46 protein-coding genes, 7 tRNA genes and 1 pseudogene (1 of these 54 running past the window's edge) are annotated in these 57,671 nt (G+C 59.1%); 48 read left to right on the plus strand and 6 right to left on the minus strand.

What is annotated here, in order from left to right; all coding sequences use genetic code 11:
- Window positions 1-70 precede the first annotated feature (70 nt).
- The 12 genes from rpmF to U1H99_RS07725 all read left to right on the plus strand — a co-directional run bounded on the left by rpmF (window position 71) and on the right by U1H99_RS07725 (window position 9,576).
- Window positions 71-253, plus strand: a complete 183-nt coding sequence (gene rpmF / locus U1H99_RS07670; RefSeq protein ID WP_028104096.1) for a 50S ribosomal protein L32 — start codon at window positions 71-73, stop codon at window positions 251-253.
- Window positions 254-461: 208 nt separating this feature from the next.
- Window positions 462-1,508, plus strand: a complete 1,047-nt coding sequence (gene plsX / locus U1H99_RS07675; RefSeq protein WP_323141109.1) for a phosphate acyltransferase PlsX — start codon at window positions 462-464, stop codon at window positions 1,506-1,508.
- Window positions 1,505-2,491, plus strand: coding sequence for a beta-ketoacyl-ACP synthase III (locus tag U1H99_RS07680; protein WP_323141110.1), 987 nt, complete (start codon window positions 1,505-1,507; stop codon window positions 2,489-2,491). Before plsX ends, U1H99_RS07680 begins: the two co-directional genes overlap by 4 nt.
- 19 nt (window positions 2,492-2,510) lie before the next feature.
- The gene (fabD, locus tag U1H99_RS07685) at window positions 2,511-3,446 is read left to right on the plus strand and encodes an ACP S-malonyltransferase (RefSeq protein ID WP_323141111.1); all 936 of its coding nucleotides are present in this window, start codon (window positions 2,511-2,513) and stop codon (window positions 3,444-3,446) included.
- A 28-nt stretch (window positions 3,447-3,474) separates the two neighbouring features.
- A complete protein-coding gene (gene fabG, locus U1H99_RS07690) occupies window positions 3,475-4,212 on the plus strand; it encodes a 3-oxoacyl-ACP reductase FabG (protein WP_323141112.1) in 738 nt (245 codons plus the stop codon).
- A gap of 124 nt (window positions 4,213-4,336) precedes the next feature.
- Window positions 4,337-4,576 carry an acyl carrier protein gene (acpP, locus tag U1H99_RS07695; RefSeq protein WP_036168404.1) on the plus strand — a complete coding sequence of 80 codons (240 nt, stop codon included), beginning with the start codon at window positions 4,337-4,339 and terminating at the stop codon, window positions 4,574-4,576.
- Between the two features lie 34 nt (window positions 4,577-4,610).
- A complete protein-coding gene (gene fabF, locus U1H99_RS07700; RefSeq protein ID WP_323141113.1) occupies window positions 4,611-5,855 on the plus strand; it encodes a beta-ketoacyl-ACP synthase II in 1,245 nt (414 codons plus the stop codon).
- An 87-nt stretch (window positions 5,856-5,942) separates the two neighbouring features.
- The gene (locus U1H99_RS07705) at window positions 5,943-6,449 is read left to right on the plus strand and encodes a hypothetical protein (RefSeq protein WP_323141114.1); all 507 of its coding nucleotides are present in this window, start codon (window positions 5,943-5,945) and stop codon (window positions 6,447-6,449) included.
- A gap of 77 nt (window positions 6,450-6,526) precedes the next feature.
- Window positions 6,527-7,129 (plus strand): RNA polymerase sigma factor RpoE, encoded by a 603-nt coding sequence (gene rpoE / locus U1H99_RS07710; RefSeq protein ID WP_141834643.1) that lies wholly within the window; start codon window positions 6,527-6,529, stop codon window positions 7,127-7,129.
- 128 nt (window positions 7,130-7,257) lie between these two features.
- Window positions 7,258-7,563, plus strand: coding sequence for a sigma-E factor negative regulatory protein (locus U1H99_RS07715; protein WP_323141115.1), 306 nt, complete (start codon window positions 7,258-7,260; stop codon window positions 7,561-7,563).
- A gap of 178 nt (window positions 7,564-7,741) precedes the next feature.
- Window positions 7,742-9,205: a DegQ family serine endoprotease gene (locus U1H99_RS07720; RefSeq protein ID WP_323141116.1), complete on the plus strand. Its 1,464-nt coding sequence runs from the start codon at window positions 7,742-7,744 to the stop codon at window positions 9,203-9,205.
- Window positions 9,206-9,222: 17 nt separating this feature from the next.
- Complete coding sequence (locus U1H99_RS07725) at window positions 9,223-9,576, plus strand: glutaredoxin family protein (protein ID WP_323141117.1); 354 nt, start codon at window positions 9,223-9,225, stop codon at window positions 9,574-9,576.
- 18 nt (window positions 9,577-9,594) lie between these two features.
- Here U1H99_RS07725 and U1H99_RS07730 read toward each other — a convergent pair whose 3' ends face one another.
- The gene (locus U1H99_RS07730) at window positions 9,595-10,542 is read right to left on the minus strand and encodes a hypothetical protein (RefSeq protein WP_323141118.1); all 948 of its coding nucleotides are present in this window, start codon (window positions 10,540-10,542) and stop codon (window positions 9,595-9,597) included.
- Between the two features lie 358 nt (window positions 10,543-10,900).
- On the opposite strand from U1H99_RS07730, the gene lepA reads away from it, so the two are divergent.
- The 17 genes from lepA (at window position 10,901) to U1H99_RS07815 (ending at window position 21,962) form a co-directional block, all read left to right on the plus strand.
- Window positions 10,901-12,694, plus strand: a complete 1,794-nt coding sequence (lepA, locus tag U1H99_RS07735; RefSeq protein WP_141833982.1) for a translation elongation factor 4 — start codon at window positions 10,901-10,903, stop codon at window positions 12,692-12,694.
- Window positions 12,695-12,699: 5 nt separating this feature from the next.
- Window positions 12,700-13,614, plus strand: a complete 915-nt coding sequence (gene lepB / locus U1H99_RS07740) for a signal peptidase I (protein ID WP_323141119.1) — start codon at window positions 12,700-12,702, stop codon at window positions 13,612-13,614.
- A 15-nt stretch (window positions 13,615-13,629) separates the two neighbouring features.
- On the plus strand, window positions 13,630-14,037 hold the full coding sequence (locus tag U1H99_RS07745) for a DUF4845 domain-containing protein (RefSeq protein WP_323141120.1): 408 nt from the start codon (window positions 13,630-13,632) through the stop codon (window positions 14,035-14,037).
- 60 nt (window positions 14,038-14,097) lie between these two features.
- Entirely contained in the window at window positions 14,098-14,904 is an 807-nt protein-coding gene (rnc, locus tag U1H99_RS07750) for a ribonuclease III (RefSeq protein ID WP_323141121.1), read from the plus strand.
- 79 nt (window positions 14,905-14,983) lie between these two features.
- Entirely contained in the window at window positions 14,984-15,913 is a 930-nt protein-coding gene (era, locus tag U1H99_RS07755; RefSeq protein WP_323141122.1) for a GTPase Era, read from the plus strand.
- Between the two features lie 17 nt (window positions 15,914-15,930).
- Window positions 15,931-16,806 (plus strand): DNA repair protein RecO, encoded by an 876-nt coding sequence (gene recO / locus U1H99_RS07760; RefSeq protein ID WP_323141123.1) that lies wholly within the window; start codon window positions 15,931-15,933, stop codon window positions 16,804-16,806.
- 15 nt (window positions 16,807-16,821) lie between these two features.
- Window positions 16,822-17,607 carry a pyridoxine 5'-phosphate synthase gene (gene pdxJ / locus U1H99_RS07765; RefSeq protein WP_323141124.1) on the plus strand — a complete coding sequence of 262 codons (786 nt, stop codon included), beginning with the start codon at window positions 16,822-16,824 and terminating at the stop codon, window positions 17,605-17,607.
- Window positions 17,608-17,621: 14 nt separating this feature from the next.
- The gene (acpS, locus tag U1H99_RS07770) at window positions 17,622-18,032 is read left to right on the plus strand and encodes a holo-ACP synthase (protein ID WP_323141125.1); all 411 of its coding nucleotides are present in this window, start codon (window positions 17,622-17,624) and stop codon (window positions 18,030-18,032) included.
- 304 nt (window positions 18,033-18,336) lie between these two features.
- Window positions 18,337-20,247: an excinuclease ABC subunit UvrC gene (uvrC, locus tag U1H99_RS07775; RefSeq protein ID WP_323141225.1), complete on the plus strand. Its 1,911-nt coding sequence runs from the start codon at window positions 18,337-18,339 to the stop codon at window positions 20,245-20,247.
- Window positions 20,248-20,361: 114 nt separating this feature from the next.
- Window positions 20,362-20,946, plus strand: a complete 585-nt coding sequence (gene pgsA / locus U1H99_RS07780; RefSeq protein ID WP_323141126.1) for a CDP-diacylglycerol--glycerol-3-phosphate 3-phosphatidyltransferase — start codon at window positions 20,362-20,364, stop codon at window positions 20,944-20,946.
- Between the two features lie 93 nt (window positions 20,947-21,039).
- Window positions 21,040-21,115 (plus strand) — tRNA-Gly (locus U1H99_RS07785).
- 112 nt (window positions 21,116-21,227) lie between these two features.
- Window positions 21,228-21,303 (plus strand) — tRNA-Gly (locus U1H99_RS07790).
- Window positions 21,304-21,369: 66 nt separating this feature from the next.
- Window positions 21,370-21,445 (plus strand) — tRNA-Gly (locus U1H99_RS07795).
- 60 nt (window positions 21,446-21,505) lie between these two features.
- Window positions 21,506-21,581: transfer RNA gene (locus tag U1H99_RS07800), tRNA-Gly, on the plus strand.
- A gap of 37 nt (window positions 21,582-21,618) precedes the next feature.
- A tRNA-Gly gene (locus tag U1H99_RS07805) sits at window positions 21,619-21,694 on the plus strand.
- 40 nt (window positions 21,695-21,734) lie between these two features.
- Window positions 21,735-21,810: transfer RNA gene (locus U1H99_RS07810), tRNA-Gly, on the plus strand.
- Window positions 21,811-21,888: 78 nt separating this feature from the next.
- Window positions 21,889-21,962: transfer RNA gene (locus U1H99_RS07815), tRNA-Cys, on the plus strand.
- 341 nt (window positions 21,963-22,303) lie between these two features.
- Here the strand turns inward: U1H99_RS07815 and U1H99_RS07820 are convergent.
- Window positions 22,304-22,477, minus strand: a complete 174-nt coding sequence (locus U1H99_RS07820) for a hypothetical protein (protein WP_323141127.1) — start codon at window positions 22,475-22,477, stop codon at window positions 22,304-22,306.
- Between the two features lie 1,613 nt (window positions 22,478-24,090).
- On the opposite strand from U1H99_RS07820, the gene U1H99_RS07825 reads away from it, so the two are divergent.
- From U1H99_RS07825 to U1H99_RS07905, 17 genes and pseudogenes are all read left to right on the plus strand, one after another.
- Window positions 24,091-24,765, plus strand: a complete 675-nt coding sequence (locus U1H99_RS07825; protein WP_323141128.1) for an RHS repeat domain-containing protein — start codon at window positions 24,091-24,093, stop codon at window positions 24,763-24,765.
- Window positions 24,766-24,846: 81 nt separating this feature from the next.
- Complete coding sequence (locus U1H99_RS07830) at window positions 24,847-26,655, plus strand: RHS repeat domain-containing protein (RefSeq protein WP_323141129.1); 1,809 nt, start codon at window positions 24,847-24,849, stop codon at window positions 26,653-26,655.
- Window positions 26,656-26,675: 20 nt separating this feature from the next.
- The gene (locus tag U1H99_RS07835) at window positions 26,676-29,246 is read left to right on the plus strand and encodes an RHS repeat-associated core domain-containing protein (protein ID WP_323141130.1); all 2,571 of its coding nucleotides are present in this window, start codon (window positions 26,676-26,678) and stop codon (window positions 29,244-29,246) included.
- A gap of 9 nt (window positions 29,247-29,255) precedes the next feature.
- Entirely contained in the window at window positions 29,256-29,675 is a 420-nt protein-coding gene (locus tag U1H99_RS07840) for a hypothetical protein (protein WP_323141131.1), read from the plus strand.
- A 297-nt stretch (window positions 29,676-29,972) separates the two neighbouring features.
- Window positions 29,973-30,332, plus strand: a complete 360-nt coding sequence (locus tag U1H99_RS07845; RefSeq protein ID WP_323141132.1) for a hypothetical protein — start codon at window positions 29,973-29,975, stop codon at window positions 30,330-30,332.
- A gap of 424 nt (window positions 30,333-30,756) precedes the next feature.
- Window positions 30,757-31,104 (plus strand): hypothetical protein, encoded by a 348-nt coding sequence (locus U1H99_RS07850; RefSeq protein WP_323141133.1) that lies wholly within the window; start codon window positions 30,757-30,759, stop codon window positions 31,102-31,104.
- 431 nt (window positions 31,105-31,535) lie between these two features.
- Window positions 31,536-31,889, plus strand: a complete 354-nt coding sequence (locus U1H99_RS07855) for a hypothetical protein (protein ID WP_323141134.1) — start codon at window positions 31,536-31,538, stop codon at window positions 31,887-31,889.
- 212 nt (window positions 31,890-32,101) lie between these two features.
- Window positions 32,102-32,428: a hypothetical protein gene (locus U1H99_RS07860; RefSeq protein ID WP_323141135.1), complete on the plus strand. Its 327-nt coding sequence runs from the start codon at window positions 32,102-32,104 to the stop codon at window positions 32,426-32,428.
- 490 nt (window positions 32,429-32,918) lie between these two features.
- The gene (locus tag U1H99_RS07865) at window positions 32,919-33,290 is read left to right on the plus strand and encodes a hypothetical protein (protein ID WP_323141136.1); all 372 of its coding nucleotides are present in this window, start codon (window positions 32,919-32,921) and stop codon (window positions 33,288-33,290) included.
- Between the two features lie 682 nt (window positions 33,291-33,972).
- Window positions 33,973-34,359 (plus strand): hypothetical protein, encoded by a 387-nt coding sequence (locus tag U1H99_RS07870; protein WP_323141137.1) that lies wholly within the window; start codon window positions 33,973-33,975, stop codon window positions 34,357-34,359.
- Window positions 34,360-34,956: 597 nt separating this feature from the next.
- Window positions 34,957-35,235, plus strand: a pseudogene (locus U1H99_RS07875) (transposase); the annotation flags it as partial.
- 502 nt (window positions 35,236-35,737) lie between these two features.
- Window positions 35,738-36,148: a hypothetical protein gene (locus U1H99_RS07880; RefSeq protein WP_323141138.1), complete on the plus strand. Its 411-nt coding sequence runs from the start codon at window positions 35,738-35,740 to the stop codon at window positions 36,146-36,148.
- 2,261 nt (window positions 36,149-38,409) lie between these two features.
- A complete protein-coding gene (locus U1H99_RS07885; RefSeq protein WP_323141139.1) occupies window positions 38,410-39,549 on the plus strand; it encodes a PAS domain-containing sensor histidine kinase in 1,140 nt (379 codons plus the stop codon).
- A gap of 107 nt (window positions 39,550-39,656) precedes the next feature.
- Complete coding sequence (locus tag U1H99_RS07890) at window positions 39,657-40,841, plus strand: GAF domain-containing sensor histidine kinase (protein WP_323141140.1); 1,185 nt, start codon at window positions 39,657-39,659, stop codon at window positions 40,839-40,841.
- Window positions 40,842-40,974: 133 nt separating this feature from the next.
- The gene (locus U1H99_RS07895) at window positions 40,975-43,467 is read left to right on the plus strand and encodes an MASE4 domain-containing protein (protein ID WP_323141141.1); all 2,493 of its coding nucleotides are present in this window, start codon (window positions 40,975-40,977) and stop codon (window positions 43,465-43,467) included.
- 84 nt (window positions 43,468-43,551) lie between these two features.
- Window positions 43,552-43,824: a hypothetical protein gene (locus U1H99_RS07900; RefSeq protein ID WP_323141142.1), complete on the plus strand. Its 273-nt coding sequence runs from the start codon at window positions 43,552-43,554 to the stop codon at window positions 43,822-43,824.
- Window positions 43,825-44,074: 250 nt separating this feature from the next.
- Window positions 44,075-46,222 (plus strand): putative bifunctional diguanylate cyclase/phosphodiesterase, encoded by a 2,148-nt coding sequence (locus tag U1H99_RS07905; protein WP_323141143.1) that lies wholly within the window; start codon window positions 44,075-44,077, stop codon window positions 46,220-46,222.
- Between the two features lie 604 nt (window positions 46,223-46,826).
- Here U1H99_RS07905 and U1H99_RS07910 read toward each other — a convergent pair.
- Both U1H99_RS07910 and U1H99_RS07915 read right to left on the minus strand, forming a co-directional pair.
- Window positions 46,827-49,676 (minus strand): glycoside hydrolase family 127 protein, encoded by a 2,850-nt coding sequence (locus U1H99_RS07910; RefSeq protein ID WP_323141144.1) that lies wholly within the window; start codon window positions 49,674-49,676, stop codon window positions 46,827-46,829.
- Window positions 49,677-49,684: 8 nt separating this feature from the next.
- Window positions 49,685-50,449, minus strand: a complete 765-nt coding sequence (locus U1H99_RS07915; RefSeq protein ID WP_323141145.1) for a helix-turn-helix domain-containing protein — start codon at window positions 50,447-50,449, stop codon at window positions 49,685-49,687.
- Between the two features lie 183 nt (window positions 50,450-50,632).
- Here U1H99_RS07915 and U1H99_RS07920 point away from each other — a divergent pair, with 183 nt between their 5' ends.
- Window positions 50,633-51,832: a M24 family metallopeptidase gene (locus U1H99_RS07920; protein ID WP_323141146.1), complete on the plus strand. Its 1,200-nt coding sequence runs from the start codon at window positions 50,633-50,635 to the stop codon at window positions 51,830-51,832.
- 80 nt (window positions 51,833-51,912) lie between these two features.
- On the opposite strand, the gene U1H99_RS07925 is transcribed toward U1H99_RS07920, so the two are convergent.
- Window positions 51,913-54,759 (minus strand): TonB-dependent receptor domain-containing protein, encoded by a 2,847-nt coding sequence (locus tag U1H99_RS07925; RefSeq protein WP_323141147.1) that lies wholly within the window; start codon window positions 54,757-54,759, stop codon window positions 51,913-51,915.
- A gap of 156 nt (window positions 54,760-54,915) precedes the next feature.
- Between U1H99_RS07925 and U1H99_RS07930 the strand changes: the two genes are divergently transcribed.
- Window positions 54,916-55,881: a LysR substrate-binding domain-containing protein gene (locus U1H99_RS07930; protein ID WP_323141148.1), complete on the plus strand. Its 966-nt coding sequence runs from the start codon at window positions 54,916-54,918 to the stop codon at window positions 55,879-55,881.
- Here U1H99_RS07930 and U1H99_RS07935 read toward each other — a convergent pair.
- Window positions 55,863-57,671: the 3' portion of a beta-L-arabinofuranosidase domain-containing protein gene (locus tag U1H99_RS07935; RefSeq protein WP_323141149.1), read on the minus strand. Its footprint extends 576 nt past the window's final position; the window shows 1,809 of its 2,385 coding nt (coding positions 577-2,385); its start codon lies beyond the right edge, outside the window; its stop codon occupies window positions 55,863-55,865. The genes U1H99_RS07930 and U1H99_RS07935 overlap by 19 nt on opposite strands.

Genomic DNA, 57,671 nt, shown 5'->3' on the forward strand with positions numbered 1-57,671 from the left:
GGATACTCGATACGCATCGTTTTGCGAGTCGAATGTGTTAGAATTTTAGAACTTATGTTTAGGAGTCATCATGGCAGTTCAGCAGAATAAGAAGTCCCCGTCCAAGCGCGGCATGCACCGTTCGCACGATTTCCTGGTTGCACCGAACCTGGCCGTCGAGCCGACCACCGGCGAGACCCACCTGCGCCACCACATCAGCCCGAACGGTTTCTACCGTGGCCGTAAAGTGCTCAAGACCAAGAACGACGAGTAATCGACGTCTTGCTGTTTTGTTCGAGAAAGCGGTGTTACGTATGTTAAGTGCGTGGCACCGCTTTTTCTTTCGTATTCCATGTGACACCGGCTGCAAAACTCTCTTGCACACCGTCATTTTCAATTTCGCTGACCCGGACGTGCAAGCTGCAGCGTGCCGAGGCCAGGCCGCCGCCGGCAAGCCCTGACGCCGCGGTTCATCCCGACAAATGACAATTAAAATCTCCATTGACTGCATGGGCGGCGACCACGGCCCCTCGGTTACCATTCCGGCAGCGCTCGCATTCCTCAAGCAAGAACCCGAAGCCGAACTGATCCTCGTCGGTCTCGAAGACCAGGTGCGCGCCGAACTCAAGAAACACCACGCGGCCGATAATCCGCGCCTGTCGATCCAGCACGCCGCCGAAGTCGTGGCGATGGACGATCCGGTCGAAGTCGCGCTGCGCCGCAAGAAAGACTCGTCGATGCGGGTCGCCATCGAGCAGGTCAAGGCCGGCAATGCCGCCGTCTGCGTATCCGCCGGCAATACCGGCGCCCTGATGGCGATCTCGCGCTACGTGCTCAAGACCATGGCCGACGTCGACCGTCCCGCCATCTGCTCGATCCTGCCGAACGTCAAGGGCCGCCCGACCTACATGCTGGACCTGGGCGCCAACGTCGACTGCGAACCGCATCACCTGCACCAGTTCGCCATCATGGGTGCGGTGCTGTTCGAGGCGATGGAACACCGCCGCCCCAGCATCGGCCTGCTCAACGTCGGCACCGAGGAAATCAAGGGCAATGAAGTGGTCAAGGCCACCGCGGCCCTGCTGCGCGCCGACCACCAGCGCGGCAAGCTGGATTTCCACGGCAACGTCGAAGGCAACGACATTTTCAAGGGCACCGTCGACGTCGTCGTCTGCGACGGTTTCGTCGGCAACGTGACCCTGAAGGCCATCGAGGGCCTGTCGCGCTTCGTCAAGGCGACCCTGATGGAAACCACGCTCTCCAAGCTGGGCGCGCTGATCGCCCGTAAATCGCTGAAGAAGCTGAATCCCGAAAGCTACAATGGCGCCGGCCTGCTGGGCCTGAAAGGCCTGGTCTTCAAGAGCCATGGCGGCGCCAATGCGTACGCCTACGAATGGGCTATCCGCCGCGCTTTTGACGCCGCAAAATATAATGTGCAAGATCAACTCTCGACCATGATCCACGAGTTGATGCCGCAAAGCCCTGACCCGGAAGCGCCAGGCTCAACCCTTCAGCAGGCCAAGCAATGACTGTGTACAGCAAAATCATCGGCACCGGCAGCTATCTGCCTGCCCAGCGTGTCACCAACGACGAACTGGCGGCCCGGCTCGCAGCCAGGGGCATCGAGACCTCGGACGAGTGGATCCTCAGCCGCAGCGGCATCTCCGCGCGCCACTTCGCCGCGGCCGACGAGAATGCCTCCGACCTGGCGGTGAAAGCCGGCCGGCAAGCGCTCGACGCGGCCGGCCTGGTGCCCGACGACATCGACCTGATCATCGTCGCGACTTCGACGCCTGACTTCTACGGCAATTTCCCGAGCACTGCCTGCATCGTGCAGAACAAGCTCGGCATCCGCAACAATGGCGCCGCCTTCGATGTCGCCGCCGTCTGCAGCGGCTTCGTCTACGCGATGTCGACCGCCGACGCCTTCATCAAGGCCGGCAACGCGAAAAAAGTGCTGGTGATCGGCACCGAAGTGTTTTCGCGCATCCTCGACTTCAACGACCGCACCACCTGCGTGCTGTTCGGCGACGGCGCCGGCGCGGTGGTGATGGCGGCATCCGAAGAGCCGGGCGTGCTGGCGGTCAAGCTGCACGCCGACGGCAGCCATGGCCACATCCTGTGCGGCCCGACCAACCCGAGCAATGCCGCCATCGAAGGCGAGAAATTCCTGTACATGGATGGCCCGGCGGTGTTCAAGCTGGCCGTGACGGTGCTGGAAAAGGTTGCCAACGAGGCGCTCGACCAGGCCCAGTTGCCGTCGAGCGCGATCGACTGGCTGATCCCGCACCAGGCCAATTTGCGAATCATGAACGGCACCGCCAAGAAGCTGGGGCTGCCGCTCGAGAAGATGGTCGTCACCGTCAACGAACACGGCAATACCTCGGCCGCCTCGATCCCGCTGGCACTCGACCAGGCGGTGCGCGACGGCCGCATCCAGCCGGGCCATACCATCATGATGGAAGGCGTGGGCGGCGGCTTTACCTGGGGCGCGGTCCTCGCGCGCATGTAGTCAAGAAAGAAGAATAGATATGAGCAAATTCGCATTCCTGTTCACGGGCCAGGGCGCCCAGGCCGTCGGCATGCTGAACGGTTTCGCCGGCAACCCGACCGTCGAGCAGACCGTCGCCGAAGCGTCCGACGCGCTGGGGCTGGACCTCGGCAAACTGATCGCCGAAGGCCCGAAGGAGGAGCTGGACCTGACCACCAACACCCAGCCGGTGATGCTGACCGCGGCCGTGGCCGTGTATCGCGCCTGGATCGCCGCCGGCGGGCCGGTGCCGAGCCTGGTCGCCGGCCACAGCCTGGGCGAATACTCGGCGCTGGTCGCTGCCGGCGTGATCCAGTTCAAGGATGCGGTGCCGCTGGTGCGCTTCCGCGCGCAATCGATGCAGGATGCGGTGCCGGTCGGGCAGGGCGGCATGGCCGTCATCCTCGGCCTGCCGGCCGATGACGTCAAAGCCGTGTGCGCAGAGGCGGCCCAGGGTGAAGTCGTGGAAGCCGTCAACTTCAACGAACCAACCCAGACCGTCATCGCCGGCCACACCGCCGCGATCGACCGCGCCTGCGAGATCGCCAAGGCCAAAGGCGCCAAGCGCGCCATGAAGCTGTCGGTGTCGGCGCCGTTCCACTCGTCGCTGCTGAAACCTGCGTCGGACCGTTTGCGCGAGTACATGGACAAGCTGAATTTCGCCGCACCGCAGATCGACTTGATCAACAACGTCGACGTGGCTATCCTGAGCGATCCGGCCGCGATCAAGGATGCGCTGGTGCGCCAGGCCGCCGGTCCGGTGCGCTGGGTCGAGACCATGCAGAAGATGGCTGCCGAGGGCGTGACCCAAGTCATCGAATGCGCACCGAGTAAGACGCTGATCGGCATGGCCAAGCGCATCGATCCGGTGCTGGCCGGCGAGGCGCTGATCGACCAGGCATCGCTCGAACGCGTGCTGGCGGCGCTCAAGGGCTAATATAAAGACAAATAAAAAAAGGAACGGAATGAACCTGCAAAACCAAGTCGCCCTCGTCACCGGCGCATCGCGCGGCATCGGCAAGGCCATCGCCCTCGAGCTGGCACGCCAAGGCGCGAAAGTGGTCGGCACCGCCACCACCGAATCCGGCGCCGAAGCCATCACCGCCTACCTGGCCGAGTTCGGCGGCAAGGGCGTGATGCTGAACGTCACCGACGCCGCCCAGTGCAGCGCCGTCATCGATGACGTCACCAAGAGCGTCGGCAGTATCGGCATCCTGGTCAACAATGCCGGCATCACCCAGGATCAACTGGCGATGCGCATGAAAGACGAAGAGTGGGACAGCGTGATCGCCACCAACCTGACCGCCGTCGGCCGCCTGTCGCGCGCCGTGCTGCGCGGCATGATGAAGGCCAAGCAGGGCCGCATCATCAACATCACCTCGGTGGTCGGCTCGTCCGGCAACCCGGGCCAGATGAACTACGCCGCCGCCAAGGCCGGCGTGGCCGGCATGAGCCGCGCGCTGGCGCGCGAGATCGGCAGCCGCAACATCACCGTCAACTGCGTGGCGCCGGGCTTCATCGATACCGACATGACCAAGGGCCTGGGCGAAGGCCAGCACGAAGCGCTGCTGACCCAGATCCCGCTGGGCCGCCTCGGCCAGCCGGAAGACATCGCCCATGCGGTGGCCTTCCTGGCCGGCCCGCAAGCCGCTTACATCACGGGTACCACGCTGCATGTCAACGGCGGCATGTACATGAATTGAAAATCTCAGCAGTTAGCAGTAGTTTCAGCCGAATTAGCGTCAGACGCTGAAAATAGTTTTTCAACGCGCAAACCCTGATAAAATGCGCGCACTTTCCGCAACACATACCTAATGGAGCCATAACATGTCGGATATCGAACAACGCGTTAAAAAAATCGTCGCTGAGCAACTGGGTGTTGCAGAAGCCGACATCAAAATCGATTCCTCGTTCGTTGACGACCTGGGCGCAGATTCCCTGGATACCGTTGAACTGGTGATGGCACTGGAAGACGAATTCGAAATGGAAATCCCGGACGAACAGGCTGAAAAGATCACCACCGTTCGCCAGGCTATCGAATACGCCCAGGCGCACGTCAAGGCCTAATTGGCCTGAGTATTAAGGATTTCAGGAGAAACGCTTGAGTTCACGCAACCGTCGTGTCGTTGTTACCGGCCTGGGTTGCATCTCCCCGATCGGCAATACCATTGCCGAGGCGTGGGAGGCAGCACTGGCGGGCAAGTCGGGCATTGCCAATATCACCAGGTTTGACGCTACGCCCTTTTCGACCCGTTTCGCGGGCGAAGTGAAGAACTTCAACGTCGAGGATTACCTGCCGGGCAAGGAAGGCCGCCACATGGATACCTTCATCCATTTCGGCATGGCCGCAGGCATCCAGGCGCTGCAGGATTCGGGGATCGAGGTCACCGAGGAAAATGCTGACCGTATCGGCGTGGTCGTGGGCTCGGGCATCGGCGGTCTGCCGATGATCGAAGAGACCAAGGCGGAATACGACAGCCGCGGCCCGCGCCGCATTTCGCCGTTCTTCGTGCCGGCCTCGATCATCAACATGATCTCGGGCGACCTGTCGATCAAGTTCGGCCTGCGCGGCCCGAACCTGGCGATCGTGACCGCCTGCACCACCGGCCTGCACTGCATCGGCCAGGCCGCGCGCCTGATCGAGTATGGCGATGCCGACGTGATGATCGCCGGCGGTGCGGAATCGACCGTGTCGCCGCTGGGCCTGGGCGGCTTCGCCTCGGCACGTGCGCTGTCGTCGCGCAACGATGATCCGTCCACCGCGTCGCGTCCTTGGGACCGCGACCGCGACGGCTTCGTGCTGGGCGAGGGCGCCGGTGTCATGGTGCTCGAAGAGTACGAACATGCCAAGGCGCGCGGCGCCAAGATCTATGCGGAAGTCGTCGGCTTCGGCATGAGCGCGGATGCGAATCACATCACCGCGCCGCTCGAAGACGGCAGTGGCGCGTCGCGCTGCATGGTGTCGGCAATGCAGTATGCCGGCATCAACCCGGACCAGGTGCAGTACGTGAATGCGCACGGCACCTCGACCCCGGTCGGCGACGTCGCGGAAGTCAAGGGCATCAAGCGCACCTTCGGCGATTATGCGAACAAGCTGATCGTCAACTCCACCAAGTCGATGACCGGCCACCTGCTGGGCGGCGCCGGCGGTCTGGAGTCGGTGTTCACGGTGCTCGCGATCCACAACCAGGTGTCGCCGCCGACGATCAATATCTTCAACCAGGATCCGGAATGCGACCTGGACTTCTGCGCCAACACGGCGCGGGACCTGAAGATTGATTATGCGGTGAAAAATTCGTTCGGCTTCGGCGGCACTAATGGGTCGCTGGTCTTTGCCAAGATCTAAGTAAAGACTGAAAGTCCGAACTATGGGCGCCCGTTCCTGTCAAAGGAGCGGGCGTTTGTCTTTTTTGGCCACCCTTTCCATCTACCCATGTCGATCGCGCTTTCCGTCATCGTCAGGCCGTCGCGCGTACACAGGTTGTTGCTGCTGGGCTGTGGCCTTGGGCAGTGCGCAGCGGCGCTTGCCGTCGGCATCGGTGCGCCTGCACGTTTCCCTGGCGCGTACTGGCTGGCGCCCGTGCTGGCGGGCAGCGCGCTCACGCTGATGCTGGGTGCGGCGCGCCGTCCAAAGACGCACCGGATTGATATTTCTGGAACCGGCGAACTACGCGTGACGGTACAACAGGATGTGGGTGTCACCGGGCCTGCGACCGGCGTGCCGATGGCCGCAGAGCAGGTCGCTCTGCTACCGGGTTCCGTGCGCTGGCCGATGCTGGCGCTGCTGCGTTACCGGGCTGCGGACAGGCCCGGCGCGGCGGCCGGCGTGCTGCCGGTCTGGCGCGACAGCGTCGACCCGGCGGCATGGCGCACCCTGGCAGTGGCGCTCGCCGTGATCGGGCGGCGTTGCGGTGGCGAAGGATTCGACAAAATTCGATGAACTTATTGCAGCGGGCCAACTCAGAAGGGTGAGGGCGGCGCTGCGGCAAACCAAGCATGCAAAACGAGGCCTGCTCAGTGACGACCGAACGCGAGTGTGATCAACTGCTGGTTGAGCGCGTCCAGGCTGGCGATCGCCGTGCGTTCGACCTGCTCGTGTCGAAATACCAGCGCCGCCTGATGCGGTTGGTGTCGCGCCTCGTGCACGACCCGGCCGAGGCGGAAGACGTGGTGCAGGAAACCTTCATCAAGGCGTTTCGCGCGCTGCGCCATTTCCGCGGCGACTCGGCTTTTTATACGTGGTTGTACCGGATCGGCATCAATACGGCAAAGAATTTTCTGGTTACGCAAGGCAGGCGGGCACCGACCTCGACCGAGACCGATGCCGAGCGTGCCGAAGGATTTGACGACGCGGACAGCTTGCGCGACATCAACACGCCGGAATCGGTGTTGGCAAGCAAGCAGATCGCGTACACGGTGAACTCCGCGATGGAAGCGCTGCCGCTCGAATTGAGGACAGCGATCGTCCTGCGCGAAATCGAAGGTTTGAGTTACGAAGAAATCTCCGAAGTGATGGCGTGTCCAATCGGTACGGTGCGCAGCCGGATTTTCCGGGCGCGCGAAGTCATCGCCGAGAAGTTGAGGCCTCTGCTCGACATGCCCGCCGACAAGCGCCGTTAAATCACACATTTAGCGAGCGCGGCTGTACACTGGCTTGAAGGCCTACGGCAGGCAGCGAAGGCAACAGGTTTTTGGAAGTTCCCGGTAGCGATGATCGACAGTGATGACCCGGACCTGATGGAACCACGATGGACACCAACAAAAAAAACCGCGAGCATATCTCAGCCCTGAGCGACGGCGAGATCCGCGATGCCGACCAGGAACTGGCGCTGGTCGCCCTGGACACGCCCGATGGCCGCGAGGCCTGGGGCCTTTACCACCGCATCGGTGACATCCTGCGCGCCGAGGCCACCGCCGACCTGTCGCCCGGCTTCAGCGAGCGCCTGGTGGCGCGCCTGGCGGCCGAGCCCGCACCGGGCAAGCGCGTAGCCACTGTGCCCGAGCCGGCCGATGCCGCGACTGGCAGGGTGGATGGCTCAACCGCCAGCATCTGAATCACCTCCCGAAATTGCGCCGTCCACGCGGCGATACGCGCCGGCCGCGCTGACGCGCACGCTAGCGACGGGCGGCGTTCCCGCAAGGCTGCGCCTGCCCGGTTCGTGCCTGCGCGACAACTGTGCCTTTTTGTCATACCATTACGATCATTCCCATCTACCCACGTCGAATGACAATATGACAAGCAAAACTGCCAGCACGCTCCTGTCGGCCCTCCTGATCGCGGGCGCGGGATTCACGTCGCACCCGGCCCTGGCCGCCGCGCCCGTCACTGCCGCCGTCACCGGCCTCCCTGATTTCGCCGACCTGGTCGACAAGGTCGGTCCGGCCGTGGTCAACATCCGCACCACCGAACGCGTGCGCCAGGGCCAGGGTACCGGCGGCGACGAGGAAATGCAGGAATTCCTGCGCCGCTTCTTCGGCGGCCAGATGGTGCCGCGTGGCGGCGGCAACAATCGCCGTGGCATGCCGCAGCAGCAGGAAGAAGAGCAGGTGCAGCGCGGCGTCGGCTCCGGCTTCATCATTTCCGACGACGGCTATGTGCTGACCAATGCCCACGTGGTCGAGGGTGCCGACGAAGTCACGGTCACGCTGACCGACCGCCGCGAATTCAAGGCCAAGGTGCTGGGCGCCGACCGCCGCAGCGACGTCGCCGTGCTGAAGGTCGACGCGCGCAACCTGCCGAGCCTGCGCATGGGCGATTCCGAGAAAATCCGCGTTGGCGAATGGGTGATCGCGATCGGCTCGCCGTTCAACCTGGAAAACACGGTCACGGCCGGCATCATCTCGGCCAAGCAGCGCGATACCGGCGAGTACCTGCCGCTGATCCAGAGCGATGTGGCAGTCAACCCGGGCAACTCGGGCGGCCCGCTGATCAACATGCGCGGCGAAGTGATCGGCATCAATTCGCAGATCGCGACCCTGTCCGGCGCCTACAACGGCATCTCGTTCGCGGTGCCGATCGACGAAGTGCTGCGTGTTACCGACCAGATCAAGAAGAGCGGCAAGGTCACGCGCGGGCGCCTGGGCGTGCAGATCAGCGAAGTCACGCGCGACGTCGCCGAGTCGCTGGGCCTGGGCCGCGCGCGCGGAGCCGAGGTGGCGATGGTCGAGCCGGGCGGCCCGGCGGAGAAAGCCGGCGTCAAGGTCGGCGACATCATCCTGAAATTCAACGGCAAGGATATCGAGAAGAGTTCCGACCTGCCGCGCCAGGTCGGCGGCACCGCCGTCGGCAGCCGCGCCACCGTTACCGTGTGGCGCCGGGGCAGCCAGCTCGAACTGCCGGTAAGCATCGTCGAACTGCAGGAAGAAAAGACCCCGGGCGCACGCTCGACGCCGAAGAAGCCGACGCCGGCGCAGGCGCCGAACGCGCTCGGCCTGCACGTATCCGACCTGTCGGCTGCCCAAAAGCGCGAGCTCAAGATCGACGCCGGCGTGATGGTCGAGTCTGCCGAAGGACGCGCGGCCTCGGCCGGCATCCAGCAGGGCGACCTGATCCTGCAGATCAATAACGCCGAAGTCACCAGTGCCGCCCAGTTCAACGGCCTGGTCGGCAAGCTCGATCCGAAGAAGCCGGTGGCGATCCTGGTGCGGCGCGACAATGCCTCGCAATACCTCGTGATCAAGCCGCGCGCGCAGTAACAGAGGATCGATCCACGGTGACGCAGCAGGGGCCGCATCGCACCTCGCATTTCACTTTGTACTCGCGCAGTTATTGCCACCTGTGCGAGGACATGCTTGCGGCCCTGCGCGCCTTCATGGCGCGCACCGGCCTGCAGTGGCCCATCGACGTGGTCGATGTTGACGCCGATCCGCAACTAACCGACATGTTTGACGAACTCGTGCCGGTGCTGTTTGCCGGCGCGGCCAGGCTCGATGGCGCTGAACAGTCGACGGGTTCGGCAGGGGAAGCAGGGGAGGCAGGGGAGGCAGGACCGGCCGGGCAGGAAATCTGCCACTACTTCCTCGATGAATCCGCGCTGCAGCGCTACCTGGCGCAGCATCACGGTTGACGGCGAGCCGCTATCGGCTTACGCCGCCATCCTGTAGTCGCTGCCGGCCTCACGCAGCATGGCTTCCATGAACGCCCGCTTACCGGCACTGCGCCCGCTCGCCCAGAAACTGTCCAGCCAGGCCTGCGGGGTGCCGTCGAGATCCACGCGCAATTCATAAGGCCGCCCCAGCATTTCGCTGTGCACATAGCTGGCGAAACATTCCGCAAAATCATCGTAGGGATTGGTGGCGCCGTACAGGCTGGGGAAATCGCTGCATTCCAGGCCGCTGTAGGCGGTGACGATGGCGTCGGCGAACAGTTGGTTGTTGCCATAAAAATCGACCACGCCGCGCAATTCGAAATCGGCGCGCGGCACGAAGCGGCCGGACGGCGACACCACCCAGCTCAGGTCCAGGTAAGCGTAGCGCCTGTCGCTGGGCACCGGCTCCCACCAGCGTGGCAGGAAATCGCCGTCCGCGCTCAAGACGTGGCCGAATTCGTGGAGCAGCAGGAATTGCAGCGCGTTGGCGCGCGTATCCTGGCCGGGCGCGGCAATGGTCGCGGCCAGCGAGTAGCCGGCGCCAGTGGCGAAGGGCAAGTTTTCCTTCCACGTCGCCCAGCTATTGGCGCTGTGCACTTCGAGCAGGTCGAGGTCCAGCAGCACCACGCAGCCGAGAGGGCGGCCCTGGGCGTCGGCGACGACGTCGGTAATGCCGGAGGATCCCAGTCCGCGGCCGAGGCAGATGCCGAGCAGCAGCGGATCGACCAGCGCGCGCACCGCATCCGGCATGCCCAGCAGCGCCTCGCGCAGGTCGGCGCGCATGCGCTCGTCCGGCAGCACCGCCGCCGGCACCGCCGTCACGCCGGTGGCAAGGTTCACCTGGTGCACGAAGTCGCGCACCTCGGCCGGCAGCGGCAGGATGCGCTCGTGGAATGGCTGGGCCTGGCGGGCGGTCCATTGCTGCGGGTGGGCGGTGACGATCATGATGCGTACGGGAGGGGTGGCGATGCTCCTTTAACGACGCGACCGATAAATACTTGACGGCTGGCAAGTAATTTCATGAACGCCTCAGTCGAGTGCACATATGCCGGGAAAGATCGTCCGCCGGGAAACCGGGCTTTCTGACCCGAAATCCGGTAAAATGGGCAGCTTCGTAATATGTCCCCGTGATGTCAGTGTGGTATCTGCAGTGCCGTTCGCAGATATTCGGGATCAAGCGCCATGCTAAAGCGCTCGTCCGGGATGGCCGCAAGGCCTCCGGTGCGGCGCTTTTTTCGCTTTTTCCGACCATGCGCCGGGGACGCCGGCAGCTTGCCGCTCTTATTGGTTTTGAGTTCTGTTAATGAAAAACATACGTAATTTTTCCATCATCGCCCACATCGACCACGGTAAATCGACCCTGGCGGACCGCATCATCCAGCTCTGCGGCGGCCTGTCGGAACGTGAGATGGACGCGCAGGTGCTCGACTCGATGGACCTGGAGCGCGAGCGCGGCATCACCATCAAGGCGCAGACCGCGGCGCTGCAATACAAGGCGCGCGACGGCCAGGTCTATAACCTGAACCTGATCGACACCCCCGGCCACGTCGACTTCTCGTATGAGGTGTCGCGCTCGCTGTCCGCCTGCGAAGGCGCGCTGCTGGTGGTCGACGCCTCGCAGGGCGTGGAAGCGCAGACGGTCGCGAACTGCTACACCGCGCTCGACCTGGGCGTGGAAGTGGTGCCCATCCTGAACAAGATCGACCTGCCGCACGCCGACCCCGACAATGCCAAGAAAGAAATCGAGGACGTCATCGGCATCGACGCCAGCGACGCCACCGTGTGCTCGGCCAAGACTGGCCTGGGCGTCGAAGACGTGCTGGAAACCCTGATCGCCAAGGTCCCGCCGCCGGAAGGCGACCCGGACGCGCCGCTGCAGGCGCTGATCGTCGACTCCTGGTACGACCCCTACGTGGGCGTCGTGATGCTGGTGCGCGTGGTCAACGGCACCCTGCGTCCGAAGGACAAGATCCTGCTGATGGCGACCGAGTCGGTGAACCTGGTGGAAAACATCGGTGTCTTCACGCCGCGCTCGGTCTCGCTGCCGGAACTGAAGGCCGGGCAGGTGGGTTTCATCATCGCCGGCATCAAGGAACTGACGGCCGCCAAGGTCGGCGACACCGTCACCCTGGCCAACAAGCCGGCCCCGGCGCCGCTGCCGGGCTTCAAGGAAGTCCAGCCGCAGGTGTTTGCCGGCCTGTTCCCGGTGGAAGCCAACCAGTACGACGCGCTGCGCGACTCGCTCGAAAAGCTGAAGCTGAACGACGCCGCCCTGATGTACGAGCCGGAAGTGTCGCAGGCGCTGGGCTTCGGCTTCCGCTGCGGCTTCCTCGGCCTGCTGCACATGGAAATCGTGCAGGAGCGCCTCGAGCGCGAATTTGACATGGACCTGATCACCACGGCGCCGACCGTGGTCTACGAGGTAGAGATGCGCGACGGTTCCATCGTGCGCGTCGACAACCCATCGAAGATGCCGGAACCCTCGAAGATCAACGAAGTGCGCGAGCCGATCGTCGACGTCAACCTGTACATGCCGCAGGAATATGTCGGCGCGGTGATGACGCTGTGTAACGGCAAGCGCGGCGTGCAAATGGACATGGCCTACCACGGCCGCCAGGTCAAGCTGCACTACGAGATCCCGATGGCGGAAATCGTGCTCGACTTCTTCGACCGCCTGAAGTCGACCTCGCGCGGCTATGCCTCGATGGACTACGAGTTCAAGGAAAACCGTGCCGCCGACGTGGTCAAGGTCGACATGCTGATCAACAGCGAGAAGGTCGATGCGCTGGCGATCATCGTGCACCGTGCCAACGCACCGTACCGTGGACGCCAGGTGGCGGCCAAGATGCGCGAACTGATCCCGCGCCAGATGTTCGACGTGGCGATCCAGGCGGCGATCGGCGCCACCATCATCTCGCGTGAAAACGTCAAGGCGCTGCGCAAGAACGTGCTGGCCAAATGCTACGGTGGCGACGTCTCGCGTAAAAAGAAACTGCTTGAAAAGCAGAAAGCCGGTAAGAAGCGCATGAAGCAGGTGGGCTCGGTGGAGATCCCGCAAGAAGCCTTCCTGGCCATCCTCCAAGTGGAAGAAAAATAATACACATGAACATGCAATTGATTCTCGGGAATTTTGCGCTGATCCTGTTCGTCCTGATGGTCGTCACGGGCGTCATCTGGTGCCTCGACGTTTTCGTGCTGTCGAAGCAGCGCCGCGCCCGCGCCGATGCTGCGCTGGCCGAATACGATGCGCGCAACGCCAAGCTGACCGCGGACGGCATCAAGGTCGATAACGGCAACCGCGCGGCGCTGGAAGCCACGATCCTGCGCCAGCCGACCTGGGTCGAGTACTCGGGCAGCTTCTTCCCGGTGATCGCACTGGTGTTCTTCCTGCGCTCTTTCCTGTTCGAGCCGTTCAAGATCCCGTCGTCGTCGATGGTGCCGACCTTGCTGGTCGGCGACCTGATCCTGGTGAACAAGTTCGACTACGGCATCCGCCTGCCGGTGCTGAACAAGAAGGTTGTCGAGGTCGGCAACCCGCAGCGCGGCGACGTCATGGTCTTCAAGTATCCGAAGGACATGAGCCAGGATTACATCAAGCGCGTCATCGGCCTGCCCGGTGATAAAATCACTTACGAGAACAAGCGCCTGACCGTCAACGGCGTGCCGGTCCAGTACGAGCCGATGGACGACTACCTCGAAGACGAGACCGTGGTCTACCAGAAGCAGTTCCGGGAAAAGCTGCCGAACACGACGCACCGCATCCTGAACACGGAAGCGGCGCGCACGTTCAATGCCGGCGCCGTGGAGGAGTTCCCCCATCGCGAGAATTGCACCTATACCTACGATAAATTTACCTGTATCGTACCTGAGGGCAATTATTTCATGATGGGCGATAACCGCGACAACAGCTCGGACAGCCGCTACTGGGGCTTCGTGCCGGACAAGAACATCGTCGGCAAGGCTGTGTTTATCTGGATGAACTTCGGTAACCTGAAGCGCATCGGCGGTATCCATTAATTCTGGGGAACGTGGATGCGCAGGCAAGCTAAACATTACCGGATCAACGCCGAGCGCGGCGTGTCGCTGTCCGGCCTGATCGTGGTCCTGGTCGTGCTCGGCGCCGTGGCGCTGGTGGCGATCAAGACGGCGCCGGCCGTGATCGAGTACCGCGCCGTGAAGCAGTCGGTCGCCAGGGCCAAGGCCAGCGGCGGCAGCAACCGCGAGATCCAGCAGGCGTTCGACAAGAATGCGGACGTCAACAGCGTCGACGCGATCCGGGGCCGTGACCTGGTGATCAGCCGCGACAGCGGGACGCCGGAAGTCAGCTTCCGCTACGAGAAGCGGGTACCGCTGGCGGGCAACGTCAGCCTGCTGTTCGATTTTTCCGGCACGACCGACCCGAGTGGCGTGGTTGCCGAGACGGCAACGGCTGCCAAGTAATATAGGCACAGGCAGGTGCGGTGGATGGGCGCCGTGCGGCCCAACCGAAACGATATGACAATGAATCTTCAGTTATTGCAAACGCGCCTGGCCTACACGTTCCGGGATCCGAGCCTGCTACAGCAGGCGCTGACCCACCGTAGCCACAGCAGTCTGCATAACGAGCGTCTGGAATTCCTCGGCGACTCCGTGCTCAACTGCGTGGTCGCCTCGATCCTGTACGAGCGCTTCAACGGCCTGCCCGAGGGCGACCTGTCGCGCCTGCGCGCCAACTTGGTCAAGCAGCAGTCGCTGTTCGAGATCGCCCAGAAGCTGGAGCTGTCGAATTTCCTGCGCCTGGGCGAGGGCGAACTCAAGTCGGGCGGTTTCCGCCGCCCCTCGATCCTGGCCGACACCCTGGAAGCGCTGCTGGGCGCGATCTTCCTCGACAGCGGCTTCGACGCCGCGCGCGACGTGATCCGCGCCTTTTATATTCCGCTGCTGGACTCAGTCGATCCGCGCACCCTGGGCAAGGATGCCAAGACCCTGCTGCAGGAATTTTTGCAGAGCAAGAAGATTTCGCTGCCGACCTATAACGTGGTGGCCACCCACGGCGCCGCCCACAGCCAGGAATTCGAGATCGAGTGCCTGGTGCCCAAGCTCGGCATCCAGGTCTACGGCCGTGGCGGCAGCCGCCGCGCCGGCGAACAGGCGGCGGCGCGGCTGGCGCTGGAAGTGGCCGAGCAGGCCGTGCAGAAAGGGCCGGGCGGCATGCGCAAGGCCCGCCAGCGCTCGGCGCAGCTGAAGCTGGCCGGCATCGGCACCGAACAGAGCGCCGACCAGGCCGAAATGTCGATGCAGTCGGACGACAGCCAGTCGCGCCAATAAGCATCGCATCGGACCGCCCGAACCCGAACCCGGGCGTATCGCAAGAACAACGCAGCAACAGGACGCAAGCCTAATAGATATGGATATCACCCCCGTCGACACCAACGCCCCGGATCAAGCCGTGCCAGAGCACTTCAAGTGCGGCTACATCGCCATCGTCGGCCGCCCCAACGTCGGCAAGTCGACGCTGATGAACGTGCTGATCGGCGCCAAGGTCTCGATCACCTCGCGCAAGGCGCAGACCACGCGCCACCGCATCACCGGCATCCAGACCAAGGACGACGCCCAGTTCATCTACGTCGATACCCCGGGCTTCCAGACGCGCCACGCGAACGCGCTGAACAAGACGCTGAACAAGACCGTCTCGAACACGCTGACCGCCAGCGACGCGATCCTGTTCCTGGTCGAAGCGGGCACCTTCGGCCCGGCCGACCAGCAGGTGCTGGACCTGCTGCCGAAGAACGTGCCGGTGATCCTGGTCATCAACAAATCGGACCGCGTGAAGGACAAGGCGGCGCTGATGCCGTTCGCCCAGAAAGTGGCGGCGCTGCGCGACTTCACTGCCGTCGTGCCGGTGTCGGCCAAGCTGCGCTTCCAGGTCGACGCGCTGGAAGGCGAGATCAAGCGCCACCTGCCGGAAAACCCGCCGATCTTCGGGCCGGACGACATCACCGACCGCAGCGAGAAATTCCTGGCGGCCGAGATCGTGCGCGAAAAAGTCTTCCGCCTGGTGGGCGACGAGCTGCCCTACACCAGTACCGTGCTGATCGAGCAATTCCTGCAGGAAGGCAACCTGCGCCGCGTGTTCGCCGCCATCCTGGTCGAGCGCGACACTCACAAGGCGATGCTCATCGGTAACAAGGGGGCGCGCCTGAAAGAGATTTCGACGCAATCGCGCCTGGACATGGAAAAACTGTTCGGCGGCCCGGTCTACCTGGAGATCTGGGTCAAGGTCAAATCCGGCTGGGCCGACAACGAAGCCGGCCTGCGCGCCTATGGCTACGAATAAAGGGTATCCTGTCGCGCATGCCCGCCCAGGACGATGATCTCCCCAGCAGCGCACTCAGCGTACAGGACACGCGCACCCCATACCAGGTGACGCCCCTGCAGGCGGGCGCGCTCGCGCCTGCCTCTCCGGCCGTTCCGAAACCGGCGCCGGCGCCCAAGCTCGCCCGCCGCACGCCCGGCCGCGACGGCAAGGTGCTCGGGCAACCGTGCTTCGTGCTGCACAGCTATCCGTACAAAGAAACCAGCCTGATCGTCGACATGTTCACGCGCGACTTCGGGCGCATCGGCGTGGTGGCGAAGGGCGCCAAGCGGCCGCTGTCCAAGCTGCGCGGGGTGCTGCAGACCTTCCAGCCGCTGTCCATTTCGTTTTCCGGCAAGTCCGAACTGCGCACCCTGATCGACGCCGAATGGGTCGGCGGCATGCTGCCGCTGGAAAAGACCGCGCTGCTGTGCGGCTTTTATCTGAACGAATTGCTGGTGAAACTGCTGGCGCGCGACGACCCCCATCCGGCACTGTTCGACCATTACGTGGCCACGCTTAACGAGCTGGCGCACGGCGAACCCGCACAAATCGCCTTGCGAAAATTCGAACGGGCCTTACTTAAGGAGACTGGCGTCGCTGCCGACCTCACGCGCTGCACCAGCACGCGCGCGCGGGTGGAGGCGGGCGGCCAGTACGTGGTCGATCCGGAACGCGGCGCGCGCACGGCGCTGGCCTCGGACACCTGGCCGGCGGTGTCGGGCAAGACCCTGATCGACATGGAGCGCGAAGATTACGGGGACCCGCAGACGCAGGCGCAGAGCAAGCAGTTGATGCGCTTCCTGCTGGCCTACCACCTGGGTGGCGCGCCGCTGAATACGCGCCAGATACTAATCGATCTAATGCAGCTTTAAAAAAGAATACCAACCATGAGCTTCCTGCACCCAACCGGCTCGGTCATCGACCTGGGCGTCAACATCGACCATATCGCCACCGTGCGCAACGCGCGCGGCACACCGTATCCGGACCCACTGCGCGCCGCGCTGCTGGCCGAGCAGGCCGGCGCCGACCTGATCACGCTGCACCTGCGCGAAGACCGCCGCCACATCAAGGATGCCGACGTGATCGCGATCCGCCCCGAGCTGACCACGCGCATGAACCTGGAAGCCGCGGTCACGCCGGAAATGATCGACTTCGCCTGTCGCGTGCGTCCGCAGGACGTGTGCCTGGTGCCGGAGCGGCGCGAGGAAGTCACCACCGAGGGCGGCCTCGACGTGATCCGCTTCTATAAAGAGATCGAATCGGCGATCGCCCAGCTGAAAGGCGAGGGCATCCGCGTGTCGCTGTTCATCGACGCCGACGCCGAACAGATCGCCGCCGCCGCCGCGGTGGGTGCGCCGGTGATCGAGCTGCACACCGGCCGCTATGCCGAAGCCGAGGACCAGGACGAGCTGGCGCTCGAGCTCGAGCGCATCAAGGGCGGCGTGCGCGCCGGCGTCCAGCACGGCCTGCGCGTCAACGCCGGCCATGGCCTGCACTACACCAATGTGCAACCGATCGCCGCGATCTCGGAAATCCACGAGCTCAACATCGGCCACGCGATCGTCGCCCACGCGCTGTTCGCCGGCTGGGAGCACGCGGTGCGCGAGATGAAGGCGATCATGGTCGATGCGCGCCTGGGCCTGGCGATCGGCAAGCGCCAGCCGCAGAACTGAGCGGGAACGATGCGATGATCTACGGCATCGGTACCGACATCGTCCAGATATCGCGCGTCGAAGCGGCGCTCGCGCGCAGCGGCCCGCGCTTCGCCGAAAAGATCCTCGGACCGCAGGAACTCGACAAATACCATGCCCGCCGCGCCAAGAACGAGGTGCGCGGGCTGCGCTTCCTGGCCACCCGCTTCTCGGCCAAGGAAGCGTTCTCGAAAGCGATCGGGCTGGGCATGCGCATGCCCATGACCTGGCGCTCGGCCCAGATGCTCAACGCCCCGAGCGGCAAGCCGGTCATCGTCTGCAGCGGCGTGCTCGAGGAATTCATGCGCACCCACCGGCTCACGGCCCAGGTGACGATCAGCGACGAAGCCGATTACGGCGTCGCCTTCGTCATCGTGACGCAGGCGCCGCCCGAACTTATCAAGTGAAACACAAGTGATCCAGGACGACCAAGTTCCCGTTCAGCCCGACCCGCAGCAACCCGACACGCCAGCGGCGGCCACGCCGGCCGCCTCGCCCGAGGCTGCGCCCGCGACCGAGGTGCGCGACAGCGCCGCGGCCGCCCAATCCCCCGCCGACGCCTACGCGCAAGCCGTGCAGGACAAGGTCGCGACCCTGGCCGCGGCCTCCAAGCGCAAGCACACCAAGCGCCAGCCGAAAAGCGCCCAGCCGGAACCGGGCGAACTGCCGGCGCCGAACCCAGGCCGTACCCGCCCCGACACCTGGCAGGTGATGAAGGAAGAGCTGAACGCGACCCTCACGCGCGATGCCAACGCGCCGGTGAAACCGAGCGAAGCGGCGCGCGAGCAGGTGCTGGCCACCGTCGCCAAGCTGCCGGGCCTGCCCGGCGTGTACCGCTATTTCGACGTCGAGGACAAGGTGCTGTACGTCGGCAAGGCGCGCAACCTTAAAAACCGCGTGTCGAGCTACTTCCAGAAGAACCTGTCGAGCCCGCGTATCGCGATGATGGTGTCGCAGATCGCGCGCCTGGAGACCACGGTCACCAGCAGCGAAGCCGAAGCGCTGATCCTGGAAAACAACCTGATCAAGACGCTCAAGCCGCGTTACAACATCCTGTTCCGCGACGATAAAAGCTATCCCTACCTGAAGCTGACCGGCGGCGATTACCCGCGCATGGCCTATTACCGCGGCGCGCTGGACAAGAAAAACCAATACTTCGGGCCTTTCCCGAGCGCCTGGGCGGTCAAGGAATCGATGCAGTTGCTGCAGAAGGTGTTCATGCTGCGCACCTGCGAGGACAGCGTCTTCAGCAACCGTACGCGTCCCTGCCTGCTGCACCAGATCGGCCGCTGCAGCGGTCCGTGCGTCGACCTGGTCTCGCAGGAAGACTACAAGCGCGACGTCGACAATGCCGCCAAGTTCCTGCGCGGACGCCAGACCGAGGTGCTGGACGAACTGCAGGCCAAGATGATCGGCTATGCCGAGAACCTGAAGTTCGAGCAGGCCGCCAGCGTGCGCAACCAGATCCAGGCGCTGTCGCGCGTGCTGCACGCGCAAAGCATGGAAACGGTGGGCGACGCCGACGTCGACATCATCGCCGTGGTGGTGCAAGGCGGCCGCGCCTGCGTCAACCTGGCCATGGTGCGCGGCGGTCGCCACCTCGGCGACCGCGCCTACTTCCCGACCCACGTCGGCGATTCGATCGAGGTCGACGACGCCATCGGCGAGACCTCGATCGAGGTCGAGGTGCTGGCCGCTTTCCTGGCCCAGCACTATGCCGACAAGTTCATTCCCGGCATCCTGATCCTGAATATCGACTTCGAGATGCCGGAGCTGATCGTCGCGCTGACCGAGCAGTGCGGCCACCGCATCAGCCTGGTGTTCCAGCCGCAGGGCCAGCGCCGCCAGTGGCTGGAAATGGCCTGCAAGGGCGCCGAGATCTCGCTGGCGCGCCTGCTGTCCGAGCAGGGCTCGCAACAGGCACGCACGAGTGCGCTGGCCGACGCGCTGGGCCTCGACAGCGAGGACCTGGACAGCCTGCGCATCGAATGCTTCGACATCAGCCACACCGCCGGCGAAGCGACCCAGGCGTCGTGCGTGGTGTTCCACCATCATCAGATGCAGAACGGCGAATACCGCCGCTACAACATCAACGACATCACCCCGGGCGACGACTACGCGGCGATGCGCCAGGTGCTGATGCGGCGCTACGAGAAGGTCGCCGGCGGCGAGGGCGTGATGCCGGATATCGCGCTGATCGACGGCGGCAAGGGCCAGGTCGAGATGGCGCGCCAGGTCTTCACCGAACTGGGACTGGACGTCAGCAACATCGTCGGCGTGGCCAAAGGGGAGGGTCGCCGCGTCGGCCTGGAAACCCTGATCTTCGCCGACGGCCGCGATCCGCAGGAACTGGGCAAGGAATCGGCCGCCCTGATGCTGGTCGCCATGATCCGCGACGAAGCGCACCGCTTCGCCATCACCGGCATGCGCGCCAAGCGTGCCAAGGCACGCCAGGCCTCGCGCCTGGAAGAGATCGAGGGTATCGGCGCCAAGCGCCGCCAGAAGCTGCTGGCGCGCTTCGGCGGCTTGCGCGGCGTGATCGACGCCAGTATCGAAGACCTGATGTCGGTGGAAGGAATTTCGAGCACGCTGGCGGAAGAGATCTACCGCCAACTGCACTGAGCTCAACTGGTTTAAAAGGCAAGAGCCATGTAGACTAGCGGGCGCCTTCCAATGCAGATTGGAAAGCGCCCGCGTATTGACGCAACCAGCTCCAGCACACGATCCGACTCTCACATGCCTTTTAACATCCCGATTCTCCTGACCTGGTTACGCGTCGCACTCATTCCCCTGGTCGTCGGCGTCTACTTCCTGCCCGACCACTGGCTGCCGGTCGCCGACCGCAACCTGGCCGCCACCCTGGTGTTCATCGTGGCCGCCATCACCGACTGGTTCGACGGCTACCTGGCGCGGCGCTGGCACCAGACCTCGGCCTTCGGCGCCTTCCTGGACCCAGTCGCGGATAAATTGATGGTGGCCGGCGCGCTGCTGGTGCTGGTGCAGCTGGCCCGCGTCGACGCCATCATTGCCTTCGTCATCATCGGCCGCGAGATCACCATCTCGGCGCTGCGCGAATGGATGGCCGAGATCGGCGCGCGCAAGTCGGTGGCGGTGAACTCGCTGGGCAAGATCAAGACCGCGGCGCAGATGGTCGCGATCCCGATGCTGCTGTTCCACGACACCCTGTTCGGCATCGACATGCACATCGCGGGCCTGATTTTGCTGTGGATCGCCGGCGTACTGACGGTGTGGTCGATGTTCTATTACCTGCGCCGGGCCTGGCCGCTGATCCGCGAAAAGTCTGGGATGCAGGAAAGTTGAATGAGCTTTCTACTAAGTCATCCTTGACACATAGCTCAGCATCTCTATAATGCCTGCCTGTTGCGACGACATCGACGCAGCAAACGAAACGAAGCGGGAGTAGCTCAGTTGGTAGAGCGCAACCTTGCCAAGGTTGAGGTCGAGAGTTCGAGACTCTTCTCCCGCTCCAGAGTTTGCCAGTCGGATGTAACAGCAGTATGAAGCACAGATGTAAAACGCGTTATCTTGGAAGTTAGTCAAATATCTGAGATAATTGCAAACTCGGTTGTAAACGAGACGATGCGGGAGTAGCTCAGTTGGTAGAGCGCAACCTTGCCAAGGTTGAGGTCGAGAGTTCGAGACTCTTCTCCCGCTCCAGTTCAAGCTGGAGCACGTCGTAGCGGTAGCGGTAGCGGTAGTAGCAGTAAGGCAGTAAAACTCCATGCGGGAGTAGCTCAGTTGGTAGAGCGCAACCTTGCCAAGGTTGAGGTCGAGAGTTCGAGACTCTTCTCCCGCTCCAGTTCAAGCTGGAGCACGTCGTAGCGGTAGCGGTAGTAGCAGTAAGGCAGTAAAACTCCATGCGGGAGTAGCTCAGTTGGTAGAGCGCAACCTTGCCAAGGTTGAGGTCGAGAGTTCGAGACTCTTCTCCCGCTCCAAAGTTTTGTAATCATGTAGTGTGTGTTGGACTCCTAAGCGGGAGTAGCTCAGTTGGTAGAGCGCAACCTTGCCAAGGTTGAGGTCGAGAGTTAGAGACTCTTCTCCCGCTCCAAATGGTTCTTCGCAGTTGGTTGTATCGGTAGTAACTCCACGCGGGAGTAGCTCAGTTGGTAGAGCGCAACCTTGCCAAGGTTGAGGTCGAGAGTTCGAGACTCTTCTCCCGCTCCAGATTTCAGAGAAGGTTTCCCTTCTCGTGTTGATGTGGTCGATAACCCGCCATGTCAGCATCGTCGGCAGTTCACCTCGGGCGAGGTAGCAAAGCGGTTATGCAGCGGCCTGCAAAGCCGTCTAGACGGGTTCGACTCCCGTCCTCGCCTCCATCCTGTTTTCTGTCTTGTAATAGGCTCTTGATGTGGGTCAGGTATTAATTCTCATTGACAGAAGTCCTTCAATGTTAGCTCGTCGCGGTCTCTAGACTGCATGCTGTAAGTTTAGGCGTGGATCCGTTACCCACTTTAACGCATCGCAAGTACCCACGTAGAATTCTAGCGGCGCGTAGTGGTTAGCCGTGACACTTGGTGAGCTTTTCAGTTTGACAACCTGCGTTGACGAGCTTCGGGGCGGCCACCTTGGGTGCGCGACCCTTTACGCTGCCGCAGAGTTCGGCTACGAACTTCCGAATCACTTACTTCCGACGCTCATCGTCAGCACTGCTCTTAGCTCATTGGACTGCCAGACGCCCCTCCTTGTCGTACAGGGTCGAAACTCCGCGGACCTCGAACGCATCCGGCACGATGCGGGTCATGTCGTGTTCTGGCGAATACCCCTTGAGCGCTGCGGCGAACTTCAGGTGCGCCAAGCACTGCTGGATGGTGGTCTTGCCGACCTTCAGCACAGGTCGCCAACCACTCGCCACCGTGCTCAATCACGTCGTCCAAGTAGATTGCATGCTGCGGGGTTGCATACTCGCGCAGCTTGGGGTCAATGATTGTCTTGCTCATTAATTCTCCAGTTTTATGTAGGGGCGAATATCGATCCTTTGATCTAAATCAAAAGTGTATGTTGTTTTTCTGACTAACCTATGAGGATGGACAGAAGAACCGATTGGCGCACCGCCTGGTTGGTAGAGGCCGTACTTCAGGCCACGACAGGCTATAAAAGCCGGCATTCCCAAGAGACACTCGAAGAAATCGGAGTGCCGGCCAATGTCATAAAAAGGTTGCTCGATAGTTCCTATCGGGATAGGCGCAAAGGATTTCGGTAATGAAAATTAATCGCAGGGGCGACCACTTGACTGCGCTGCTTATTGACGCAGCCGTATCTGTTCAAGCAGTGCATGGCGATGTTGCAGCGGCTCGAGCGCTTGTAAATCATGGCGTTGACATACCAGTCATCTTGCGAGTGCTCGCCAAAAACGCGACGCTGCGACACATTGCGTACCGCTGCATTCAGGGCTGAACGAACGCTGTTTTCGGCCAGGCTTGCATGGTCTTGGCATGCCGCGTTGCGCACTCGGCGTACTCTCGCAGCAGGTTGAGCGCCCAGGCCTCCTACACGTCATAGTCGGGCAACTCAATTTCTCTACGGCCGGGCACGGCGCCGCTGGGGCACTATCGAGTCCCGCCCCAGGACAAGTTCCAGGAAAATCGATAGGTTGCCTTAAAGACAACGTTGACATACACTGCACTTAGCAAAAGGCTGCTATCGGCCACGCTGTGTAAAAACGCGAGATCTGTGTGTTTTCAAGGGTCTCTTTACCATTCCAGACCTCGTGGAAATCGAACCAAGCGCCACAGCCATCTGGGCGGTGTCAGCTCCTAGGCCTTCGAACGCGCCTCAGCGTGAGGTCGGGATTTGTCTACTGAACCGGGGGAAGTCCAACATCGGTCAGAAATGTCTACCGGGGTGGGGGAAGCCCATTCAGTTAGGCCTTGATACTGCGCGAGCAGTTGCTGTAAATAACGTCCCTAATTTTCGTCAAACGCTGTAAGCCAGTAATTCCTCACGGTGCCCGTTCCACATTGTGGGATGCGGCGCAACGTCCGATACCGTTACATTTTGAGAGTTTTTGTCGATATATTTCAGGTATTATTCATATTGCCTAATCGCAAGCACATTAATAATTGTGATTCACGATAGATAAGCATACTTAATGTTGGACGCATCCATTATAGAGGTAGCGCAGCAAAGTAAAAATATGTTTTTAATATAAATCGACGGACAATGGCAAATGTTAAAGCTGTGGTTTCGACCACAGTCAGCCAGCAGGGACGCGTACAATATGCGTAGACGAATCATTAAAATCAGCGAGTAAAAACTTTCTAAAACGTTCCACCGCATGTCCTGGATTCTTGTCACTCATTTGTTTTAGCTCAGTTTGTATCCCATAAAGTACAAGTTGAGAAGGGCCGGTATTGTTTATGCATCTTTTGCGTACTACGGCGTCCTCCAGCAACAGCTTTCTTCATGGGGAATGGATTTGCACTAACGCTCTGTGCACGACATCATATGCTCAATAACTTAAATAAAAAATCAATTGTTCGACAATCATTTTCAAATTGTGTGGTGCAAGTGATTGTATCTTTATTGTTGACGTGCAATGCCTCCGCGCAAGTAAGCGAGAGCTACACGGCTTACACAGCTGATGTCAACGGCGATGGCGTGCCGGATTTCTTTGTGAAGGCAGTCCCAAAGATCATAATGATTCCGCTCGACGACGATTTAGATATTCCAATTCCAATCACACCATCGAATTCATCATTCATCCTGCTTTCGAGTCGTCCAGAGCCAAGTCAGGTCTTTATCCTTTACCAAATCTATACTAGTCTCGGGGACATGCCTAAAAACCCTTTGTGGACCCAAGCCGGGGTCAATGTCGCAGTTAATGCGGGATCACGTGGGGAGGAAATGTCTTTCACGATTAATTATTTCGGCAGTAACTACCAAGCATTTACCAGTGGAATGACGTACGCCGCTGAAAGTAATTCATGCAGCAACAACACTTGCTCAACCTCCGGCTTCACGGTAAGCGTGGTGACGCCTTCGGTACAGCCGAGTGCGAAAGTGGTGGAGAAATACCAATATAACGCTTTGGGCCGACTTATCAGGGTCAGTCGAGACGGTGTGTCGAAGGCGCAATACGACTACGACAACGCAGGTAATCGCAAGCAAGTCAACGAATAAATGAACAAGTTTTACTATAAGAACGAGGATAAAAGGACCGGTTCCATGGTATTTCGCACACTACATCGATATGAGAGAACAATGTCATATCTTTTCATCCTGTCAGCTTATGTAGCTCTCACGCTGGGAAGGGCACAAGCACAAACAACGATGAACTTAGATCCGCCCGATTTAAAGCTTGTAGACAGCGCCGGCATCAACGTGGTTTCTGGAAAGCCTCAGTTAAATTCGGCACCAGTGTCTATCGGTCCAAAAGATTCTGCCTTGACCTTCAAGCTCGATTTCAACGGTGATGCGATCAGGCTCAACAATGCTGATGGGTTTTGGGGGGAAATTTCCACGACCAAGGTTTGGGAAGGGTATCAATCGGAAAGTGTTAACTTTGAAGTTAGATTGTTTAATAATTCCGACTTTTTCAGAACTAATGAAACAATGAGCAGACGCCGTACTGGCTCTACGCTTCTTCGTAAGGACGACGGTTCCTACGAATATATAAGTCGTGACGGGGTTCGTTACATCACTGATCCGTCAATCAAAGGCCGTGCTTTTGATTCCGCCGTAAACATGGCCATCACTAAAGTAATTTATCCAAATGGACGTGAAATCTATATCAAGCGGTCTACCGGAACCTTAACTCCTGTCCAATTAGTGACAACGAATGACGGATATCAGCTGCGGTACAGCTACGACGCCACAGGAAACCTGACATCCGTGACTGCAGTGAACATGGCGGTCGACTATTGCGACCCTGCAGCCGGAAGTTGTTCATATTCTCGCAGTTGGCCTACCGCCAAAATTTTTCTCGATAGTAGAGTAGTCAACTCCGTAGGGCCGACAACGTTGACGATCACAGATTCAGCGAACCAAGTCACAAAATACTTCAGCGATTCAGGATATCAGGGGGCCGGATACTACGAACGTCTCAATTCAGTCAAATGGGCGTCGAGTGCTGCGGCGACAACCGTCAAATTCGCTTATGGATCCATGTTTGTTTGTTCGTATGACGGATCGCTGAGCGTGCCAATCATTGGATGTGCCAAATTGCGAGATATCGTCAATTCCGTTGATATCGGAGATAGTCATTGGAGCTATTCCTACAGACAGGCATATCAGAATCCGCCTTATCAAGCCGGCCTAGATGGTGTCTGGATAACTACCGCAACTGCACCTACAGGCATGGTTACTTCGGCCCAATATGACCTACGAAGAAGTGTAACCACCTGGGTAACTGCAACTGCTCCCAATAGTTATGGTGGATCCCAGAGTTATGGTTTATATAATAGAATCACATCTGCAATCGATAGTGAGGGGCGAAACTTTTCTTTCACCTATGACGACCGCGGCAACCTCTTAAGTAAAACCCAGACCGACACAGGTGGCGCAGGGACACTCGTGTTGCAGGCCAACTATGACGAAGCATGTAAAAATCCTGTGACTTGCAACAAGCCCAACTGGATCAAAGATGCAAATGGCAATCAGACTGACTATACTTATGATCCGGTTCACGGCGGTATTCTGAGTGAAACCTCCACGCCTGATTCGAACGGCATACGGCCGCAGAAACGGTACACGTACACATCGCGTACTGCCATGATTAAAAACATCGTTGGCGGATACAGCGCGGCAGGCGCACCGATATGGCTGCTAGATACATTAAGCTATTGTCGTACCAGTAACTTCAAAAGTACTGGGACAGGATGCCAAGCGCCGGACGACGAAGTTATAACGCAATATGATTATGGGCCAATTTCGGGACCCAATAACCTTTTGTTACGCGGTAAGGTCACAACGGCAGGTGGAATCAGCCGTCGATCCTGTTATGCCTACGATGTATTGGGTAATATGATCAGCGAAACGACCCCGAATGCGGGCCTCGCACGCTGTTATTGAATTTAGAGGTTGCCATTATCATGAAAAAAACTGCTACCTCATCATTCAAGTTTATAAAGACGCTGATAGCGGTTTGTGTTGGGTTGATAAGCTCATGGACATACAGTTCGCTCGCGCAGAGCGTGCCAAGCGCTAATACTACTGGTTACCGTTATGACGTTGCAGCACGTCTGGTCGGCACTATTGCAGCAGACCCGGATGGCTCCGGCCCGTTGCACTATGCTGCCACACGCAATACGTATGACCAATTCGGAATGTTGACGAAGGTGGAAACGGGAGAGCTTGCCTCTTGGCAGTCGGAACTGGTGCTACCTACGGCATGGCCCGGCTTCACGGTGAACCAAACATTGGACATGACTTACGACATCTGGGGCAGAAAACTTACAGAGCAAGTGTCGTCGGCAGGAAACCCTATCAGCTTGATACAGTTTACCTATGACGCCGCAGGGCGTGTACGTTGTACGGCCGTGCGGATGAACCCAGTCGATTATGCCAGCCTACCGGCAGACGCATGTACTTTAGGCAGGGAAGGCAGCAATGGACCCGATCGCATTACCTTACAAGAATACGACGAACTTTCTCGTCCAACTGTTACGCAAAAGGGCTACGGTTCACCGGACACTATCGATTACGTCCGCACTGCTTACTATCCGAATGGACCCAAGCAAAGCGACACAGATGCCAACGGCAACGTCTCTTATTATACCTATGATGGGTTCTCGCGCTTGCAGCGCCAATATTTCCCATCCAAGATCACGACTGGCCAATATAGCACTACGGATTACCAGGAATACGGTTACGACAAGAACGGTAACCTCACATCGCTCCGAAAACGTGATGGGAACATCATCACTTACACGTATGACAACCTCAATCGGTTGACGCAGAAACACTATCCGGTCAATACGAACCAGAACGTGTTTTATGGGTACGATTTGAGAAACTTGCAGTTATATAGCCGATTCGACACAGTTGTGGGTGCCGGGATCACGACAGTATATGACGGCTTTGGAAACGTCAGCAGTTCAACGATTAATCTGGACGGCGTCTCACGCAAGCTGTCCTATCTATACGATGCCGAGAATCATCGTACCCGGCTGACTTTCCCCGACAATCAGTATTTCACCTATACCTACGATGGTGTAGGTCGGCTGTCGCAGATCCTAGAATCTGGGCAATCCGCGATTGTTGAGATCGCCTACGACACTCAAGGCCACCGCAAGACACTGTCACGCGGCGGAACGGTTTCTGCTTCGGTCACCAAAACTAGTTACCAGTACGACCCGGTACGACTGCAGAGTATGAGCCATGATCTAGACGGCGTTGCTACGGCGAGTGACCAAACTTGGACATTTAGTTATAACCCGGCTGGCCAGGTGATCAGTAGAGAGATATCGAATCTGGCATATGCGTTCATGCAACGCACGGCTGGCACTACCGTATATGCAGTCAATGGTCTGAATCAATATACGGCTGTTTCCAGCATGGGCGGCAGCGTGCCGCTCTACGATAACAACGGCAACATGACCTCGGACGGTGCGAACTTTTATGGCTACGACATGGAAAATCGCATGGTCAGCGCCTCGAATGGACGTGTCTTGCGCTACGATCCTAATGGACGTCTGTATCAGACCGCAGGCGGTGCATCGGGCGCTACCACCTTCCTGTACGATGGCGATGCTTTGGTAGGTGAATACAATGCCAGTGGTTCCATGGTACGGCGCTATGTACATGGCTCGGATATGGATGAACCCCTGGTTCAGTACAACGGCGGTACACTGGACTCAGACCGGAATTATCTACACGCGGATCAGCAAGGATCAATTGTTGCGGTGACGAATGGAAAAGGTCTTACCCAAGAAGTTGACACCTATAACGAATATGGTGTGCCGGCAACAAGCAATCGTTCGCGCTTTCAATACACGGGACAGATCGCCCTGCCGGATGTAGGGATGTATTATTACAAAGCTCGAATTTATAATCCGGTACTTGGTCGGTTTATGCAGACCGATCCAATTGGGTATCAGGATGATATCAATCTGTATGCATACGTAGGTGGCAATCCGCTGAGCGCACGAGACCCCTCAGGTAAGGTCGCCATTGCTGCGCCGCTAGTGCTGGCAACCGCTGTTGTCGGTACAGCTTGCGTGTTTTCAGAAGGATGTAAGAAATGGCTGAGTAATATGCTTGCCGGGGGCCTGAAAAATGCAGAAGATAACATCCGTTTCGTAAGTAACTTGATCCTTAATGCAAATGAAGATACAAAGAGTGGAGAGAAGACGGGAGACCGCGCTGGAAGCGGATTCCCTGACCGCAAATTGCCTCGAGATCCGAATGGCAATCCGGTCCGAGATCCTGAGGCTGAGGGGGCGCATACCCAGCTTGGCCAGAAGGATGGGCGTCGCGGAAAATATGATCAAGGCCGTGAATGGGATGCGGATGGAAATCCTGTAAAAGATATTGACTTTACTGATCATGGACGTCCCCAGCAGAATCATCCGAATCCGCATGAGCATCGGTACAAGCCGAATCCAACTGGTGGCACGCCACAGCACGGTCCTGCACAGCCATTGCAAGGCTGGAAGTACTGAGGTGAGGAAATGAGTAATCTAGAAGTGCCGATGTATCGAAAAAATGGGACTCGCGTTCAACTGGTGGATTTGCTGGCGAAGGTGCCCGCGAATGCCTGGGACTGGAGCATTCTTGAATTTGATGGCGTTGGCCATATGCCAGCCAATGACTCGGTCCTCGAGTTTCAGACGAGAGTGCGCCAGCAGCCACTCGGCTTAGTGCTGACATGGAGCGAAATTTCAAGATTTGCAGAAGCAGTTGAATATACGATCGATTGTTTGGTCATAGCTGCATCGGATATCGATCGGTTGGAGGTCGATAAGCTTTTGGCCGACGACTTTCAGGAATGCGAAATCGCTATTCGTGCCATCGACAGCACGGAGTGGATTCTCTTTGCTTCAAACCCGACAATTTTAGAAGGGTTGGAAGGCGCAGCTCGATCCTCCTAAGAGGCGCCATCTGCGGCGCCAGGGAATGGATCTGTCCCTGCGCTCGCGGGCACCGTCAACGCGCCGAGCTGGACGGACTTCGTTAGCTGCTGGTGACAAACCTGTATCGGACCATACGGGCGCAGTCGATGCGGCATCGCCTTGCTGCACGAAGGGCGTTAACGCCTGAGCAGCGTGGTCGACGTGACTAAATTACTTGGCATCGGAACGGTGATCGACCGCAGCTTTCCAGTCTTCGATCAGCCCTCACGCTTCGAAGCAATTTGCTACTATAAATTTATATAAGCAGTTATCAATATGAAAAAGTATCTGATCTTTTTTATGGCAATGTTTCTGTCAGCATTTGCTGCTAACGCTTGGGCCTCTGATTTTTATGGGTACGTTGCAGGTATTTTTGTTATAAACGGGAAGGTGTTTGTTTCTGTTAACAATGGAAACTTCAACGGAGCGATTAGTCCATGTTCGTCTTCAAGCGATAGCGGTTATTACATAATAGACATCAACTCAACGTTTGGGAAACTCGAGTATTCAAACGTTTTAGCTGCGAAGGCAACCGGTCATCGTGTGTACGTACGCGGTGACGGAAGTTGTAATGGTAATGCATATGGCGCGGTAGGCGCTGAGATAATGTTGGGTGTCGATTTACGAGCAGATTAAGAGTAAAAGCTAAATTGTCATACCGGCACAGATAGCTCAAGCGAACCTTCGCATAGACATGGTTATTCTCAATATTGGCCATGTAAGTGATATGACGCTGACACAAATCGTCAGGCTGCTAGTACACGCAGTTTTCAACGTGAATCAGCCTTCTAAATGACGTTAGGTGTTGATCTTCGCATTCCATTTGCCGATAAGAAGTAGCCTATTTACTAGTCCAATCGAATCGCAAATTTTTCGATTGGCATTTACTTAGCGTTCTATTTAAGCCAGCAATGAGGCGCTCGTAGCCGCGGACTAACTAGAGGTTAGGACACGGTAGAGCACAAGGACCTTTGTCGCGGTCTCGTAGGCAAACCAATATGTCTATGAATAGTTAGATAAGTAGGGAATTTTATCACAAGCTGTATATAGCAGAGAACATATGAATATTTTCGACCTATTTGCTAAACGAAGCGCATTATTATTTGTACCTATTGTTGCATTGCTGGCTGCTGGAACAGTCGCAGCGCAAAGCAAACATGCGATCGAGTACAATAAGACCATTTCAAAGCTAGGGGCACAAGGAGACTATTTTTATGTCTCCTTTGCCGAGCCATTCACGCTTAATTGCGCGTATGGAAACCTGTACGTTGCGGCTAATCGTAAAGGTCTATATACGCAATTACTTGCGGCCAAACTCACTGGCAAACGTGTGAGCCGGATAGATTACGTTCAGCCAGATGGTGATGGCACGGTTTGTAACGTTGATATTGTTGAAATATCCGAATAGTCGCTTAGCGTAGAGTAATCATTCGAACACTTCAATAGTTCGGTGTCGAGCCAGTTGAAGATACGTCTTCAAGCTTAACTCAGTGTTCGTAGTCGCGGCAGCAATCACCGTGCTGGTGGTCGAGAAGTGATTTTATTGATTGCATAGTAAAAAAGACTCCGCAAGACTGCTGATCTAAATGGGCAGTCGAAATGCAAATCTGTAAATTATCAGGTCGGACAAATTTTAATACCATACCTCTTTTGATAGTGTGATGCATAATTAGCAATGATTTATATCCAAAAACTTGCTATTGGCTACAATTTGATGGTTTCGCAAGTCTGCATTTCTAGAGTGTTGATAGCTGTAACCTGGCGACTAATGGTCTTGGGTCGAGCCTGCATTTGAATGTATTTACTGATGTTAAATTTGCTAGAAATAATAGGTGCTAAATGAGTATTCTTGCGAAATTTTTGAAGACCTGTGCCGCTGTTGTTTTGCTAAGTTTGGGCGTGGCTAAAATGGGGATCGCCGGGGGAGTTCAAACAGGAAAAATCAAATTTCTCACGCTACGCGGCAGCGATGGACTCATCCTAGTTGACCTCGATGGGCCTTTGTCAGGCAAGCCAAGTTGCGCATCTTATTCGTATTGGATTATTAAGAGTGAGACCTCTCTGGTAGGTAAGCAGCAACTAGCTTTTTTGCTGGCGGCTAAGACCATGAACCAAACGGTATCAATTTCTGGCACTGGTAGTTGCACTCGATGGCACGATGGCGAGGACATCGATGCAATACAATTACAGTAAATTCTTTAAATTTTTTACCCCCGGATTCAACTTGTTCTGAAACGGAGATTTACAGGCATAAACATTAATATTCTAGCCTTAGATAAAAAAGTTATACTCGAGGTGGCGAGCTAATGGTGCCACAAAGACATCGGGGTTTTTACTACTAAAGACGACTACTAATTCAGTTTTAAAATTAAACAAAAATGAAAATAAATATATTGAGACGAGTTATGGCTACAGCAATTTTTTTGTTTGCTAATACAGCGTACGCAGGTGCAGATATCTGGGGCACTGTCCAGCGTATGCAACTTGGTGCCGATGGCAAAATATGGTTTGTTTTAGATTCGACCGATACGGCGACATATTGCAAATCTGAGTGGTTTGAATTTAACATGTACGTTCCTCCGGATAATCCACAATATGCCTACTATTACGGTATTTTGATGACCTCTCTGCTCAAAGGTAAGGGAGTAGTGGTTGCAAATATAAGTGTTTTCAATGCAACCGCCGCATGTGATATTACCAAGACCGGCTACGGGATTGCTATACTCAAATGAGATGAATGGACAGATCAATTGCTTCCGCATAAATGGTGTTTTCTTCTTGCTTTGTTAGTTTGATACGGTTTGTTGTTCGCTCACCGTGCAACAGTAAAACTAGAACATCATATGGTTTATGTGCACATTCAGATCATAATTCTGAAATATCAATACATGAGTATATTTAAATTCTCATGACCCTAACTATAGGGCAACTTTTGTGAAATTGGTGATGGCTTATGCGTTCGGAAAGCATGTTCAGATATTCACCATGGATGACTCTGGCGTCGGTTGTCATCTGCATTATGTTTCGGTAAGTGGCTGACAGGTCAAATGAGCTTAGTGTGTCAGAATGCACCCTTACCACTTAACCGCTTTTGCCTGCATGATTCCGTAACAAGCGACTAATTTGGTACTGAAGTGTGGTTCTAAGAGAACTCATTTATTCATAAGGTAGGAAGCCGTCTGCAAATCCTTTAGAGGGCTATCTAATTCGTTAAAGCAAGAAATGAAAAAAATCTTTCTAAAAACTGTTTTAGTGCCAATACTAATATTGGCGTTCCATGGTGCGGCGTTTTGCGCCGATTTTCAAATTGATGGACTGAAAATAAAATTCATTCGTTACGTCGGGGCTTATTCCGACCCACAGTTTAATGATACCATTGAGTTATGGTTTACTACACCGCTAACGTTTCCAGCATCTTCATCATGTACGGCGACTTACCGTGTCTACATAGACGCAAAACATCGCCATCTTGTTGCCGGCGCTCAACTGGCATTGGCGCTAGATAGACCTGTAAACATCGTAGTCGATAATAATTTGCCTATTCGTTCTGGTTCGTGCGAAGTGGTCTATTTTGATGTACCTGCTGTACAGTAGTATCTGATATATAGCGCATCGTCGATCGCGATGGAGCCAATAGGCCGCTGCTTCTAAGCGTTTCGCTGCCAAGATCGCGGACGAGGTACAGTTATTGGTTGGTGGCACCGACGAAACGCGCGTATTCGCTCGGGTTCAGTTGCCGGAGATCCTGAAGAACAAGACTATTATCTTAGTTGATGGGTTAACCATGATTGAGCCGAAGAGTATGGGATCAGCCGAGGATTTGTTTGAGGCGCGCCGAGCCGATGCATAGCACAAGTATCCGCGCCGAGTGAGTAGATCACTTTCAAGAATTGGTACCTGAGCATAAGCAATTGCAGCGTAGCAATTGGCATGTCGTGATCGAGGGCGGCAGCGACAATGATGGGGCCTAGACCAACAAGTCACGGAACAAGAAGGTGGAGTAGTTCAACTTCGATGGCCGTGTTGGCGCATTTGACTAGGCCCCGGCGGCTAGTCCGCCAGTTGGAGACTGGGCCTTATCCTCCTCGCTGCTCAGCTTCCAACTGAGCGGCAGCGACACGAACGCGCTTGGAGCTGACTTGGGATATCAGTATGCGCGTAATGTCGATCTAGCGAACATCTCGATGGCGCCGGCGCAGAAGCTCCTGGCTGGTTCTACCATTGGTACGGCCGCACAAAACCTGCAAGCTGATTCGGTGCTCCAGGACCTGTCGCCATGGCTGTAATTGACCTGCTGCAATGGTGGCGTTGGGATAGCGGTCTAATGCCAGTTCGCGGCCGCCGCCAGCCCACACCGCTTACCGCTAGCAATCGGAAAAATGCTTTCGTTCCGATTGTGCTTGACGGCCTGTATATGCGGTTGCACGAAAAGGCATTCGCTGCACGCGCCGGCGTCGACGTGGTGGTCTCAGACAGCCAAGCACGGATTCTCTATTTACCTTGGCAAAATAAACTGCACAGTGAAGCGCAGCGCGAAGTATATGCCCATGGCTGTTTCGAGCAAGCGGGGCAGCCACTCGATGGCGACTGGTTGGTGCCTGAACCGCTTTCACGCTGCATCTGCCTGGATATGCCGTATAAGCAGGATCATAGAAATCAGTAAAATTACAGGACGGTGCTTTAGTTGGGCGGTTGTCAAAAGAGCAAACATCTTTAAGTCAGCATCTGTCGACCTTAAGGTCGTGATGTGTTCAGTCTGGCAGCCCACTCCTGAAGGTAAATTGAAGTCACCTTCTACTTTGATTTCCAAATTTCCAGCTTGATGGCCGCCGCTAGCGGTAGCAATAGTATTGACGCTAGCAATATAAATTGGCCCAATAGCTCGGTCCGCTGCAATTGCAAATTGGGAGAGCACCACTAAGATGCAGCTGCAAAAAAATCGCCTTAATATTGTATTTATATAAATTCCGTAGTTTATAAAGCGAACCTTTAAAAATCTATTTTGAGCCATGGGGCGTTGGGTTTATGTGCTGAAGCTGAAATGCGCTGTCAAGCAAATCTATTATAATGTATTTAATCGTACTAGCGTATTATCTTTGACAATGCGTCGGTAAGCCGCATTTCTTGCCCTGAAGGTTCTGTTAGACGCTGTCGGTGCGCTGATTTCTCAATTTTCGGATAGATGAGTTGATGTACATACTTATTGCTGAGGGTGGTATCGAAACTCATGGCGACTTAGGGCGTCCAGCGTGGGCGGTCACCAGCCAGTCTGGAGCGATTATTTCGTATGGATATCGCGCAGCAATGCTTTGGTCAGTCCAAAGAAAGCATTGAGTACGCAACCCGCGACATTCTGGCCATTCGCGAATTTTTTGGCATTGACCTCGCGCACAAGTCGGCGTCAGAAAATACGGCTCTGCTCAAGGTCCGCCGCCGGCTCGAGACACACAACCCAATACGCAGCATTTTCGATGAAATCAACGGGCACTTGATCAGCGAAGGCTTGATGATAAAGGAGCCGTCGTCGCCCCGACTTTAATCGCGGCCGCGCTGTCGAACAAAAATTGCAATTCGGAAATGTATCATCCGAAGAGAAGGAAGAAAAGATTCTCCGGTATGAACGCTCATATTGCTGTCGACGCCAAATTGGCTTGGCGAAAACATTGGTGACCACTCCCGGCGACGCGTTCGACGTAGCGCGAACCCCTAAGGTATTGCTTTGTCGTGCCGAAGCGGCGGACGAATCTAATTGTTCAGATCTTCCGCAACGAGTAAACGGTTACGAGTCAGTCGCAATAAGCTTCGATTCGTGACAATTTGAGAGAATTTTCAGCTTTTTTTCAGGCAAAATCGACGCTTCGATCTTATATTTATTCTATTATCAATATTCGATATTGATCATCTATAGCGAGTCTTAGATAAACTGGCCGCTTAACTCGAAGCATAAATTTATAATCAATGAAAAGTCATCTTGTTTACCCAACTTATACCTCCTTGCTCATCGCTAACAGTTACTTCAGTTTTTTTAACATCGACCCAGCATGACAGTGATTATTCCAGAAAAGATGAACCTATCTAATAATAGAAATGTTTACGCATCTCATAAAACATTTAATAAATTTATTTTTGGCTTGATATTGCTTTTTCTTTCCCAGTCAGCGTTTGCATATTTTGAGTGCAACGTTAAGATTATGCATGTTCTCGTCTATTCAAATGGATTGTTAAATGTTATGCATGATGGTAGAAAAGATTTTACTGTTTTGTGCAACCTAAATGCAGATCGTCAAGGGGTAACTCCCACGACCTGCGCGGTTTGGTTTGCGCTTGTAGAATCCGCAAAAAAAAGAAATGGCATAGTTAATTTCTATTATGGCGGTGATGGGTCATGTGCAACTTTGCGCACGTATGATGAGTCTCCTCCTCCTAGTTATGTAGGCGATATGGGATATTAATCATAAAACCTTAAAATTAAATGAACTCATATGTTGCAACGTGCAGTGTTGAGCCGACCTGTTAAATGAGAAGGTCTACGGGGCAAGCTTCGCCTTCGAAGCACAGGTCCTCCTTCAAGCAACCTCCGTGTCAGAGTCTAGCCTTAACACATAACCGCTGTTGCCTGTATGATTTCGTAACAGGCGACTAATTTGGTGCTAGAGTGTGGTTCTAAGATAAGTCATTCATTCAGAAAGCTAGAAACCGCATGCAAATCAGTTAAACGCTTATCTATTTCATTAAAAGAAGAAAGGAACAGAATCTTTCTAAAAACTGTTTTGCGGCCATACTAATGATGGCGTGACAAGAGCCGGCGATTTGCGCCGATTTTCAAATTGATGAACTGAAAATAAAATCTATTCCTATTCCGACACACAGTTTAATGACACCATTGAGTTATGGTTCACAACACCGCTAACGTTTCCAGCATCTTCATTATATACGGCGACTCACCGTGTCTACATAGACGCAAAACATCGCCATCTTGTTGCTGGCGCTCAACTGGCATTGGCGTTAAATAGACTTGTAAACATTGTTGTCGATAATAATTTGCCTATTCGTTCTGGTTCGTGCGAAGTGGTTTATTTTGATGTATCTGCTGCACAGTAGTATCTAATATGCAACGCGTTTTCGATCGAGACGGAGCCATGGCCCGCCACTTCTCAGTGTTTCGCTGTCGAGACCGCGGACGAGGTGCGGTTATAGGTTGCGCGCGCCGACGAAACCAGCGTATTCGCTCAGATTCAATTGCCGGAAATCATGAAAGCAAGACTATTACCTCGGTTGATGGGTTAATCATGACTTAGCTGGAGAGTATGGGTTCAGCCGGTGATTCGTCTGAGGCACTCCGAGCCAATGTCTAGTACAAGCATCTGCGTTGAGTGAGTAGATCACTTTCAAGAATTGGTACCTGAGCATGAACAATCGCAACGTCGCCAATCGGCAGGTCGTGATCCAAGGCGGCAGCGACTACGATGCGGCCTAGACCAACAAATCACAAAACAAGAAGGTGGAGGTTTTCAACTTCGATCGCCTAGTCGGCGCATTCGATTAGGCCCGGGCGGGCTATCCAGCGCTGGCAAGCTGGGACTTATCCTCGTCTCTGCTCAGCTTCCACCTGAGCGGCCCCGACACGAGTCCGCTTGGAGGTGACTTGGCATATCAGTATGTGCGTAACAGCAATCTGGCGAACGTCTCGATGACGCCCGCGCAGGCGCTTCTGGCTGGCTCCACGTTTGGTACGGCGGCACAAAACCTGCAAGCCGATTCGGTGCTCCAAAACCTGTCGCCAACTGATCTTAAGGTTATGCCGTCCCGAACAGTTTACCGGGTAGGGACTGCGCTTGAACATCCGCCTGGAACGCATATTCGACCGAACTCACGTGGTGTAAAGTGTGGTGCTGATCTAACTCGTTGATTCGTAAGGGCCAAAACGGCCTGCAAAGCCGTGTAGACGGGTCCGACTCCCGTCCTCGCCTCCATCCTATCTTCGTTTCATCTCTATCTCTTGAGCTAAGTCAGGGAATACTCCTCTTGGTTTGCAGCAGCCAGCTGTTCAATGCGAAGCTTCGTAATGTTCTTATGCTGTTGGGATTGTGTTCTACTGCGCGACGCCTGATTTGTGATTTCTCAGGTTTCGGACGGTGAGCTCCCGCGCGTCCTTAGGGCTTAAAGGTGTCCACGGAACTCGTGGCTATTCAGGTGCTCAGGTCGCCGATGTCGCGAGAGAAAGACGTGCTGGTCTCGAGCGCCTGTTCATCGCCAAGGATGCCGATATCATGGCGTCGGGCAATGGCTGGCTCGAATCGCGCATGGAAGTGATCACAATGGCTTTGGAGATCAGCGCGCTTGCCAACAAGGTCCGGACATCGGCCGATGCTGGTCCCGCGCCTGCTCGTCTCGCTGTCCGATGGGCACGCCGACAGTGCCCTTGCTGGCCTGAGCCGCCGTTCGGGAAGTGAATCGGGCGGTGAGCCTGCAGGGGTTAGTCGGGCAGGCAACTGTCACGCATCGCTGCCAAGGACAGCTTCGATCGCAACTGGCTTTGTCAGGTCCACCTCGAAACCCGCCGCGATGCTGGCCGCTTGCATGTGCGTACTCGATTAAACAGTCGCCCTATGGCCGCGCAAGCCGTAGGACGACGCGCTTACCTCCCAGGCTCCTACGCGGCAGGATGCATCGTCCGACGACAATACTGCACGAACAACGATATGGAGATGCGATGACGACGGACCGGAACACGGCGTCCGGGACCGGTTGGCCGGTTGCCTGCGAATGGGCGATCGACCAGGTGGCTTGCCCGGCATTTTGTTGTACCCGGGACGGCGGCGTCATGCACAGCAACCGTTCGGCGCAGCGATTGTGGGGCGGGCGTCCGCACGCGGACGACGTGGGCCGATGGGACGGCTTTGCCGCGCTGTACGACGCCGAAGGCATGCCGCTGCCGAAGTCGATCTCCCCGGCCGCCCGTGCCGTGGAGACCGGACGTGCACAGGCGCCTTATGAATGCATCGCCGAATCCGACAACGGCCAGCGGCGGCGCCTGGTGATGCATGCGCGTCCGGTTGCTGGGACCGGCGGCGAGGTCGTCGGCGTGTTCTGTTCGCTGACCGACATCAGCGAGCGGCACCGCCTCGAGGGCGAACTAGACCAGGTCGGGGCGAACCGCGACGTATTCCTGCGCATTCTCGCCCATGAATTGCGCAATCCCCTCGCGCCGATCATGACCGTGGCGCAGACCATGGGGCGGGTGGCAACCGACCCGCGGATCGCGCACATGGCCGGCATCGTCGAGCGGCAGGCGCGCCAGCTTGCACGCTTCGTCACGGACCTGCTCGACGCGTCGCGCATCGAGCGTGCCTGCGACATCCCCGTCACTATGCGCGCTGCAACGGTGGGCGAGGTCGTCGGCCTGGCACGCGACGTGGCCGCGCCCATCCGCGCACGCGGGCAGGCGCTGTGCATCGACGTCGATGCAGGCGACGAACACGCGCCGCTGCTATGCGATCCGGAGCGGCTCGCGCAGGCGCTCGGCAACGCCCTCATCAACGCAAGCGACTATTCGGACGACGGTGCTCCCATCATTCTGTCGGCGCGCATCGATGGCGCGCTATTGGAAATCGGGATACAGGATCGGGGAATCGGTGTGGCCCGGCACCAGCTGCGCGACTTGTTCGCACCGTTCCGCAAATTCGCCCACCACCCGGCCCGCATGCCGTCCGGCGCCGGCGTCGGGCTGGCCATCGCGAAGAGCATCTGCGATGCGCACGGCGGCATGGTGTCCGCGCACAGCGCCGGACCGGGCAGGGGAATGCGCCTGAAATTCGTGTTGCCGGTCGTCGACGTCGCCGCAAGCGCATAGGGCAAACGGCGCCCATCGCTGGACCGTTTCGACACGGTGCACATGGGTGGTATGATGATAGATCGTTACCAAACTTGAGATGTCTGTCAGCCATGAACACTGGTGTAATGACCTACGTGCGAGAAATCGAAGCCATCGGCACGGTGCCGAAGATCCTGGAAACGGTCGCTTCGCTCACCGGTCTGGGTTTCGTCGCAATCGCCCATGTCGCCGAGGACGCCTGGACAGCCTGCGCCGTGTGGGACAAGGTGGATTTCGGCCTCAAGGTCGGCGACGGCCTCGACGTGACCACGACCTTGTGCGAGGAGGTCCGCAGCACCCGGCACAGCATCGTCATCGATCATGTGGAAGTCAGCGAGCAATATCGCAACCACCATACGCCGCGCATCTATGGGTTCCAGAGTTATTTCTCGATTCCGATCCTGCGGCGCGACGGCAGCTATTTCGGTACCCTGTGCGGCATCGATCCGAAACCGATGAAGCTGTCGGCACCGGCCATGGTATCGACGCTCGAGTTGTTTGCGGAACTGATCTCCGCGCAGCTGGAAGCCGAGCGCATCCATGAGACCACCCAGACCGACCTGATGTCCGAGCGCGAGACCGCCGAGTTGCGCGAGCAATTCATTGCCGTACTCGGCCATGACTTGCGCACGCCGCTCGGCGCGGTCCAGAACGGCGTCGAATTGCTGGCGCTGAAGGTAGGCGATCCTGCTGTCGCACCGATCCTGCAACGCATGCGGCGCAGCGTAGGACGGATGTCGGCACTGGTCGACGATCTGGTTGACTTCACGCGTGGGCGCATGGGCGGCGGCATTTCCCTGCATCTACGCCAGGAGCGCGGGCTCGACGTGCAATTCGGCCAGGTCATCGCGGAGCTGCGTCAGGTTCATCCCGAAGCCGATATCGTGGCGATCATCCAGCCGGATATCAGTGCCCGCTGCGATGCGGGCCGGCTGTGCCAGATGTTGTCGAACCTTGTCAAGAACGCCATCGTGCATGGTGCCGCGCATACGCCTGTGCACGTCCTGATCACTTGCTCCGGTAAGAAGTTCATCATGGCCGTGACCAACAATGGCGATCCATTGCCGCCGGTCGTGGTCCAGCAGTTGTTCAAGCCTTTCTGGCGCGCGTCTTCCAGTGCCGCCCACCAGGGCCTGGGACTGGGCCTCTACATCGTCGCCGAAATCGCCCGCTCCCACGGCGGCACGATCGAAGTGACCTCGCTGGAAGGCAAGGTCTGCTTTACGTTTTCCATGCTCGACATGGATGGCGTGCATATTGCCGGTCATTGACGGTTCGGCAGGTGCCTGATTCGCGCGCCGGCATTGATTCATTGGGAAATGATGAACTAAGGTATTCTAGTTGTCCCATCAGGCAGCGCGCGTGCATCGCACACGCATGCCGCGGCTTACGAAAGACGCGATCATGAACGACAGGACATTCCCGGACAAGGCCGACAGCGGCCGGATTGTGCCGCGAATGGCGCCTTTCCAGCGCACCGCGCTCATGACGGCGCTTGCGATCGCCGCATTCACGATGGGCCTCATGCCGGTCGCGGCCAGTCAATGGCCGGGCATCGCCTCGTTCCTGCCGGTCTACCAGGCCACCACGATCGTCAGCTACGCCATCGTCGCCTACCTGATCTTCGGCTATTTCATGCAGACCCGACTGCATGCCCTGCTGTACCTGTGGGGCGGCTGCGTGTATACCTCGGCCATCCTGCTGGTGCAGTTCTTTTCGTTCCCTTCCGCCTTCGTCCACGACGTGAGGCTGCTGGGCGGTACGCAGACACCGAGCTGGCTCTGGTTTTTCTGGCACCTCGGCTCGACCGGCATGTTGTTCGGCTATGCCTGGTCCGAATGGCGCCGGCGCGGGCGCCTGGTCGCGGTCCCGATGGCGGCCTTTCGTACCTGCGCGGCATTGACCGCCTGCGTGCTGGCGCTCAGCGTGCTTGCGGTGACGCTGTTCCACGACAGGTTGCCCGTGGTCGACATAGCGGGCGACTTCAGCCGTATCACGCGTTCCGGCTATGCGCCCCTGATCCAGGTCATCATCGTGATGGCGCTGTTCATGCTGTGGCGCGCGACCCGCTTCGCCACGTCGATGAGCGCATGGCTCGGCGTGGCGATCGTCGCGCTGGCCTTCGACAATGCGATCACGATGGCTGGCGGCGCGCGCCTGACGGCCGGCTGGTATGTCGGCCGGATCAATGCGCTCCTGTCGGCGCTCGTCATGCTGGGCCTGTACCTGAAGGAGATCAATCGGGTCTACCTGCGTACCACCGCCATGGCGGACGAGCTGGCCCGGGCGAACCAGCGCCTGGCGGGCGAGCATGCACGCATGCTCAGTCTGTTCGAACAGGCGCCCGGATTCATGGCGGTGCTGGCCGGCGGCGAGCTACGTGTCCAGATCGTCAATGCGGCGTTCAAGCGCCTGGTCGGCGACCGTGCCGTCGTCGGCTTGCCGATCGGCCAGGCCCTGCCGGAACTGGCGGAACAGGGCTACCTCGGCTTGATCGAGGACGTACGCCGCGGGGGCAGGGCCCATGTCGCCGCCGGCATGAAGCTATCGCTGCGGCGCGGCGTGGATGCCTCCCTGGATGAGCTGCATATCGACGTGCTGTTCCAGCCCAACGCCGGCATGGATGGCGAGACCGGCACGATCTTCATCCAGGGAAATGACGTCACCGAACAATGGCGCGCACGCCGCGAAGTTGACCGCCAGCAACAGCATCTCGAAGACCTGGTGTGCGAGCGCACGCGGAAACTCGAAGACACGCAAACCGCTCTGATGCACTCACAGAAGCTGGAAGCGATCGGCAAGCTGACCGGCGGCGTGGCGCATGACTTCAACAATGTCCTGCATATCATCAATGGGAACCTCGACCTCATCAGGATGTTCACGCCGGCCAACGAGAAAGTGCACCAGCGTTGCGAATCGGCGCAAACCGCCATACGGCGCGGCGCCAAGCTGTCGTCGCAATTGCTGGCGTTCGCCCGCAAGCAGCCGCTGCAACCAGATGCCGTCAGCCTGCCGGACGTGTTCGCGTCCATCGACCTGCTGCTGAAACGGGCGGTCGGAGAACAGGTCGACGTGCGCTTCGTCGCCTGTCCGGAAGTATGGAACGTGCTGGTCGACCCGCAGCAACTGGAAAACGTCATCCTCAACCTGTCGCTGAATGCCAGCGATGCGATGCCCTCGGGCGGCACGTTGTTGATTCATGTGGACAATGTTTGCAAAGAAGAGGGCGAATTCGTGCACCTGGCATTCACGGATACCGGCCACGGCATGACCGCCGACGTGAAGGCGCGCGCGTTCGAGCCCTTCTTCTCGACCAAGGGCATCGGCAAGGGAACCGGACTGGGCTTGAGCATGGCCTATGGTTTCGTCAAGCAGAGCGACGGCCATATCGATATCGACAGCGAAGCCGGGAGAGGGACCACGATCCATATCCTGTTGCCCCGTACCGACGGACGGGCGGCAGAAAAGAAGACGGCGCCGGGCCTCGCCATCCAGGGCGGCACCGAGACGGTACTCGCCGTCGACGACGAGCAGGACATTCTCGACAATGTCGCCACGATGCTGCGCGACCTGGGCTACAAGGTGCTGACAGCCGGCAGTGCGGATGCCGCACTCCGGATGCTCGAGCGCCAGGATCGCATCGACCTGCTGTTCACCGACGTGATCATGCCGGGTAGTGTCGGCGCCACCGACCTGGCCGCACGCGCGCGACTGCGGCACCCGGGTATCCGCGTACTGTTCACGTCCGGCTATACGGAAAACGCGGTCATGCATAACGACCGGCTGGACAAGGGCGTGAACCTGCTGAGCAAACCCTATGGCCGTGCGGAACTGGCGAGTGCCTTGCGCGCGGTCCTGGCAGGGGCAGCAGAGGAGCGCGAAACCGGCATCGCGTGACCCGGTGCCATTTGGCGTGCGCCCGCCGCCGTGAAATGCGCGCAGGGTCGACCTGCTTCACACCATTTCCAGAGAGGCATCACGATGGAAGCCGGACCCGCGCATATCTACAGCCGCCTGCCTTTGAGCGTCGAGCAGGACAGCGAAATCAGGCACTACATCCATGGCAGGCAGCGTAACGGCCTGCCATGGGATACCGCCGAGCTGCGCGCGATGGTCGCGGACATGCTCGAACCGCCGGAAATCGTCGACGAAAACCGGCAGGCGCTTTCCGGCAGCATGGACAAGGAGCGTGCGGTGGCGCTCCTCGACGGTGAAAGCGAACGCGACGAGGCGCATTTGGGTTCCACCTCCTGACGCTGTGTGGAGAGGTAAACAGGACGAGCTCGACGCCCCCGAAGCTTTCGAATAGGCGCTACCGTGCGGCCCATGCCACGCGGTCGACATTGCCTGCTTTCTGCAGCGCGGCGCGATACCAGCCATGGATGCGACCGGCCATGCGTGGCAGGCGCCATGATTGCCTGAACCTTGGCGACCGACTGTATCGATCGCCGCTGTTTGGTGGAAAGGCTTACAATCATGTATTGACAGTGCTTCAGGCGGCCATATGAGTTCCGAGTTGTCCGATGGACCCGGCTTCCCGCCGACCGCATGGAGCCCCCGCGATTTCGAGGTGCTGCTCGACACCATCCCTGCCGGCGTCGTGATCCACGGCGCCGACTCGCGCGCTGTCTACGCCAACCGCTGCGCCCATCGCCTGCTCGGCAATGCCATCGGCCTGATGCGCCAGTACCTTGCGGATTCCGGCAAGGTGCCGCTGCTGCACCCGGACGGCAGTGCCCTGCCGATCGACGCCAACCCGGTGTCATGTGTCCTGCGTACCGGGCGTCCCGTGCATGACATGGTGATCGGCCTGCCCGGCGCCTGCCTGCGCTGGCTGATCTGCAACGCGTATCCCCTGCTCGACGCGGACGGCGCCGTCCGGCAAGTGGCGGTCTGTTTCACCGAGTGCACCGACCTCATGCGCATCGAGATATCCCTGCTGAGGTCGGAAGAGCGCCTGCGGCTGGCGATGCAGGGCAGTACCGACGCGCCTTGGGACTGGGACGTCGAAAGCGGCCTGGTGCATTATTCCGAGCGCTGGTGGAATATGCTGGGTTTTCCGCCTTTCCATGGCGAGCGAGATCCGGTGGCGTGGCGCACCCAGATGCATCCCGACGACATGCCGCGCGTGGACGCCTTCGTCGATGCGCTGGTCGCGTCGGACGACAGCACCTACAGCCTGGAATTCCGCCTGCGGCACCGGGACGGCCACTACGTGCCGGTGCTGTCCCGCGGGTTCGTTCAGCGGGACGGGGGCGGCAAGGGCGTGCGCATCGCCGGCACGAACACCGACCTGACCGCGGCCAAGGAAGCCGAGCGCCGCATCCACGAATTGGCGTATTTCGATTACCTGACCGGCCTGCCGAACCGGCGGCTGCTCATCGACGAGCTCTCCAAAATCCTGCCGCGCTGCGCACGCAACGGCCAGTCGGGCGCCTTGCTGTTCATCGACCTCGACAATTTCAAGCTGCTGAACGATACCCTGGGCCACGATGCCGGCGATGCCCTGCTGCGCGAGGTGGCCGGGCGCCTGCGTGCCACGGTGCGGGCGAGCGACCACCTCGCGCGTTTGGGCGGCGATGAATTCGTCGTGGTACTCGAAGATCTTGGCGCCTCCGAGACCGGGGCGATCCAGGAGGCGCGCATGGTCGGCGCCAAGCTGCTGGAGGCGCTGGCACGTCCCCATGCGCTTGACGTCCGGCCCACCGTCAGTACACCCAGCATCGGCGTGGCCATGTTCGGCGCCGGTGCGCTCAGCGTCGACCAGTTGCTGCGCCAGGCCGACCTCGCCATGTACCGTGCGAAGGCCGAGGGCCGCAACACGCTGCGCTTCTTCGACCCCGGCATGCAGGCTGCCGTCGAGCGCCAGGTCGAGCTCGAGAACGACCTGCACGATGCCATTGCCGGACGCCGCTTCCAGGTGTATTGCCAGCCACAGCTCGGGATAGACGGCCGGCTCGCCGGCGCCGAGGTACTCCTGCGCTGGTGCCATGCCACACGTGGCGTCGTCGCGCCCGACGAATTCATCGGCATGGCCGAATCCAGCGGCATGATTGTCCAGTTGGGTGCCATGGTGCTGGCTGAAAGCTGCCGTGCGCTCGCCCGATGGGCGGACGATCCCAGGCTTCGCGAAGTGACCCTCGCGGTGAATGTCAGCGCCCACCAGCTGCGCGACCCGGGATTCGTCGGACAGGTACTCGCGATCCTCGCGGCAACCGGGGCCCCGCCCCAGCAACTCTTCCTCGAGCTGACCGAAAGCGTGTTCGCGCACAATCTCGACGACGCCTGCGCCAAGATGAACGAGTTGCGCGCGCATGGTGTCTGCTTTTCGCTCGATGACTTCGGTACCGGCTATTCATCGCTGGCCTACCTGAAGCGCTTCCCGCTCACGGAACTGAAGATCGACCGCAGCTTCGTGAAGGACTTGCCGGGCGAAGCCCACGCCGGCGCCATCGTCGACGCTATCCTGGCGCTGGCCCGCACGCTCGAGCTGGACGTGGTCGCCGAAGGTATCGAGACCAGCGAGCAGCGCGACTTCCTGGTGGCGCGTGGCTGCCGCCTGCTGCAAGGCTACCTGCTCGGCAAGCCGAGGCCCATTGCCGAGTTCGAAGCTGGCTATGGTGCGGCCGGCGTCCTGCTTCGCCAGGACTGATCTCCGGGTAATGCGCGGAGGAAGCCGCGCATCTCGACGCGCCACGGCTGAGAATGGGATGCAGCCAGCCCGATGCCACCCAGGGGTTTCTGTTCGGTGGCGGCAATCGCAGGCCTTCAACCGAACTGATATGGTGCTAAAGTGTGGTTCCAAGCTAAGTGACTGATTTTTCAGGGTCAAAAACAACCTGCGAAGCCGTCTAGACGGGTTCGACTCCCGTCCTCGCCTCTATCAAATCTTCATTTCACTTATATCTCTTGAGCTAAGTAAGGGAATACTCCTTTTGCTTCGCAGGTGTCGACCGCTTCGTTGTGAGCTTCGTAATGCTCTTATGCTGTTGGGATTCGGATGGTCAGTTGCTGCACGTGCTTACGGCGCGAAGGGGCTGGCCAATTTGTTCTTCGCGCAGACGTGCGCGGTAAACCACGGGAGCCACCGGAAATCGGCGAGATGTTGATGTTTACGATCATAACCGGCAGGAGTGGTTACATGCTTGCCCAGCCGTTTTCGCTGGGGATGCACTGTTCAACAATGACATGTCGCCGGCAGAGTATGAAAGCAGTATTTTCAGCGGCTCTCAAATGTTTCGAAAAACTGTGGCGATTCAAACCTTCAGCCAGACCTTCGACACGATGCGCCCATCCGTGGGCGATGGCTTCCGCGCAGCGCCGGATACCGTGAATCCGCCAGCCGTTCCGGGCGCGTAGTTCACGACCGCGCCATGCGGCGAAAATTTCACGGGCCGGCCAGTACGATTCATGTGCGCATAGTACGGCACGGCGAGCATCGGCGTGCCGTTGTCCCAGCGCCCGGCCAGGGTCATGACGCCCCCGAGTAGGTCGGGCCGCCAACGCGGTGTGATCGGACCGCGTCCCAGGCGCCGGTCGATGTCCTGGCCGTCGGCGGTCTCGACACTGTAGACAATCGGCCCGTAGGCCAGGGCCACCTGGTCGCGCGTTGCTTCGACGCGGCGGTCGGCACTGATCCTCTGCGGCACCATGGGCAGTTCCAGCTCGATCTGGTCGCCCGCCTTCCATTCGCGCACGATGACGGCGTAGCCCTTCACAATCTCCGGTGCAATCCTTTCCCCGTTCACCTTCACGTGCTTGTAGCCGGCGACGCGCGGCGTGGCCGTGTAGAGCGCGCTGGTGGCACGGTCGGGAATGCGGATCCGCATGGCAAAGCGCGTTGGCTGGCCGGGATTGACCGTCATGGCGATCCGTCCGCTCCACGGATAGTCCGTCTTTTGCACCATCTCGACCTTCGTGCCCGCGACGTTGTCGATGTGCATCCGGCTGCCGATGAACAGGTTGACATACAGCCCCTGCGCGTCCTTCACGTAAGTCCATGTCGGCAGCATCAGCAGGGTGCGCGGAATGTTCGCCACGCAGCAGGGGCAGCCATGCCAGAGCGTGCGCTCGGTGTTCACCAAAGGATTGGTGTAGCAATAGGTCTGGCCTGACGCATCGATGCTTCCCATCAGAGCGTTGTACATGGTCTGTTCGTACAGGTCGGCGTAGCGGGCGTCGTGATACGCCAGGTTCATCTTGTACTGGAAGAAGATGAGGCCGCAGCTCGAGCATGACTCGCAGTAGGCGTCGTGGGGAAGCGAATAGTTCGCGCCGAAACCCTCGGCCGTTTCGCCGCTGCCGACGCCGCCGGTGACGTAGTACTTGCGGTTGACCATGTTATCCCACAGCGACATCACGGCACTCTGGTAGTCGACGTTGCCGGTTTCGGCGGCGATGTCGGCCATGCCCGAGTAGAAGTAGACCGCGCGCACGGCGTGGCCCACGGCCTCGTATTGGCGAACCGGCGGCAGGTGGCTCTGGTCGTACTGCGAGCCGCCCTGGCGTGACTCGAGCAGGAACCGCGCAAGCTTGATGTAGTCGTCACCGCGGCCAGCGCCTTCCATGTCGTTGACAAAGCGGCCGAAGCGAACCAGGGCTTGCTCCATTTCCTGGTGGCCGTCGAACCAGGCCTTGCGACCTGGGCCAATGTGCGCGACCCAGCAGTCGGCCAGCTTCTTGGCGGCGTCATACAGCCGTAAGTCCTTGCCTTCCGTCAGCGTGTAATGGTTGATCGCCGACTCGATGAAATAACCGGCGACGTAGCCTTCGTGATCGCTTCGGTGCGCGGCCGACCAGCGCTCCGGCCAGGCGCCTGGTTTGGCCAGTGTCTTGGCCGTTTGCAGGTAGCCGTCCGGCTCCTGGGCCGCCAGGACGATCGGAATCCAGCGTTCCAGCGTATCGCGCATACGCTCTTGCGCGGCTGCGATCTCGCGATCGCCCTGCGGATCCACCATCAAGGCGATGCAGATCGCTTCGATGGTCTGCAGCACATACGCGTTGGAGAAAACGTAACCCTTGTGCGCGCCGTGCGGCTCACCGCGGTTGGCTTTGCCGGCCTCGATGAAGTTGTCGATGCCGCCGGTGCCGGTCGGGAGGTCGGTCCGCTCGCAAAAGTCGACGACATGCGGAATCCAGCGGGTGATCAGCACCTTGGCGCGTTCGTTCCAGAGCGGGTTGTCGATGCTGTAGCGCTTGGTGTAGACGACGTCGAGCCGGTGTTTCGGCGGCGGCGCCACCGCGTTGACCCGCAGCAGCGAGGTGGTCGCGAACGCGCCGTTGCGGGATTCGAAGGCCAGTTCGTAGGTGCCTGGCGCGGTGAAGCTTGCCGTCGTGCTTGTCACGGCCGTCGAACCAAAGATGACCTGGCCGGGACCGGATACCTTGCGCCACCGGGTCCGCATCGCGCTTGGTCCTGCCGAGCGCGCCACCGCGTCGAGATACGTGGCGCCGCCGACGATCACCGAACGGTCGATGCCGGCTTGCGCGACCGGGGGCAGGGCGGGGACGGCGCCGGCACTCCATACCTGCCAGTCCAGCAGGCCGGCGCCATGCTTGTCCTGCGTGACCAGGTCCAGCCGCAACCGGGTGGCTGTGACAGGTTCGAATCCCACCTCGGTCAGGCGGTCCGGTTCGACCTTGTAAGCCGAGCTCTCGTGCACGGACACGAACGCCGTGCCGTTCCAGTAGGACAGACGATACGTGGCGGGCAGGCGCACGGACCCGTCGTCGGTATACCAATAGACGGCAACGCGGTCGGTCGTCACGGGCACGTGCCATTCGTACTGCACCCAGTGCTGGCCGGGCTCTTCGCCGGTGCTGTAATAGCCCGCCGACTGATCGCGCGAGTCGGCCGGATTGACGCCGTCGCGAAGCGCGTCGAGCGTGCTGTCAGGCGCGTGGAACGAGGTGGAAACCTGGGCGACTCCTGCCAGATTGACGCGCCCATCGGCGGCGGCGAATGCCGGATGCGCCGTGTATGCGGCCGCAAGCGCGCTGGCGGCGCCGGTCAGGAAGCGGCGCCGCCCCGAGCGTACAGTGTGGCCGCGGACCTGTCCGTCGAGCGCGTGGTCGCAAGGGTGGGCGCCGGTCTTTGTCATGGTCATCAATTGTCTCAAGTGTTGTAGCCGTGAGTGCCCTTGCGAACGCGCAAGCCGTATTCAGTGGGGCTCATGCCGGTGTACGCCTTGAACTGGCGGCTGAACGCACTGTGGTCGGTGTAGCCACATTCGTTGATCAGCTCAGCGATTTTCATGTGGGGATGCTGTTCGATCAATGCCTGGGCGGCGGACAGCCGGCATTGCAGCAGCAACTGGCGCGGCGATTGATGAAAGACCTTCTGGAACAAGCGTTCCACCCGCGACAGGGACAGGCCCGCGTCTTCCGCCAACCCTTTGAGCGAAATATTTTCCTGGTACTTTTCGCTGATGATGCGTGCGATCTGCGCGATCTTGCCATAGGCGGGATTCAGCTCGTCGAGCGCGCCCAAATCCTGCGATGTGCCGATCAGGCCGACCACCTCGCCGTCCTTCCCGTAGAGCGGCGTCTTTTTCGTCAAGCACCAGCCACGGCTGCGCCAAGGGTAGATGTGCAACTCGAGTTGCTTGTCGATCGACAAGCCCTTGTCGATCACCATCCGGTCCTGGGCTAGGTAGGCTTCGGCCAGCGCGCGCGGGAACAGGTCGAGCGCGGTCTTCCCGATGACGTCGCGCTTGTGCTGGACGCCACAGCGCCATACCATCGTCCGATTGATGCTGAGGTAGCGGCCCTCGCGGTCCTTGACGAAAAAGGCGATGTCGTTCAGGGCGTCGAACAAGGACTCGACCGCTTCCACACCGATAGTCTCCAAGGCCCTGGCCACGTTTCGCTCGATCATCATTCCCTCCGGACGCACAACTATAGGCGTCCTGCCGCGGCGTGGCAATTCTTGGAGACATGCTGAAGCCGGCTGTGCCGATTTCGGCGTGATTTTCAAATGAGCAGGCAAAATCACGGCGGTGCCAGGTTCTAGCATGGAGCCCTTTACGGTTTTACACCCAACAGCATCTCAGCAGGAGCACACATGAATATTGGCGGAACATCCCGGCAGGCGGCACTTGACACCCTGAAGAACATGGCAGGCAGTGCGGTGCCAATCACACTGGAAGAATACCGGGCGCGGATCCGGCGCGCGCAGGACCGCATGCAGTCACTGGGGATAGCGGCCCTCTACCTGAACGCAGGCAGCAACCTGACCTACTTCTCGGGCATGAAATGGCATCCCAGCGAGCGCATGGTCGGGGCGATCCTGCCTGCGCAGGGCGAACTGGCCTATATCGCGCCGGCCTTCGAGGAGGGCACGATCCGGAATTTCATGGTGGTGCCGGGTGATGTACATTGCTGGGACGAGCATGAGGATCCGGCCGCGCGGCTGCGCCAGGCGCTCGACACCTTGGGCGTGTCGGGCGGCACGCTTGGCATCGACGACAGCACGCCGCTCTTCCTGGTCGATAAAATCCGCGCCGCGACGGACGGTTATCAGCTACAGTCCGCGGCGTCGGTCACCTCGACCTGCCGCATGCACAAGTCGGATGCGGAACTTGCGCTGATCCAGTGCGCGATGGACATGACGATGGCGGTACACGTGGCGACGGCATCCATCCTGCACGAAGGCATCACCACCGCCGAGGTCGAGGAGTTCATCCAGCTGGCGCACAGGAAGGTCGGCGCCAGCGGTTCCTACTTCTGCATCGTGCTGTTCGGCACAGCGACTTCCTACCCGCATGGCGTCAACTACGTCCAGACCCTCAAGCGCGGCGACACGGTGCTGATCGACACGGGCTGCAAGGTCCACAACTACATCTCCGACATCACCCGCACCTACGTGTGGGGCGAACCGTCCGAACGGCAACGCTTCGTCTGGAATGCCGAAAAAGCCGCGCAGGCCGCAGCGTTCGAAGCAGCCCGCTTGGGCATCCCATGCGAGGAGGTCGACAAGGCCGCACGGCGCTCGCTCGAAACCAATGGATTCGGGCCCGGGTACAAGCTGCCGGGACTGCCGCACCGGACCGGGCACGGCATTGGCCTCGACATCCACGAAGGGCCGTACCTTGTCGGCGGCGAAACCACACCGCTTGCGCCCGGCATGTGCTTTTCGAACGAACCGATGATCTGCGTGCCGGACGAATTTGGCGTCCGGCTCGAGGATCACTTCTACATGACCCCGGCCGGACCGAAGTGGTTTACCCAGCCCGCGACCAGCATCGACCAGCCTTTCGGTTGACGCGCTGACGCGGCTGCACGCACCAGACTCAGTGATTTGCCTGGCGATGCGGACATCGATCGCCAGGCAAATCCGGTCCATCAGAACTTGACGTTGCTGACGACGTAGATCTGGCGGCCGAGCGGGTCGGCATAGCGGCCGTCGTAACCCAGCTGGTTGCCGCCGCCGTCGATGCGCTGCGTGAACGGCGGATCCTGGTTCAGCAAGTTCTTGATGCCGAGCGTCACGGACAGGTTGGCATTCCACTTGTACTTGGTTTGCCAGTCGAACGTGGAATAGGATTTCACATCGCGTACGGAATCGACGGCGGCGCCCAAGGTCCCATCGGCATTCACAAGACGCGCGTTGCCGAGGTCCGCCGACAAGGCCTGGTCGTGGTAGCCGGAGCGGTAGCTGAAGGTCAGCGCGTGGGTGAAATTCGCGTTCTGTTTCCAGGTCGCCGTCAGTCGCTGGATCAGGCGGAAGGTCACCTCGTTGTACGAGTCAAAGCGGCCTACGCTCGATTCGACACCGGCGCCGGGTACATCCTGTTGCGCCTTCAGCATGTAGGTACCAGTCCAGTTCAGGTTCACCTTGCCAAAACGGGTGTTCGTGCTGTACGTGTGGTCCCAATCGATCCCGCGGTAATGGGAACTGGCGATATTGAAGTTGGGCAGGAAGGCAGCCAGCACATTCGCCTTCTGGATCGGATCATAGTAGGACTGGAACAAGCCGCCATAGCTCTCCGGTTTGGTGAACACCAGGTCCTGCGGCAGCGACTGGATCTGGTCCTTCAGCTTGATGTCCCAGAAGTCCACGCCGAGCGACAGGTTCGACATTGGCTCGAGGCGGATGCCTGCCGTGAACTGTTTCGACTTCTCGGGACGCAGACCATCCGGTCCGCTCAAGGGATTGCCACCGACCAGCAAGCTGTACTCGGCGGGACCCGTGCAAAGCGGAAGCAGCGGGCCGGATTTGACCGGGCAGGCGTAGAAGTTGGACGAGCCGCCGTTGGTGACCGGCGTGGTGATCGCATCCAGCGTGGGCGCCTTGAAGCCGGTGCCGTAGGAAGCGCGCACCAGCAAGGACTCGATCGGACGCCATGCCGCCCCCAGTTTGTAAGTCGCCGAACTGGCTTTGTTACCCTGGGTCGCGGGGGCGATCGGGTTGCCTTCCGTGTCGTAGTTCTTGCTGTTCTTGGCTGCCCCGTAGCTGTCGTAGCGGACGGACGTGGAGATGTCGAGGGTCTTCGTGACGGGCAGGGCCAGTTCGACGAAGCTACCCCAGCTGTTACGTTTGGTGTCGAACGGCAGTGCGCCTGCGCCGCCACCAATCACTGTATCGGTCCAGTTTGGCTGGAGCTTGTTCGGACCCTGCTGAATGGGGCTGGGGTTGGCGGCATATTCCTGCTGCATGAAGTCGATGCCTGCGCCCAAGCCGGCGTTGCCGCCGGCAAGCTGGAACAGATCCGGGCAGCCCAGGCGCGCGCTGGCCACCTGGATCTTGGACAGCGATTCGGTGATGTCCTGGTGCAGCACGGCGGGCGCCAGGGCCGCCCTCGTAGTGCTGTCCGGCGCCACGAACGGGTTGTAGGTCCCCGCCTTGATCAAGGCGTCGAGCTTGTCGGAGGATGTGTAGCCGGCGATGGCGCGTTCGGTCGAAACATTCTCCGAATTGGTGTAGGACAGCTTGTAATCCCAGCCGGAGACAACGCCTTCGACGCCAACGACGCCGTGCTTGGCGAGCGTTTCCCAGGCATCCATGCGTCCGCCGGCGTCAACCAGGCGCAAACTCATCGTGGCGCCGGTGACCTGGGCGGGATCGATACCCAGTTTGACGAGCGCAGGCACGACCGAGGTCTTGTAGGGCAGGGAGTTCCGGTCCACCGTCAACGGCTGCGCCGGCGCGGCGTAGCGCGCGGTGCTGGTGAACTTGGAATACAGGCCTTCATAGAAGAAGTTGTGCGATTCGCCCAGCTTCACGCTGCCCGAGGAGAAGACACCATTGCGCTCCAGCTTCGGCAAGTCTTCGACGGTCGCGGCGTAGTTGAAGCGGCAGGTGTTCCCGGTATTGAAGGTGTACGGCGCCGGAACTGGGCACTTGCCGGACAAGACGTAGGCCGGGTTGAAGCTCACACTGTCCTTGCCGGCCTGGGTCACCCTGACGTTGGCCGGGATCGAGTTGGCCGAAGTCTGGTAAAGCGAGTACAGCTTGCCGTTGTTGGTGAACTGGTGGACACCGCCCGGCGCGGAGAACGAGCGGTCGGCGGCATCCAGTTCTCTCTGGCCGTCGTGGTTGAACGCGACCAGGACATTGTAGCCGTCGGTATCCAGGTCGCCGAAGCCTTTGGAGACAGAGACGTTGGCAGTGCGGCCCTTGCTGGACGCAGTCGGGGTGTTGTATGTCGCTTCCGCCTGCAAGTCTTGCTGGTTCTTCTTGAGGATGAAGTTGACCACGCCGGCGATCGCGTCCGAACCGTACAGGGCGGACGCACCGTCGGTCAAGATCTCGACCCGTTCCACCGCCGACAGCGGAATCGAGGCCAGGTTGACTGCCGAGCCTGCTCCGAAAGGCGCCACGCGGCGGCCGTTCAGCAGCACCAGCGTGTAGTCCGATCCGATCGCGTGCACGGACGCCGTCTGGACGCCGCCGCCGCCGCCATTGATCGACGCCGACGAGGTGACCATGCCTTGCATGCTCGGCAAAGTGCCGACCAGGTCGGCGACAGTCGTGGCGCCGGTTTGCTCGATCTGCTGCTTGCTCAGCGTTTGTACGGGCAGCGCCCCTTCGACGTTGATGCGCTTGATCGACGAGCCGGTGATTTCGACGCGTTGCATGTTGCCGTCCCGTGTCGCTTCCTGCCCCAATGCCGGACCGCTCAGCCCCGCAACGAGGCCGCCGGCGAACAACACGCGGACCGACCGCGCCATGACTTTTTCTTTGAACATATCCCAGCTCCCGGAGAACTCTCGTTGTTGATGAGTTATCGATGGGATCATGCGTGGAATAGTAGAGTCAATATGCGAAAAACGTATAGCGCGGCGCACCACAAAGCTGTGCGTGACTCGATTGTGTTTGCAGCGAAACCGGTACAAGCGGGCCACATGAAGGCATCCTTCCGTCATCATGCAATCATGAAGATGCTAAGTACAACGCGTTTTATGCACGCCCACCTCAAGACGCGCCATATACTGCTGCTGGTCGAGCTGGGGCGGCGCAAATCCATCATGCAGGCCGCGGAAGCCGCCTGCATGAACCAGCCGGCCGCCTCGCGTCTGTTGAGCGATCTGGAATACGCTCTGGGTTTGCAGCTATTCGACCGCAGTGCTCGCGGCATCATGCCGAATATGTTCGGCGAAGTGATGATCCGTCGCGCCAGCGCTGCGCTGGCTGAAATGGAAGCGGGGCTTCAGGAAATCATGGAATTGTCGGCCGGCGTCACCGGCCGCGTGGTGCTCGGCAGCGTGCGTACGCCGGCGGCGAGTGTGGTGCCGGACGCGGTGCGCTTGCTCAAGGCGCGCTTTCCCCGCCTGGAGGTGGCAATCCACGTGGACGCCAGCAAGCCCCTGCTGCGTCTCCTGCGCAGCGGCAAACTGGATTTGATGATCGGTCGCGTTGCCGACAATGACATGCCCGAGGAGCTGGCATTCGATCCGCTGCACCACGAACCCCATTGCGTGGTGGTGCGTCCGGGTCACCCTCTGGCCGGGCATGCCCAGCTCACGCTGGCGGATTTGGCGGGCCAGTGCTGGATCATGCCACCGGCCGGCAGCGTCTTGCGCGACCGCCTGATCGCCCTGTTCCGGCGAGAAGGCCAGGTTCGCCCTTGCGAAACCGTGGAGACCCAGGACCTGCCCGTGCTGACCAGCCTGCTGACCAACAGTGACATGGTGGCGCCACTGCCGGTCGAGCTGGTGCGCACGTGGCTGGACAGCGGCATGCTCGCCGTTCTGCCGATCGAACTTGACTTGCGCATGGACATGTACGGCATTGTCACGCGACGCGATCACCAGCCATCACCGGCGACGCAGGCCACGCTGGAAGCCTTGCGTCAGGTGATGGTGCGCTGATCTCCAGGACTGACCACCAGGCGAACGCCGAACACCGGACCGGCCGTGAAGCCCGGTTCCGGATCGAAGCGCACCGTGATGCTGTACTTGCCGCGAGTAAGTTCCTGGGGAAGTGGATAAAGTTCGTCCACGAAGGTCCGTGGCTGGCGTCCGTTCAATTCCACATGGGCGACGCGCTTGCCGTCGACACTGATGTAGAAATTACGCCGCGTCTCTTCGCCCCAGTAAGTCGCTTGCAGCGCCAGTTGGCCAGGTCCGCTTTTCATCTTGAAGCTGAAGAATCCGCCGGTGCGCGCATCACGGCCATTGCGGCCTCGATAGGTCACGGGGTAGGAAATGTCGGATTCGAGACCATGATCGCGTTCGGGCTGCATTTCGCCGAGGTGCATCACATCGAGCGAACGCGCAGCCAAGTCTTTTTGCCGCGCTTCCTCCTTGCGGAATGCGGCTTCGGCGGTGACCCACTCCGCTTCACTGTATGTGTGAAAGTAGACGGCCGCACGGCGCTCGTACTGGGCGTAGAAGGGCTTGAATTTCATGTCGCCCGGCCGACCCGTTCCTACGCTGCGATAGACAGCGGCGCTACGATCCACTTCCACGAAGCTGCCCTTGATGTCGGCGCCCACCAGGGCCGGCGCGAGGCCGTCATACGGCTTGTCGGCCGCGCCGAGGTCGGCGGCGAGCACCATGGGACCACGCAGCAAGGCGACGACGTGCGCGTCACCCGGTGTCGACTCAAGCCGCAGCGCGAGCGGCAGCGACAGGCGCACCTGATCGCCCGCGCGCCACTGGCGGCGCACCAGCGCATAGCCCTTGTGGCGCTCCACCGTCACCGGCTTGCCGTTGACCAGCAAGGCATGGCTTGTCGCCCAAGCGGGGATGCGCAGCGCGAGTGTGAACGTCCGGCGCCCGGCAAGCCGCTTGACTTTCACATCGATATCGCCTTCGAACGGGTATTGCGTATTCAGTTCCAGTGACGCGGCGCCGGATTGCCATTGGACAGTCGAGGGAATGAACAGGTTGAGGTAAAGCGTATCGCCTTGTTCCCACCAGATCGAGTCACCATGCTTGGCGTGGCTCTCCATGCCGGACAGGACGCAGCACCAGAAATCGTTTTCTTCGCTCGAGTATTCCCTTGGCACGCCGGACATCAGCGGTGTCATGTAGGTGAACATGCCGGTGCGCGGGTTCTGATGCGCGAGGATGTGGTTCAGGTGGGTGCGCTCGTAGTAATCGAAATAGCTCGCATCCGGCGACCAGGCATACAGGTGGCGCGTCAGCTTCAGCATGTTGTAGCTGGCGCATGCCTCGCAGGTTTGCTCGGTCAGGTGCGCGGCGATGCTGTCCGGTTCAAAGAAATACTCGCGGTCGCCGTTACCGCCAATGACGTAACTATGGTGCTCGGTCACGGTGCGCCAGAAGAAGTCGGCGGTGTCGGCGTCGCTGCGCTGCCCGGCCACTTCATACAGGCGCGCCAATCCAATAATCTTCGGAATCTGCGTGTTCGAATGCACACTGGGCAGAATGTCATGGCCTTCGGCCAGCGGCGTCAGGATCTTGCGATGGTACAGGCGACGTGCCAGGGCCAACCAGCGCGGGTCATGCGTGCGCGCGTACAGTTCGGCGAAGCTTTCGTTGATGCCGCCGTGCTCGCACGCGAGCACGAGTTGCACCTGGTCGTCGTTGAGCGCCCCGAACACCTTGTCGATGTAAGCGGCCAGGCCGACGGCGACCTTCAATGCCTGCTGATTGCCTGCGAGCTCTTGTGCGTCGAACAGTCCGGCAAAAAC

The sequence above is a fragment of the Massilia phyllosphaerae genome (genome assembly GCF_034659755.1).
Classification (GTDB): domain Bacteria; phylum Pseudomonadota; class Gammaproteobacteria; order Burkholderiales; family Burkholderiaceae_D; genus Telluria; species Telluria phyllosphaerae.

Bases quoted from the DNA above. Each gene is read 5' to 3' on its own strand.
- U1H99_RS07680 (WP_323141110.1), top strand. From the start codon at position 1,505: ATGACTGTGTACAGCAAAATCATCGGCACCGGCAGCTATCTGCCTGCC.
- U1H99_RS07885 (WP_323141139.1), top strand. From the start codon at position 38,410: ATGACGACGGACCGGAACACGGCGTCCGGGACCGGTTGGCCGGTTGCC.
- fabD (WP_323141111.1), top strand. From the start codon at position 2,511: ATGAGCAAATTCGCATTCCTGTTCACGGGCCAGGGCGCCCAGGCCGTC.
- U1H99_RS07850 (WP_323141133.1), top strand. From the start codon at position 30,757: ATGAATATTTTCGACCTATTTGCTAAACGAAGCGCATTATTATTTGTA.
- recO (WP_323141123.1), top strand. From the start codon at position 15,931: ATGCCCGCCCAGGACGATGATCTCCCCAGCAGCGCACTCAGCGTACAG.
- era (WP_323141122.1), top strand. From the start codon at position 14,984: ATGGATATCACCCCCGTCGACACCAACGCCCCGGATCAAGCCGTGCCA.
- plsX (WP_323141109.1), top strand. From the start codon at position 462: ATGACAATTAAAATCTCCATTGACTGCATGGGCGGCGACCACGGCCCC.
- U1H99_RS07730 (WP_323141118.1), bottom strand. From the start codon at position 10,542: ATGATCGTCACCGCCCACCCGCAGCAATGGACCGCCCGCCAGGCCCAG.
- lepA (WP_141833982.1), top strand. From the start codon at position 10,901: ATGAAAAACATACGTAATTTTTCCATCATCGCCCACATCGACCACGGT.
- U1H99_RS07705 (WP_323141114.1), top strand. From the start codon at position 5,943: ATGTCGATCGCGCTTTCCGTCATCGTCAGGCCGTCGCGCGTACACAGG.
- acpS (WP_323141125.1), top strand. From the start codon at position 17,622: ATGATCTACGGCATCGGTACCGACATCGTCCAGATATCGCGCGTCGAA.
- pgsA (WP_323141126.1), top strand. From the start codon at position 20,362: ATGCCTTTTAACATCCCGATTCTCCTGACCTGGTTACGCGTCGCACTC.
- U1H99_RS07720 (WP_323141116.1), top strand. From the start codon at position 7,742: ATGACAAGCAAAACTGCCAGCACGCTCCTGTCGGCCCTCCTGATCGCG.
- U1H99_RS07830 (WP_323141129.1), top strand. From the start codon at position 24,847: ATGTCATATCTTTTCATCCTGTCAGCTTATGTAGCTCTCACGCTGGGA.
- U1H99_RS07835 (WP_323141130.1), top strand. From the start codon at position 26,676: ATGAAAAAAACTGCTACCTCATCATTCAAGTTTATAAAGACGCTGATA.
- rnc (WP_323141121.1), top strand. From the start codon at position 14,098: ATGAATCTTCAGTTATTGCAAACGCGCCTGGCCTACACGTTCCGGGAT.
- U1H99_RS07745 (WP_323141120.1), top strand. From the start codon at position 13,630: ATGCGCAGGCAAGCTAAACATTACCGGATCAACGCCGAGCGCGGCGTG.
- U1H99_RS07925 (WP_323141147.1), bottom strand. From the start codon at position 54,759: ATGTTCAAAGAAAAAGTCATGGCGCGGTCGGTCCGCGTGTTGTTCGCC.
- U1H99_RS07915 (WP_323141145.1), bottom strand. From the start codon at position 50,449: ATGATGATCGAGCGAAACGTGGCCAGGGCCTTGGAGACTATCGGTGTG.
- U1H99_RS07860 (WP_323141135.1), top strand. From the start codon at position 32,102: ATGGCTACAGCAATTTTTTTGTTTGCTAATACAGCGTACGCAGGTGCA.
- rpmF (WP_028104096.1), top strand. From the start codon at position 71: ATGGCAGTTCAGCAGAATAAGAAGTCCCCGTCCAAGCGCGGCATGCAC.
- U1H99_RS07900 (WP_323141142.1), top strand. From the start codon at position 43,552: ATGGAAGCCGGACCCGCGCATATCTACAGCCGCCTGCCTTTGAGCGTC.
- pdxJ (WP_323141124.1), top strand. From the start codon at position 16,822: ATGAGCTTCCTGCACCCAACCGGCTCGGTCATCGACCTGGGCGTCAAC.
- U1H99_RS07870 (WP_323141137.1), top strand. From the start codon at position 33,973: ATGGCTGTAATTGACCTGCTGCAATGGTGGCGTTGGGATAGCGGTCTA.
- U1H99_RS07880 (WP_323141138.1), top strand. From the start codon at position 35,738: ATGACAGTGATTATTCCAGAAAAGATGAACCTATCTAATAATAGAAAT.
- U1H99_RS07855 (WP_323141134.1), top strand. From the start codon at position 31,536: ATGAGTATTCTTGCGAAATTTTTGAAGACCTGTGCCGCTGTTGTTTTG.
- U1H99_RS07865 (WP_323141136.1), top strand. From the start codon at position 32,919: ATGAAAAAAATCTTTCTAAAAACTGTTTTAGTGCCAATACTAATATTG.
- fabG (WP_323141112.1), top strand. From the start codon at position 3,475: ATGAACCTGCAAAACCAAGTCGCCCTCGTCACCGGCGCATCGCGCGGC.
- U1H99_RS07910 (WP_323141144.1), bottom strand. From the start codon at position 49,676: ATGACCATGACAAAGACCGGCGCCCACCCTTGCGACCACGCGCTCGAC.
- lepB (WP_323141119.1), top strand. From the start codon at position 12,700: ATGAACATGCAATTGATTCTCGGGAATTTTGCGCTGATCCTGTTCGTC.
- U1H99_RS07930 (WP_323141148.1), top strand. From the start codon at position 54,916: ATGAAGGCATCCTTCCGTCATCATGCAATCATGAAGATGCTAAGTACA.
- U1H99_RS07890 (WP_323141140.1), top strand. From the start codon at position 39,657: ATGACCTACGTGCGAGAAATCGAAGCCATCGGCACGGTGCCGAAGATC.
- U1H99_RS07845 (WP_323141132.1), top strand. From the start codon at position 29,973: ATGAAAAAGTATCTGATCTTTTTTATGGCAATGTTTCTGTCAGCATTT.
- U1H99_RS07715 (WP_323141115.1), top strand. From the start codon at position 7,258: ATGGACACCAACAAAAAAAACCGCGAGCATATCTCAGCCCTGAGCGAC.
- acpP (WP_036168404.1), top strand. From the start codon at position 4,337: ATGTCGGATATCGAACAACGCGTTAAAAAAATCGTCGCTGAGCAACTG.
- U1H99_RS07895 (WP_323141141.1), top strand. From the start codon at position 40,975: ATGAACGACAGGACATTCCCGGACAAGGCCGACAGCGGCCGGATTGTG.
- U1H99_RS07840 (WP_323141131.1), top strand. From the start codon at position 29,256: ATGAGTAATCTAGAAGTGCCGATGTATCGAAAAAATGGGACTCGCGTT.
- U1H99_RS07825 (WP_323141128.1), top strand. From the start codon at position 24,091: ATGCTCAATAACTTAAATAAAAAATCAATTGTTCGACAATCATTTTCA.
- U1H99_RS07905 (WP_323141143.1), top strand. From the start codon at position 44,075: ATGAGTTCCGAGTTGTCCGATGGACCCGGCTTCCCGCCGACCGCATGG.
- U1H99_RS07920 (WP_323141146.1), top strand. From the start codon at position 50,633: ATGAATATTGGCGGAACATCCCGGCAGGCGGCACTTGACACCCTGAAG.
- uvrC (WP_323141225.1), top strand. From the start codon at position 18,337: ATGAAGGAAGAGCTGAACGCGACCCTCACGCGCGATGCCAACGCGCCG.